General features: G+C 66.1%; 61 protein-coding genes (2 of these 61 running past the window's edge). 18 read left to right on the top strand and 43 right to left on the bottom strand.

What is annotated here, in order from left to right:
* Together VWP12_RS02290 and VWP12_RS02295 are read right to left on the bottom strand one after the other, a co-directional pair.
* Nucleotides 1–317, bottom strand: partial view of an ArsR/SmtB family transcription factor gene (locus VWP12_RS02290; RefSeq protein ID WP_410474431.1) — the 5' end (the start) only. 385 nt of this gene lie to the left of the window's left edge; only the first 317 of its 702 coding nucleotides appear in the window; the start codon lies at nt 315–317; its stop codon lies beyond the left edge, outside the window.
* A gap of 20 nt (nt 318–337) precedes the next feature.
* Nucleotides 338–1,447, bottom strand: a complete 1,110-nt coding sequence (locus tag VWP12_RS02295; RefSeq protein WP_410474432.1) for a YeeE/YedE thiosulfate transporter family protein — start codon at nt 1,445–1,447, stop codon at nt 338–340.
* Between the two features lie 249 nt (nt 1,448–1,696).
* On the opposite strand from VWP12_RS02295, the gene VWP12_RS02300 reads away from it, so the two are divergent.
* The 4 genes from VWP12_RS02300 (at nt 1,697) to VWP12_RS02315 (ending at nt 5,103) form a co-directional block, all read left to right on the top strand.
* On the top strand, nt 1,697–2,422 hold the full coding sequence (locus VWP12_RS02300) for an MBL fold metallo-hydrolase (RefSeq protein ID WP_410474433.1): 726 nt from the start codon (nt 1,697–1,699) through the stop codon (nt 2,420–2,422).
* A 25-nt stretch (nt 2,423–2,447) separates the two neighbouring features.
* Nucleotides 2,448–2,936 (top strand): rhodanese-like domain-containing protein, encoded by a 489-nt coding sequence (locus VWP12_RS02305; RefSeq protein WP_192894148.1) that lies wholly within the window; start codon nt 2,448–2,450, stop codon nt 2,934–2,936.
* Between the two features lie 133 nt (nt 2,937–3,069).
* The gene (locus VWP12_RS02310; protein WP_410474434.1) at nt 3,070–4,323 is read left to right on the top strand and encodes an MFS transporter; all 1,254 of its coding nucleotides are present in this window, start codon (nt 3,070–3,072) and stop codon (nt 4,321–4,323) included.
* 198 nt (nt 4,324–4,521) lie between these two features.
* Nucleotides 4,522–5,103 carry a DUF4124 domain-containing protein gene (locus VWP12_RS02315; protein WP_410474435.1) on the top strand — a complete coding sequence of 194 codons (582 nt, stop codon included), beginning with the start codon at nt 4,522–4,524 and terminating at the stop codon, nt 5,101–5,103.
* Between the two features lie 41 nt (nt 5,104–5,144).
* Here VWP12_RS02315 and argB read toward each other — a convergent pair whose 3' ends face one another.
* The 3 genes from argB to coaBC form a co-directional block, all read right to left on the bottom strand.
* Nucleotides 5,145–6,032 carry an acetylglutamate kinase gene (argB, locus tag VWP12_RS02320; RefSeq protein ID WP_410474436.1) on the bottom strand — a complete coding sequence of 296 codons (888 nt, stop codon included), beginning with the start codon at nt 6,030–6,032 and terminating at the stop codon, nt 5,145–5,147.
* A gap of 97 nt (nt 6,033–6,129) precedes the next feature.
* Entirely contained in the window at nt 6,130–6,585 is a 456-nt protein-coding gene (gene dut, locus VWP12_RS02325) for a dUTP diphosphatase (protein ID WP_410474437.1), read from the bottom strand.
* Complete coding sequence (gene coaBC / locus VWP12_RS02330) at nt 6,572–7,804, bottom strand: bifunctional phosphopantothenoylcysteine decarboxylase/phosphopantothenate--cysteine ligase CoaBC (RefSeq protein WP_410474438.1); 1,233 nt, start codon at nt 7,802–7,804, stop codon at nt 6,572–6,574. Before coaBC ends, dut begins: the two co-directional genes overlap by 14 nt.
* A gap of 118 nt (nt 7,805–7,922) precedes the next feature.
* On the opposite strand from coaBC, the gene VWP12_RS02335 reads away from it, so the two are divergent.
* Nucleotides 7,923–8,504 (top strand): protein disulfide oxidoreductase, encoded by a 582-nt coding sequence (locus VWP12_RS02335; RefSeq protein ID WP_410474439.1) that lies wholly within the window; start codon nt 7,923–7,925, stop codon nt 8,502–8,504.
* An 11-nt stretch (nt 8,505–8,515) separates the two neighbouring features.
* Here the strand turns inward: VWP12_RS02335 and tal are convergent, their stop codons facing one another.
* The 4 genes from tal to ykgO all read right to left on the bottom strand — a co-directional run bounded on the left by tal (nt 8,516) and on the right by ykgO (nt 11,551).
* Entirely contained in the window at nt 8,516–9,613 is a 1,098-nt protein-coding gene (gene tal / locus VWP12_RS02340) for a transaldolase (RefSeq protein WP_410474440.1), read from the bottom strand.
* A gap of 106 nt (nt 9,614–9,719) precedes the next feature.
* On the bottom strand, nt 9,720–10,634 hold the full coding sequence (locus VWP12_RS02345; RefSeq protein ID WP_410474441.1) for a DnaJ C-terminal domain-containing protein: 915 nt from the start codon (nt 10,632–10,634) through the stop codon (nt 9,720–9,722).
* Nucleotides 10,635–10,812: 178 nt separating this feature from the next.
* Complete coding sequence (locus tag VWP12_RS02350; RefSeq protein WP_410474442.1) at nt 10,813–11,277, bottom strand: Hsp20/alpha crystallin family protein; 465 nt, start codon at nt 11,275–11,277, stop codon at nt 10,813–10,815.
* 148 nt (nt 11,278–11,425) lie between these two features.
* A complete protein-coding gene (gene ykgO / locus VWP12_RS02355) occupies nt 11,426–11,551 on the bottom strand; it encodes a type B 50S ribosomal protein L36 (RefSeq protein ID WP_058574874.1) in 126 nt (41 codons plus the stop codon).
* Nucleotides 11,552–11,716: 165 nt separating this feature from the next.
* On the opposite strand from ykgO, the gene rdgB reads away from it, so the two are divergent.
* Nucleotides 11,717–12,349, top strand: a complete 633-nt coding sequence (gene rdgB, locus VWP12_RS02360; protein WP_410474443.1) for an RdgB/HAM1 family non-canonical purine NTP pyrophosphatase — start codon at nt 11,717–11,719, stop codon at nt 12,347–12,349.
* A gap of 7 nt (nt 12,350–12,356) precedes the next feature.
* Entirely contained in the window at nt 12,357–13,538 is a 1,182-nt protein-coding gene (gene hemW / locus VWP12_RS02365) for a radical SAM family heme chaperone HemW (protein ID WP_410474444.1), read from the top strand.
* On the opposite strand, the gene glmU is transcribed toward hemW, so the two are convergent.
* The 17 genes from glmU to speE all read right to left on the bottom strand — a co-directional run bounded on the left by glmU (nt 13,535) and on the right by speE (nt 29,539).
* Nucleotides 13,535–14,920 carry a bifunctional UDP-N-acetylglucosamine diphosphorylase/glucosamine-1-phosphate N-acetyltransferase GlmU gene (gene glmU / locus VWP12_RS02370; protein WP_410474445.1) on the bottom strand — a complete coding sequence of 462 codons (1,386 nt, stop codon included), beginning with the start codon at nt 14,918–14,920 and terminating at the stop codon, nt 13,535–13,537. The genes hemW and glmU overlap by 4 nt on opposite strands.
* A gap of 94 nt (nt 14,921–15,014) precedes the next feature.
* Nucleotides 15,015–15,458 (bottom strand): ATP synthase F1 subunit epsilon, encoded by a 444-nt coding sequence (atpC, locus tag VWP12_RS02375; RefSeq protein ID WP_410474446.1) that lies wholly within the window; start codon nt 15,456–15,458, stop codon nt 15,015–15,017.
* A 15-nt stretch (nt 15,459–15,473) separates the two neighbouring features.
* Entirely contained in the window at nt 15,474–16,862 is a 1,389-nt protein-coding gene (atpD, locus tag VWP12_RS02380; RefSeq protein ID WP_125198242.1) for a F0F1 ATP synthase subunit beta, read from the bottom strand.
* 42 nt (nt 16,863–16,904) lie between these two features.
* Entirely contained in the window at nt 16,905–17,765 is an 861-nt protein-coding gene (atpG, locus tag VWP12_RS02385; RefSeq protein ID WP_410474447.1) for a F0F1 ATP synthase subunit gamma, read from the bottom strand.
* A 15-nt stretch (nt 17,766–17,780) separates the two neighbouring features.
* Nucleotides 17,781–19,319 (bottom strand): F0F1 ATP synthase subunit alpha, encoded by a 1,539-nt coding sequence (gene atpA, locus VWP12_RS02390; protein WP_410474448.1) that lies wholly within the window; start codon nt 19,317–19,319, stop codon nt 17,781–17,783.
* Between the two features lie 11 nt (nt 19,320–19,330).
* A complete protein-coding gene (locus VWP12_RS02395; RefSeq protein WP_410474449.1) occupies nt 19,331–19,867 on the bottom strand; it encodes a F0F1 ATP synthase subunit delta in 537 nt (178 codons plus the stop codon).
* Nucleotides 19,868–19,883: 16 nt separating this feature from the next.
* The gene (locus VWP12_RS02400) at nt 19,884–20,354 is read right to left on the bottom strand and encodes a F0F1 ATP synthase subunit B (RefSeq protein WP_125198246.1); all 471 of its coding nucleotides are present in this window, start codon (nt 20,352–20,354) and stop codon (nt 19,884–19,886) included.
* A gap of 98 nt (nt 20,355–20,452) precedes the next feature.
* Entirely contained in the window at nt 20,453–20,740 is a 288-nt protein-coding gene (gene atpE, locus VWP12_RS02405) for a F0F1 ATP synthase subunit C (RefSeq protein ID WP_125198247.1), read from the bottom strand.
* Between the two features lie 54 nt (nt 20,741–20,794).
* Nucleotides 20,795–21,613 carry a F0F1 ATP synthase subunit A gene (gene atpB / locus VWP12_RS02410; RefSeq protein ID WP_125198248.1) on the bottom strand — a complete coding sequence of 273 codons (819 nt, stop codon included), beginning with the start codon at nt 21,611–21,613 and terminating at the stop codon, nt 20,795–20,797.
* Between the two features lie 25 nt (nt 21,614–21,638).
* Nucleotides 21,639–22,037 carry an ATP synthase subunit I gene (locus VWP12_RS02415; protein ID WP_410474450.1) on the bottom strand — a complete coding sequence of 133 codons (399 nt, stop codon included), beginning with the start codon at nt 22,035–22,037 and terminating at the stop codon, nt 21,639–21,641.
* Between the two features lie 5 nt (nt 22,038–22,042).
* Nucleotides 22,043–22,333, bottom strand: coding sequence for an AtpZ/AtpI family protein (locus VWP12_RS02420; protein WP_410474451.1), 291 nt, complete (start codon nt 22,331–22,333; stop codon nt 22,043–22,045).
* A 166-nt stretch (nt 22,334–22,499) separates the two neighbouring features.
* Complete coding sequence (locus VWP12_RS02425) at nt 22,500–23,381, bottom strand: ParB/RepB/Spo0J family partition protein (protein WP_410474452.1); 882 nt, start codon at nt 23,379–23,381, stop codon at nt 22,500–22,502.
* Nucleotides 23,382–23,407: 26 nt separating this feature from the next.
* The gene (locus tag VWP12_RS02430) at nt 23,408–24,238 is read right to left on the bottom strand and encodes a ParA family protein (RefSeq protein ID WP_125198252.1); all 831 of its coding nucleotides are present in this window, start codon (nt 24,236–24,238) and stop codon (nt 23,408–23,410) included.
* On the bottom strand, nt 24,235–24,900 hold the full coding sequence (gene rsmG, locus VWP12_RS02435) for a 16S rRNA (guanine(527)-N(7))-methyltransferase RsmG (protein WP_125198253.1): 666 nt from the start codon (nt 24,898–24,900) through the stop codon (nt 24,235–24,237). The genes VWP12_RS02430 and rsmG overlap by 4 nt, the downstream gene beginning before the upstream one ends.
* A gap of 4 nt (nt 24,901–24,904) precedes the next feature.
* Nucleotides 24,905–26,785: a tRNA uridine-5-carboxymethylaminomethyl(34) synthesis enzyme MnmG gene (gene mnmG, locus VWP12_RS02440; protein ID WP_410474453.1), complete on the bottom strand. Its 1,881-nt coding sequence runs from the start codon at nt 26,783–26,785 to the stop codon at nt 24,905–24,907.
* 293 nt (nt 26,786–27,078) lie between these two features.
* Nucleotides 27,079–28,563 (bottom strand): rhodanese-like domain-containing protein, encoded by a 1,485-nt coding sequence (locus VWP12_RS02445; protein ID WP_410474454.1) that lies wholly within the window; start codon nt 28,561–28,563, stop codon nt 27,079–27,081.
* Nucleotides 28,564–28,687: 124 nt separating this feature from the next.
* Nucleotides 28,688–29,539, bottom strand: a complete 852-nt coding sequence (speE, locus tag VWP12_RS02450; protein WP_410474455.1) for a polyamine aminopropyltransferase — start codon at nt 29,537–29,539, stop codon at nt 28,688–28,690.
* Between the two features lie 406 nt (nt 29,540–29,945).
* Between speE and VWP12_RS02455 the strand changes: the two genes are divergently transcribed.
* The gene (locus VWP12_RS02455; RefSeq protein WP_240031400.1) at nt 29,946–30,167 is read left to right on the top strand and encodes a cold-shock protein; all 222 of its coding nucleotides are present in this window, start codon (nt 29,946–29,948) and stop codon (nt 30,165–30,167) included.
* Here VWP12_RS02455 and VWP12_RS02460 read toward each other — a convergent pair.
* The gene (locus VWP12_RS02460; RefSeq protein WP_125198258.1) at nt 30,154–31,119 is read right to left on the bottom strand and encodes a hydrogen peroxide-inducible genes activator; all 966 of its coding nucleotides are present in this window, start codon (nt 31,117–31,119) and stop codon (nt 30,154–30,156) included. The genes VWP12_RS02455 and VWP12_RS02460 overlap by 14 nt on opposite strands.
* A 182-nt stretch (nt 31,120–31,301) precedes the next feature.
* On the opposite strand from VWP12_RS02460, the gene trxA reads away from it, so the two are divergent.
* Both trxA and rho read left to right on the top strand, forming a co-directional pair.
* Nucleotides 31,302–31,628: a thioredoxin TrxA gene (trxA, locus tag VWP12_RS02465; RefSeq protein ID WP_125198259.1), complete on the top strand. Its 327-nt coding sequence runs from the start codon at nt 31,302–31,304 to the stop codon at nt 31,626–31,628.
* A 323-nt stretch (nt 31,629–31,951) separates the two neighbouring features.
* On the top strand, nt 31,952–33,211 hold the full coding sequence (gene rho, locus VWP12_RS02470) for a transcription termination factor Rho (protein WP_125198260.1): 1,260 nt from the start codon (nt 31,952–31,954) through the stop codon (nt 33,209–33,211).
* Between the two features lie 62 nt (nt 33,212–33,273).
* Here rho and VWP12_RS02475 read toward each other — a convergent pair whose 3' ends face one another.
* Together VWP12_RS02475 and purD are read right to left on the bottom strand one after the other, a co-directional pair.
* Nucleotides 33,274–33,795 carry a peroxiredoxin gene (locus VWP12_RS02475; protein WP_410474456.1) on the bottom strand — a complete coding sequence of 174 codons (522 nt, stop codon included), beginning with the start codon at nt 33,793–33,795 and terminating at the stop codon, nt 33,274–33,276.
* 86 nt (nt 33,796–33,881) lie between these two features.
* Complete coding sequence (gene purD, locus VWP12_RS02480; RefSeq protein ID WP_410474457.1) at nt 33,882–35,156, bottom strand: phosphoribosylamine--glycine ligase; 1,275 nt, start codon at nt 35,154–35,156, stop codon at nt 33,882–33,884.
* 174 nt (nt 35,157–35,330) lie between these two features.
* Between purD and VWP12_RS02485 the strand changes: the two genes are divergently transcribed.
* Both VWP12_RS02485 and tsaA read left to right on the top strand, forming a co-directional pair.
* Nucleotides 35,331–35,792, top strand: coding sequence for a tRNA (cytidine(34)-2'-O)-methyltransferase (locus VWP12_RS02485; protein WP_410474458.1), 462 nt, complete (start codon nt 35,331–35,333; stop codon nt 35,790–35,792).
* Complete coding sequence (tsaA, locus tag VWP12_RS02490; RefSeq protein WP_410474459.1) at nt 35,789–36,490, top strand: tRNA (N6-threonylcarbamoyladenosine(37)-N6)-methyltransferase TrmO; 702 nt, start codon at nt 35,789–35,791, stop codon at nt 36,488–36,490. The genes VWP12_RS02485 and tsaA overlap by 4 nt, the downstream gene beginning before the upstream one ends.
* Before the next feature lie 19 nt (nt 36,491–36,509).
* Here tsaA and VWP12_RS02495 read toward each other — a convergent pair whose 3' ends face one another.
* The 7 genes from VWP12_RS02495 to VWP12_RS02525 form a co-directional block, all read right to left on the bottom strand.
* Nucleotides 36,510–37,517: an NAD(P)H-dependent glycerol-3-phosphate dehydrogenase gene (locus VWP12_RS02495; protein ID WP_410474460.1), complete on the bottom strand. Its 1,008-nt coding sequence runs from the start codon at nt 37,515–37,517 to the stop codon at nt 36,510–36,512.
* Between the two features lie 9 nt (nt 37,518–37,526).
* On the bottom strand, nt 37,527–38,039 hold the full coding sequence (gene secB, locus VWP12_RS02500; protein ID WP_410474461.1) for a protein-export chaperone SecB: 513 nt from the start codon (nt 38,037–38,039) through the stop codon (nt 37,527–37,529).
* A 36-nt stretch (nt 38,040–38,075) separates the two neighbouring features.
* Nucleotides 38,076–38,513, bottom strand: a complete 438-nt coding sequence (gene trxC, locus VWP12_RS02505) for a thioredoxin TrxC (protein WP_410474462.1) — start codon at nt 38,511–38,513, stop codon at nt 38,076–38,078.
* A gap of 74 nt (nt 38,514–38,587) precedes the next feature.
* Nucleotides 38,588–38,914, bottom strand: coding sequence for a glutaredoxin 3 (gene grxC / locus VWP12_RS02510; RefSeq protein ID WP_410474463.1), 327 nt, complete (start codon nt 38,912–38,914; stop codon nt 38,588–38,590).
* A 10-nt stretch (nt 38,915–38,924) separates the two neighbouring features.
* Nucleotides 38,925–39,353: a rhodanese-like domain-containing protein gene (locus VWP12_RS02515; RefSeq protein ID WP_410474464.1), complete on the bottom strand. Its 429-nt coding sequence runs from the start codon at nt 39,351–39,353 to the stop codon at nt 38,925–38,927.
* A gap of 138 nt (nt 39,354–39,491) precedes the next feature.
* Nucleotides 39,492–39,704 (bottom strand): DUF2892 domain-containing protein, encoded by a 213-nt coding sequence (locus VWP12_RS02520; protein WP_410474465.1) that lies wholly within the window; start codon nt 39,702–39,704, stop codon nt 39,492–39,494.
* Nucleotides 39,705–39,778: 74 nt separating this feature from the next.
* The gene (locus VWP12_RS02525; protein ID WP_125199401.1) at nt 39,779–40,108 is read right to left on the bottom strand and encodes an ArsR/SmtB family transcription factor; all 330 of its coding nucleotides are present in this window, start codon (nt 40,106–40,108) and stop codon (nt 39,779–39,781) included.
* Between the two features lie 367 nt (nt 40,109–40,475).
* On the opposite strand from VWP12_RS02525, the gene VWP12_RS02530 reads away from it, so the two are divergent.
* From VWP12_RS02530 to VWP12_RS02545, 4 genes are all read left to right on the top strand, one after another.
* Entirely contained in the window at nt 40,476–41,660 is a 1,185-nt protein-coding gene (locus VWP12_RS02530; protein WP_410474466.1) for a murein hydrolase activator EnvC family protein, read from the top strand.
* 332 nt (nt 41,661–41,992) lie between these two features.
* Nucleotides 41,993–43,324, top strand: coding sequence for a S41 family peptidase (locus tag VWP12_RS02535; RefSeq protein WP_125199399.1), 1,332 nt, complete (start codon nt 41,993–41,995; stop codon nt 43,322–43,324).
* 29 nt (nt 43,325–43,353) lie between these two features.
* Nucleotides 43,354–43,908: a DJ-1 family glyoxalase III gene (locus VWP12_RS02540; RefSeq protein ID WP_410474467.1), complete on the top strand. Its 555-nt coding sequence runs from the start codon at nt 43,354–43,356 to the stop codon at nt 43,906–43,908.
* 343 nt (nt 43,909–44,251) lie between these two features.
* The gene (locus VWP12_RS02545) at nt 44,252–44,881 is read left to right on the top strand and encodes a YigZ family protein (RefSeq protein WP_410474468.1); all 630 of its coding nucleotides are present in this window, start codon (nt 44,252–44,254) and stop codon (nt 44,879–44,881) included.
* Nucleotides 44,882–44,986: 105 nt separating this feature from the next.
* Here VWP12_RS02545 and VWP12_RS02550 read toward each other — a convergent pair whose 3' ends face one another.
* The 3 genes from VWP12_RS02550 to VWP12_RS02560 all read right to left on the bottom strand — a co-directional run bounded on the left by VWP12_RS02550 (nt 44,987) and on the right by VWP12_RS02560 (nt 47,381).
* On the bottom strand, nt 44,987–46,231 hold the full coding sequence (locus tag VWP12_RS02550) for an ammonium transporter (RefSeq protein WP_410474469.1): 1,245 nt from the start codon (nt 46,229–46,231) through the stop codon (nt 44,987–44,989).
* Nucleotides 46,232–46,246: 15 nt separating this feature from the next.
* Nucleotides 46,247–46,585 (bottom strand): P-II family nitrogen regulator, encoded by a 339-nt coding sequence (locus VWP12_RS02555; RefSeq protein WP_125199395.1) that lies wholly within the window; start codon nt 46,583–46,585, stop codon nt 46,247–46,249.
* Nucleotides 46,586–46,649: 64 nt separating this feature from the next.
* Nucleotides 46,650–47,381: a TorF family putative porin gene (locus VWP12_RS02560; protein WP_410474470.1), complete on the bottom strand. Its 732-nt coding sequence runs from the start codon at nt 47,379–47,381 to the stop codon at nt 46,650–46,652.
* Nucleotides 47,382–47,731: 350 nt separating this feature from the next.
* Between VWP12_RS02560 and VWP12_RS02565 the strand changes: the two genes are divergently transcribed.
* The gene (locus VWP12_RS02565; RefSeq protein WP_410474471.1) at nt 47,732–48,013 is read left to right on the top strand and encodes an accessory factor UbiK family protein; all 282 of its coding nucleotides are present in this window, start codon (nt 47,732–47,734) and stop codon (nt 48,011–48,013) included.
* A gap of 166 nt (nt 48,014–48,179) precedes the next feature.
* Complete coding sequence (locus VWP12_RS02570) at nt 48,180–49,688, top strand: YifB family Mg chelatase-like AAA ATPase (protein WP_410474472.1); 1,509 nt, start codon at nt 48,180–48,182, stop codon at nt 49,686–49,688.
* A gap of 2 nt (nt 49,689–49,690) precedes the next feature.
* Here the strand turns inward: VWP12_RS02570 and cmoB are convergent, their stop codons facing one another.
* The 4 genes from cmoB to mnmH form a co-directional block, all read right to left on the bottom strand.
* Nucleotides 49,691–50,689: a tRNA 5-methoxyuridine(34)/uridine 5-oxyacetic acid(34) synthase CmoB gene (gene cmoB / locus VWP12_RS02575; RefSeq protein ID WP_410474473.1), complete on the bottom strand. Its 999-nt coding sequence runs from the start codon at nt 50,687–50,689 to the stop codon at nt 49,691–49,693.
* Between the two features lie 7 nt (nt 50,690–50,696).
* Nucleotides 50,697–51,728 carry a DUF2860 family protein gene (locus VWP12_RS02580; RefSeq protein ID WP_410474474.1) on the bottom strand — a complete coding sequence of 344 codons (1,032 nt, stop codon included), beginning with the start codon at nt 51,726–51,728 and terminating at the stop codon, nt 50,697–50,699.
* A 111-nt stretch (nt 51,729–51,839) separates the two neighbouring features.
* Nucleotides 51,840–52,640 (bottom strand): carboxy-S-adenosyl-L-methionine synthase CmoA, encoded by an 801-nt coding sequence (cmoA, locus tag VWP12_RS02585; RefSeq protein WP_410474475.1) that lies wholly within the window; start codon nt 52,638–52,640, stop codon nt 51,840–51,842.
* Between the two features lie 91 nt (nt 52,641–52,731).
* Nucleotides 52,732–53,847: the 3' portion of a tRNA 2-selenouridine(34) synthase MnmH gene (gene mnmH, locus VWP12_RS02590; RefSeq protein ID WP_410474476.1), read on the bottom strand. 24 nt of this gene lie beyond the right edge of the window; only the last 1,116 of its 1,140 coding nucleotides appear in the window; its start codon lies off the right edge, out of view — the gene reads right to left on this strand; the stop codon is at nt 52,732–52,734.

The raw sequence follows: 53,847 nt of genomic DNA on the forward strand, positions 1-53,847 counted from the left end.
ATCTGCCTCACCTCGGCCAGGTGCCGCTCGCCGACGCGGCGGAACACGTCCAGCAGTTCGACCACGTCATCGGCGGCAATGGAATAGATCACCTGCTTGCCCTCGCGACGGGCGGTCACCAGCCCCGCCTGCTGCATGCGCTGCAGGTGCTGGGAGGTGTTGGCCACGGATAGCCCCGCGACCCGCGACAGGCCATCGACCGAGCGCTCGCCCTGCGCCAGGTGCTCGAGCAGCTCCAGCCGACGGCCGTTGGAGAGCACCTTGCCCAGCCGGGCGAACTGGTCGTTGAGATCCTGCTTGAATCGTTGCGTAGTCACCTGGTCCTCTCTCGGGATAATCACCCGGCGCAGCCGGCATCGGCGCGGCGACGCTGGATACGAAGCGTAATCCATGCGCCCAGCATGATCGCTGCGATCGACAGCATCGAGCCCAGTGCCAGGGTGGACAGGCCGGTCAGGCCGTGACCGACCGTGCAGCCCATCGCCAGCACGGCGCCGACCCCGACCATCGCCGCGCCGATCACCGTGCGCAGCCATTCCCCGATCGCCCGCGGGGCAGCGAACTGCACATCGCGCCGCAGCAGGGCGCTGACGAGGCTGCCAAGGAACACGCCGACCACCGCCACCACGCCGAAGGTGATCGTGGAACTGTTGTCGACATTCTGCAGGAAATACACCACGTCACCCAGCGGCGCGCTGAAGGTGAACGACTGGGTGCCCAGGCCCTCCTGCGGCATCGTCTGCATCATCGAGGCCATGTCCGCGGCCTGGCCGGGCGCACCACCGGTGACCCAGAACCCCAGCCCGACCGCCGTGCCGAGCAGCAGCACGCCGAACCAGGCCAGGCCGTTGCCGCCCAGCGGCAGCCAGCGCCAGCTCACCGCCAGCAACAGCGCCGCCAGCGCAGCGGCAATCAGACCGTAGACGATGGCGCCTCCACCGACCAAGGCGGCCAGGTCCTGGTGCGGGATGCCGATGGCCGTGAGATCGACGCTCAACGCCCCCACCCAGGGCAGGAAGGCGGTCTGGAACAGGCTGGTGCGCGTCATCGCATAGGCCGCCACCGCCATCACCACGATGGCGACCAGCGCCTGCAGGCTGCCCTGCGAGGTCCGCACCAGGCTGCGCACCGGGCAACCCCGTGCGAGCACCATGCCCGCGCCGAACAGCAAGCCGCCGATCAGGTAGCGCCCCCAGGCGAAGTCGGCGGTGCGATACGGCGGCCGGGTCTGGTCGAGATCGACGGCGGCGAACCACTGCACCAGCGCGGTCACCACGATGGCCACGCCGATCGCGCCCAGGTAGACCGCCATGCGCCCGCCGTCGCGCTCGCCCATGTAGGCGCTCATGCCGCCAAGCAGGCAGAAGCGCGTGAATTGTGCCGCTGCCCCGAACACCACGGACAGCACCAGGACGTACAGCAGGTACTGGGAAATCGCCGGATCCATACCCGAGCCCTCTTCTTCGTTGACACGCCGAGCCGAACCATTCCGCCCGGCCGGGCCGTTCATTAATCCACCGCCAGCCCGGCGCGGGACGCGAGGCATCCACTCAACCGCGGGCACCGCAAGCCGGCAACACAGACAGCGATGATTCAATCAGTCAATTGATTCTTCTGTCAAGCAACACGAACCCGCTTGACTTTAATTCAATTGAGTAATTGAATGATGCCCGTACACACCAGTGGAGGGCAACCCATGTTCCTGATCCAACACCCCTGTGAATTCAGCTCACTCGCCTATCTGTTCGGCTGCACCGGCAAGGGCCGGGCCATGGCCGTCGACGTGCATCTCGACGACGTCGACCGCTTCGTCGAGATGGCGGAAGAGAAGGGCGTGGAGATCAAGTTCGTGGTCGACACCCACGTCCACGCGGATCACAAGACGGGCGGCCCGGAACTGGCCAAGCGCACCGGCGCGGAATACGTGCTGCACGAATCCGCGCCGGTGAAGCACGACTTCCGCGGCGTGGCGCACGGCGAGCACCTGGAACTGGGCAACGTCAGCGCCCAGGTGCTGCACACCCCGGGGCACACCAACGACAGCATCTGCCTGCTGGTGACCGACCACTCGCGCACCGACGAGCCGTGGTTCCTGATCACCGGTCACACGCTCTTTCCCGGCGGCGTCGGCCGCCCCGACCTGCACGGTCGCGAACGCGAGATGGCGGAAAAGCTCTACGACTCGCTTTATGGCCCGATCCTCAGCCTGCCGGATCACATCGAGATCCTCGCCGGCGCGCAGGCCGGCAGCGTCTGCGGTGGCGGCATTAGCGGCAAGCCGATGTCCACGCTGGGCTTCGAGAAGCGCCACAACAACGGGCTGATCCGCGAGCGCGGCAATTTCGTCGAGACCATCGCCTCGATCGAGCTGCCGCCGGTCGAGGAAATCAAGGCCTTCTACGCCTTCAACACCGGCAACTAAAGCCACACCGGGACAGCGACACACCATGAAAATCACACCGACACTCAAATCAGGCCTGGTCGCCAGCGCGATGATCTCCAGCCTGACCCTCGGCGCCACGTCGCCGGTCATGGCGGAAAATGAGGAACTCATCGATGCCATGGAGGGCTATGTGATGTTCCAGGAATACCACGGCGCCACCATCCGTCCGGAGCAGATCCCGGCGGATCAGTGGGAGAACATCACCATCGTCGATACCCGCGATGCCGGTCAGTACGCCGAGGACCACATCCCCGGCGCGATCAACATCGAGTGGCGCCAGATCCTCGAGCGCCGCGACGAGCTGCCGACCGACGAGATGGTACTGGTGTACTGCAATACCGGCTCGCTGTCGGCGCAGGCCGGTCTGATGCTGCGCCTGGCGGGGATGGACAACGTCCGCATCCTCCAGGACGGCTTCACCGGCTTCCAAAAGGCCGGTGGCTTCGAGGCGAACGCCCGGGCCCAGGAAGAGGCCGAGGAAGCGGGCGAGTAACTCGTCCCACCACGCCCCGCCATGGCGCGGGGCGTCTTGCCCGATTCGGCCCATACGAGCGGATCGCATCCGGCAAGACGTATAACAAACACGATACGAAACCCAGTCACCCGCAAGGGACAAGAGGAAACCCATGGATATCACCCACCGGGATCTCACTCACGGCATTGCCGCCAACCGCGGCCAGTTCGTCCAGTTTCTGCTGCAGGTCTTCTTCGTCGGCGCGCTGGTGGGCATGACCCGCACCGTGCTGCCGGTGCTCTCGGAGTCGGACTTCGGCCTGGCCGCGGGGGCATTCACCACGTTGGCAAGCTTCGTGGTGATCTTCGGCGTGATCAAGGCCACCCTCAACCTGCTGGCCGGGCGCTTTTCTGACCGGTACGGGCGCAAGCGCGTGCTGGTGGCCGGTTGGCTGTTCGCGATCCCCGTGCCGTTCCTGCTGCTGATCGCCGATTCCTGGGGCTGGGTGCTGCTGGCCACGGTGTTCCTGGGCATCAACCAGGGCCTGGCGTGGTCGATGGCGCTCAACAGCAAGCTGGACCTAACCCACGCCCACCAGCGCGGGCTGGTCAACGGCGCCAACGAGTTCGCCGGCTACGGCGGCGTGGCGGTGGCGGGCTATCTCGCCGCGATTGCCGCCGAGCATCTCGGCGCGCGTGAGGGCCTGTTCTGGTTCGGCCTGGCTGTGATCATCCTGGCCCTGGCCCTGGCCATCTGGATGGCGCGCGACACCCTGCCCTGGGCGCACGCCCAGCAGAAGTCCAGCGGCAACGGCACCGCCCCGGCACGCCGCTCCGGGCTGAGCTTCTTCCTGCATGCCACCTGGGGCAATCGCAGCCTGCTGGCCATCAACCAGGCCGGCCTGGTCGAGAAGTTCACCGACACCATCATCTGGCTGTTCGTGCCCATCCTCTTGGTCACACGCGGCGCGGATCTGGTGACCACCGGTTTCCTCGTGGGCATCTACGGCGTGGTCTGGGGCGCCGGCCAGCTGATCACAGGGCCGACCTCGGACAAGCTCGGTCGGCGCGGCCTGATCACCTGGGGCATGTGGCTCTGCGGGGCGGGGATCATCGCGATCGTCCTGACCCACTCGGCATGGGCGTGGGGACTCGCGCTGGCGGTGACCGGCGTGGGCATGGCGATGCTCTACCCGACCCTGGGGGCGGCGGTGGCCGATCACTGCGAGCCGGTCGAGCGCGCCGGCATCCTGGGCGTGTACCGCTTCTGGCGCGACTTCGGCTATGCCGTGGGCGCGCTGGCGCTGGGGATGGTGGCCACGCTCACCGGCGGCATCGAGGCGGGCTTCTGGCTCGTCGGGCTGAGCATGGCGCTGTCCGGGCTGTGGGTGGCGCTGGGGCTCGCGCCGCGCGGTCAGGACGACTGACGTCCGGCCCGGACGAGTCAGGCATCCGGCCAGGCCCTCTAGCCTGGCCCACCACTCTGGCCAACTGGCATCGTGCTTGCACACGTGTCCAAGTGAACGCGCAATCCCTGTCGGGAGTCCCTACGGGGAGGGCGTATTGTCACTTTCTGACCCTGCGACCAGGCAGGTCGTAGCCATCTTGGACACAAGGAGATCAGCATGCAGGTCCGCCATCGCGCCATTCTGGCCGGTCTCGCGCTCACCCTGCTTTCGGGCCTTGCCTTGCAGGCGGTCCAGGCCGCCGACGTCACCTATCGCTGGGTGAACGGCAACGGCAATCTGCAGTTGAGCGACACCCTGCCCTCCGGCGCGGCCACCAACGGCTACCAGGTGATCGACCCGCATACGGGTGCGGTCGTGCGCGAGGTCGCGCCGCGCAAGACGGCCGAGGAGAAGGCACGCGAGGCGGCGGCAAAAGAGGCCATGGAACTCGCGGAGCGCGAGGCACAGGCACAGGCCGAGCGAGACCGCATCCTGCTGTCGCTCTACAGCAACGAGGCGGACCTGAAGCAGGCGCGCGACCAGCGCCTCGACCGGATGGACAGCCGCATTGCGCAAATGGAAGGCTCGATCGAGCGGATGCAGGCGAACATCGACGACGGGCACGACGACCCGGCGTATGCGCGTGATCTCGAACGGATGAAACAGGCGGTGGTCGAGGTGCGCGCCGAGCGCGACGCAATGGCCGAGCAATTCGAGGCCGATCTCAAGCGCCTGCGCGAGCTCAGGTCGAACGGCTAGCCCCGGCCGCCCCCACCGACTGGCCGCGACTCACGCGGGAATCAACCCCGAATCAGCGTGCCAACGCCCTGGTCGGTGAGCAGCTCGAGCAGCACCGCGTGCGGCACGCGCCCGTCGATGATCTGCACCGTCTTGACCCCGCCACGCACGGCATCGAGCGCGAAATTGATCTTCGGCAGCATGCCGCCGTAGATGGTGCCGTCCTCGATCAGGGCCTCCACATCGCCCGCGGTCAGGCCGGTCAGGAGCTTGCCCTCCTTGTCCAACACCCCGGCGATATTGGTCAGCAGCAGCAATTTCTCCGCCTCCAGCACCTGGGCGACCTTGCTCGCCACCACGTCGGCGTTGATGTTGTAGGCCTCGCCGTCCTCGCCCACGCCGATCGGCGCGATCACCGGGATGACGTCCGAGGCATCCAGCGTGCGCAGGATGCCCGCGTCGATGGAGGCCACCTCGCCGACGTGACCCAGGTCGATGATCTCCGGCTCGTCGAACTCGGGGTTCTTGCGCGTCACCTTGAGCTTGCGCGCACGGACCAGCCCGGCATCGCGGCCGGTCAGGCCCACGGCGCGCCCGCCGTGGCGATTGATCAGGGCAACGATGTCCTTGTTGACCAGTCCGCCGAGAACCATCTGGACCACGTCCATGGTCTCGCGGTCGGTCACGCGCATCCCCTCGATGAACTCGCCCTGCTTACCGAGTTTCTGCAGCACCTCGTTGATCTGAGGCCCACCGCCGTGGACGATCACTGGATTCACGCCCACCTGCTTCAACAGCACGATGTTGCGGGCGAAGGCGTCCTTGAGCTCCTCGTCGACCATGGCGTTGCCGCCAAACTTGATCACCACGGTCTTGTCGAACAGGCGCTGAATGTAGGGCAGCGCCTCCATCAGCACGTCGGCGGTCAGGGCGGGGTCGAATCGGGGCATGTCGGAATCTCTGTGTGCGAATTAAGGGAAAACGGGCATTCGGAATCGGCTGGACACCGTCGGGCGCCGCTCAGCGCGGTCACCCGAGCCGAAGAGCTCAGGACCTGCCGGTATGGCCGAAGCCGCCGGTGCCACGCTCGGTCTCGCCGAACTCGTCGACCGCCTCGAAGGCCACCTGCACTACGGGCACGACCACCAGCTGGGCAATGCGCTCGCCTACCTCGACGGTGAACGGGCTGTTGCCGCGGTTCCACATCGAGACAAACAACTGACCCTGGTAGTCCGAGTCGATCAGCCCCACCAGGTTGCCGAGCACGATGCCGTGCTTGTGGCCCAGCCCCGAGCGCGGCAGGATCATCGCCGCGAGCTCGGGGTCGCCGAGGTGGATCGCCATGCCGGTGGGCACCAGCTCGGTCTGGCCGGGCTTGAGCGTCAGCGGCTCGTCCAGGCAGGCGCGCAGGTCCAGGCCGGCCGAACCGTCGGTGGCGTAGTCCGGGCGCGGGATCTCGTTGCCCAGCCGGGGGTCGAGCCATTTGACCTCAACTCGATGCATGCGGTCGTTCCTTCCGTATCTCGTGGTGAATCTGGTGGTAGGTATCGAATAACTGCGCGGCCAGCCGCTCCTTGACCGCCTGCGCCAGTGCCCGCTCGCCGCCGTCCCACAACAGGAGCAGGGCGTTGTCCGGCCGGTCGAATCCCTTGTCCGCCCCGACCTCGTTGGCACAGATCAGGTCCATGCCCTTGGACGCGCGCTTGGCAACCGCGTGCTCACGCACATGCTCGGTCTCGGCGGCAAAGCCGATGACGAACGGCCGGTCGGCACGCGCCGCCACGCCACGGATGATGTCCGGGTTGGGCACAAGCTCCAGGCGCAACGGCTCGCCGTCCTTCTTGAGCTTATGGTCGGCGGGCGCGGCCACCCGGTAGTCGGCCACCGCGGCGGCGCCGACGAAGATGTCCATCGACTCGATCGCCTCGACCGCCGCCTGCATCTCGGCGGCCGTCTCGACGTCGACCCGTGTCACGCCCGATGGGGTGGGCAGGGTCGAGGGGCCGGCGATCAGCGTCACGGCCGCGCCGCGGCGGGCGGCCTCGGCGGCGATGGCAAATCCCATGCGCCCGGACGAGCGATTGGCGATGAAGCGCACCGGGTCGATCGGCTCGCGGGTGCCGGCCGCGGTGACCACCACCCGTTGTCCCGCCAGGTCCCGACCACCGTCGCGCGGCAGGGCCTCGAGGATGGCCCCAGCGATGGCCTCCGGCTCGAGCATCCGCCCCTCGCCGGTCTCGCCGCAGGCCTGGGCGCCGGCAGCCGGTCCCAGCAGGGTCACGCCGCGCGCCAGCAGCGTGTCGCGGTTGGCCTGCGTCGCCGGATGGGCCCACATCTGCCGGTTCATGGCGGGAGCGATGTGAACCGGCGCGTCCGTGGCGAGACAAAGGGTGGTCAGCAGATCGTCGGCCATGCCGGCGGCCAGACGCGCCATCAGGTCGGCGCTGGCCGGGGCGATCACCACGGCATCGGCCCAGCGGGCCAACGCGATATGATCCATGCCCGACTCGGCCTCGGCATCCAGCAGCGTGGTGCGCACCGGGTGACCGCTGACGGCCTGGAAGGTGAGCGGCGTGACAAACCGGGTTGCCGCCTCGGTCATCACCACGCGCACCTCGCAGCCGGCTTCGACCAGGCGGCGCACCAACACCACGGCCTTGTAGGCCGCGATGCCGCCGGACACGCCGACGAGGATGCGATGGTTGGATGATGGGGCGTTCATGGGCGCAGTTTATCAGGGAAGACCGGCAGGCAGCCGATACCGCCTAACCGGCACGGCGAGGGCGATGCGCCGACGACACCATCCGCCACCTTTCACCGAATCGCTTTGAGACCACCGCATGGCAGACGACCCGAACAAGAAAGCCGACCAGCCCGGCAACGATCCCGAAAACACCCCGCCATCAAAGCCCAAGCGCCGCCTGCCGCGCTGGGCTCGCTGGACGCTGGAGGGGCTGGTGTTCGTCGCCGCGCTGCTGGCCGTGCAGGCGTGGATGGGGCCGGATCTGCCGGAGGGCGAGATCCCCGGCATGGCGGCAGAAACCATCGATGGCGAGCAACTGACCCTGGGCGGGCCGGCGGACGAGCCCACCGTGGTGGTCTTCTGGGCTACCTGGTGCGGTTACTGCGACCTGGAGATGCCCTGGCTGGTCGATCTGGTCGACGATCACCGCGTGATCACCGTGGCCATGCAATCGGGCGATGCGGCCACGGTGCGCGCCCACATGCGGGAAAACGATCTCGAGAAGCTGCCGGTGATCAACGACCCCGACGGGCAAATCGCCGCCGGCCTGGGCGTGAACGTCACCCCCACCTTCCTGTTCTTCGACCAGACCGGCCGGGTGGCCCATTCGACCACCGGCCTGACCAGTCCCTGGGGCGTGCGCCTGCGGATGTGGTGGATGAACCGCGCCGCCAACTAATTTGGGGTACGTCAGGCCTGATCGATAGCGGCGAGCAAATCGTCGAAGGCGGCCTGGAACTGCTCTACCCCCTCGTCGAGCAGCTGGTCGCGTACCACGCCGTCCATGTCGATGCCCACCTCGGCCAGTTCCGCCCAGACCTCGCGATCCTCGTCGAGACGCGGCTTCAACAGGGAGGCAATCCGGCCGTGGTCGGCAAAGGCCTCGAGGGTCGCATCCGGCAGCGTGTTGATGGTGCGCGGGGCGATCAGGTTCTCGACGTAGAGCAGGTCCGAGTAGGCCGGGTTCTTGGTGCCGGTGCTCGCCCAGAGCAGGTACTGCGGCCAAGCGCCTTCCTGCTCGAAGTGGTCGAACGACTCGTCCTCGAACACCTCGCGGAAATGCGCGTAGGCCATGCCGGCCAGGGCCAGGGCCGCTCGGCCCTTGAGCGCCTCGGCGCGCGCGCCGCCGATGGCATCGAGCTGCTTGTCGACCAGGGTGTCGACCCGGCTCATGAACAGGCTGGCCACCGCGCGCACCTCCGCGACCTTGCCGCCGTTCTTCTCCAGCTGCTCGATGCCGCGTCGATACGCGGCGAACACCCGCTGGACCTGGTCGAGCGAGAACAGCAGGGTGACGTTGACGCTCACGCCCTCGCCGATCAGGCGCTCGAAGGCCTCGATGCCCTCGACTGTGCCGGGCACCTTGATCAGCACATTGGGCCGATCGACCAGTTCTCGCAGGCGATGGGCGGCGCGCACCGAGGCATGGGCGTCATGGGCGATCCCCGGCGATTCCTCCCAGGACACCCAGCCGTCCTCGCCGTGCGACTGGTCCCAGACCGGTCGCAGCAGATCGCAGGCGCGCTGGATGTCGGTGACGACCAGGTGCTCGTAGACCGATTCGACGTCCGAGTACTGCCGCTTGCCCGCGGCGATGTCCTCGGTGTAGAGGTCGCTGCCGACGATCGCCTTCTTGAAGATCGAGGGGTTCGAGGTCACCCCGCGGATGCCGTAGTCGCGGATCAGCCGCGGCAGGCCCTCGTCCGTCAACAGGGCTCGGGAAAGGTTGTCCAGCCAGAGACTCTGGCCCTGCGATTCGTGGAGTTGGCTCAAGGCATGCGCGGTCATCGACGACTCCTCCCGGTTGCTTGCGCGTGACAAGGACGAGGCACCACGTTGGCACCTCTACCGGAAGCTTAGACGCTCATGAGCCGTCCACGTGGCCCAAGTGCTGTTATCGGGGATCGAAGGGCATCGAGGTGCGCATTTCCTCGTAGAACTCGCGCGCCTCGTCGGTCTTGGCCGGCGGGGTGTGGATCATCAGGACCAGCATCAGGTCACCGCCGGCGAAGCCACGCTTGGAGATGCGCAGCTTGCGCCCGGATTGCGACCCGGCGGGCACGCTCATGTTGATGCGCTTGCCGTCGGGCAGGGTGACCGGCACCTTGGCGCCCAGCGCCGCCTCCCAGGGCGTAATCGGCAGTTCCTGGACGATGTTGTTGCCGTCGACCCGGTCGCGGTCCTCCTCGCGCAGGGTCAGCACCAGGTAGAGATCCCCCGGCGAGCCGCCCATCGGGCTCGGCTGGCCCTGGCCGGACAGCCGGATGCGACGCCCCGGTGTCGACCCGGCCGGCACGTTGACCTTCAGCGAGCGAGCGCCGCCGCGTCCATCGGAGACCCGGATGGTGTGCGCGCCGCCAGTGACCAGCAAGGAAAGCGGCACCGGTGCGTCGGCCTCGACATCCTGGCCGCGCACGCTGCGGCCCTGACCGGCACCGGCCGGGCCACCGGGGCCACCGAAACCGCCGCCGAAGAACTGCGAGAAGAAATCGGAAAAGCCGCCGGCCGCGAAATCGTCCCCGCCGAAGCCGCCACCAAATCCACCGGGACCGCCCGGACCACCGGGGCCAGCGCCGAACTCGTCGCCATGATGGTAGCCCGAACCGAGCGCGTCGTAGCGTGCGCGCTTCTGGGCATCGCCGAGCACCTCGTAGGCCTCGTTGATTTCCTTGAACTTGTCCTCGGCACCCTCGCCCTTGTTGCGATCCGGGTGGTATTTCTGCGCAAGCTTGCGGTAGGCGCGCTTGATCTCGTCCTGCGAGGCATTGCGCGCCACGCCCAGGGTTGCGTAGTAGTCGTGATATTTCACGCCTGCACTCCTCCGAGTGATGTCCGGTTTGCCGTGTGGCCGGCGTCTCGAAAACCCGCCCCGTCCATCGGGGTTGCGTCAGGCTTTTGGCACGCCGGAAATGAAGAAAAGCCCAATGAGGAAAAGCCCGGGGCGGCCGGGCTTTTCGCGTGCTTCCGCGGCCGGCGGCCGAACCGGATCAACTCACCTCGATGCGCCGCGGCTTCGACGTCTCCGCCTTGGGGATGGTCACCGTGAGTACGCCGTGCTCGGAACTCGCCTTGATACCATCTGCATCCACCTGCTCGGGCAGGGTGAAGCGACGGTAGAAGCGTCCGTAATGGCGCTCGATCCGCGCGTAGCCGTCCTGCGACTTCTTGAGCTCCGAGTTGCGCTCGCCCTTGATCTCGAGCACGCCGTTGTCGGCGGTCACCTCGACGCTCTTCGGGTCGATACCCGGCAGGTCGACGTGCAGCTCGTAGGCGTTCTCGTTTTCCTTGATGTCGACCGCCGGCGCCCAGTCCGCGACCTCGAGCTTGCCCTCGTCACGCGCTTCATTGAGGCTCGGCTCGAACAGCGAGTTCATCTCGCGATAGAGCTGATCCAGCATACCCCACGGTTGATTGCGGATCTGACCTTCCGGCTTGTAACGCACAATAGCCATATTCAACACCTCCCTTCGATGCTCAATGACGGGCCAATGCCGTGTTCATGCCTTTGATGTAGGTCGACCGCGGGGATTTTCAAGGCCCGGACACGACAAGGCCCCGCCGAGGCGGGGCCTTGTGTCACGCGTCAATCCGGCAGGCGACTTAGCGCTGACGGGCCTTGAAGCGCGGGTTGGTCTTGTTGATGACGTAAACCTTGCCGCGACGACGAACGACTTGGCAGTCCTTGTGTCGCTTCTTGGCTGACTTGAGAGAAGACAGAATTTTCATGGACGCCCCTTTCGCTAATCCGCTCGGTTCCACACAAAGCGCGGCAATATAGCGGATCCGGAGCACAATGGCAACCCACCCGTTCGCCCTGGGCCTTCTGGACACTGCAGGGTCGACCGGTTGCAGGTATCCTCGCTGCCTGCACCAACCAACCGGGACGCCTGAATGACAGACATCGTGATCGCCACCAACAACGACGGCAAGATGGCCGAGTTCGAGGAAATGCGCCGCGTGCTGGCGGCCAGCCATCCGACCCTGGACCGGCTGCGCTTCGTCTCGCAGCGCGGTTGGAACGTCTCGTCACCGGTCGAGGATGCCGACAGCTTCCGCGGCAATGCCCTGATCAAGGCACGACACACCGCCGCGCTCACCGGTCACCCGGCCATCGGTGACGATTCCGGGCTGGTGGTCGATGCCCTCGATGGCCAACCAGGCATCTTCTCCTCGCGCTTTGCCGGCGAGGAGGCAAGCGATGCCGAGAACAACCAAAAACTGGTCGACGAACTGGCGCGTCGCCCGGATGCTCCGCGCAGCGCGCGTTTCGTCTGTGCCCTGGCCTTCGTCCGCCATGCCGAGGACGATGCCCCGATCATCGTCGAGGGCACCTGGGAGGGCGAGGTGCTCGATGCCCCGCGCGGTGCGCGCGGTTTCGGCTACGACCCGCTGTTCTTCTCGCCGGAACACGGCATGAGCGTCGGCGAGATGGACCCGGACGACAAGCACCGGGCCAGTCATCGGGCGCGCGCCTTGAAGCAGCTGATCGAGCAGCTGGCTACCCTCGACATCAACCCCGCGTGAGCCACTCATGAGCCTGTTGCAGTTCACCGACAACCCGCCGCTCTCGCTCTACGTCCACCTGCCGTGGTGCGTGGAGAAATGCCCCTACTGCGATTTCAACTCGCACGGGCTCAAGGGCCGAGACCTGCCCGAGGAGAAATACGTCGACGCGCTGCTGCGCGACCTCGAGCCCGAGCTGCCGCTAATCTGGGGGCGACCAATCGAGACGATCTTCCTCGGCGGCGGCACGCCCAGCCTGTTCTCCCCGGAGGCACTCGATCGGCTGATGTCCGGCCTGCGTGCGCTGCTCGACCTGCGCTTTACCCGCGAAGTGACCCTCGAGGTCAACCCGGGCACCGACATGGCATCGCGGCTGGCCGAGTACCGCGCCATCGGCTTCAACCGGGTCTCGATCGGCGTGCAGAGCTTCAACGACGAATCGCTCAAGCGTCTGGGCCGCATCCACGACCGGCGAGCGGCCTGGCGCACCATCGAAGCGGCGCACGATGCGGGGCTCGACAGCTTCAATATCGACCTGATGCACGGCCTGCCCGGGCAAACGGAAGACGATGGCCTGGTGGATATCGACACCGCGATCTCGCTCGAACCGCCCCACCTGTCCTGGTACCAACTGACCATCGAACCCAACACGGCGTTCGCGTTCAGCCCACCGGCGCTACCGCCGGAGGCGACCCTCGACCGGATCGGCGAGGCGGGCGCCCAGCGTCTCCTCGATGCCGGTTACGGGCACTACGAGATTTCGGCGTTCGCCCAGCCGGACCACTCCTGCCAGCACAACCTCAACTACTGGCAGTTCGGCGATTACCTCGGCATCGGTGCCGGCGCACACGGCAAGCTGACGATCCCGGCGGAAAACCGCATCGAACGACGCCTGCGCAGCCCCCACCCCAATCAGTATCTCGAGCTCGCGGGTCAACCGGCGAACATCGACGCCCACGACATCAAGCGCCAGGAGATCCCGTTCGAGTTCATGCTCAATGCCCTACGGCTGACCAAGGGTTTCCCGGTGGGCCTGTTCCAGGAACGCACGGGCATGCCCATCGCCATGGTCTCCAAGACACTGCGCGGGCTGGAGGAAGACGGCCTGATCGAATGGGACATCCAGACCATCCGGCCGACCGACCGCGGCCTGCGCTTTCTCAACGACGTGCTGGGCCGGTTCCTGCCAGACGAGTCGCCCGCCGGTTAATCGCCCTTCTTGCGCGGACGCTGCCAACCGTCGATCACGGACTGGCGAGCGCGCGCCACGGCGAGTTGCCCCTGACCCACGTTGCGGGTAATGGTCGACCCGGCCCCGATGGTCGCATCATCACCCACGCTGACCGGGGCCACCAGCTGCGTCGCCGAGCCGACGAACACCCGATCACCGATCTCGGTGTGGTGTTTGTTCGCGCCGTCGTAGTTGCAGGTGATGGTACCCGCGCCGAGGTTGCTGTCATCGCCGACCCGGGCATCGCCCACGTACGAGAGGTGATTGACCTTGGAACGCGCGCCGATGCGGGCCGCCTTGATCTCGACGAAGTTGCCGATCTTGGCCGACGAATCGAGCGCCGCACCCGGACGTAACCGAGCATAGGGGCCGATGGCGTTGTCGCCCGCGGTGACCACCCCGTCGATATGACTGAACGCCTCCACCGTCGACCCGGGGCCGATCTCGCAGTCACGCAGGACGCAGTGCGGACCGATATGGACGTTGTCGCCGAGACGCACGCTGCCCTCGAACACGCAGTCCACGTCGATCGACACATCCTGTCCGCAGTCGAGCGAACCCCGGATGTCGATGCGCGCCGTGTCGGCCACGGTCGTGCCGGCCAGTGCCAGTGCCTCGGCCTGACGCTGCTGGTAGACCCTCTCGAGGCGAGACAGCGCGAGGCGATCGTTTACCCCGGTCACCGCCCACGCATCCTCGGCGATGACCGCCTCGACGACCTTGTCCTCGGCGGCGGCCATCTCGATGATGTCCGTGAGATAGAGCTCGCCCTGCGCGTTGCCGGATTCAAGCCGATCGAGCCATGTCTCCAGCTCGCCATAGCGCGCCATCAGGATGCCGGTGTTGACCTCACGGACCTCGCGCTCCGCCTCGCTGGCATCCTTCTGCTCGACGATGCGCAGCACACGTCCCGTGTCATCGCGCAAGATGCGGCCATAGCCGGTAGGGTCGTCCATGTGCACCGTCAACAGCGAGACGACCGCGTTCGACCCGGTCAGGCGTGCAAGCAGATCGGCACCGAGTAGCGGCACATCGGCGTACAGCACCAGCACCCGGTCGTCCGGCCGCGCCTGCAGCCCCTCGATCCCGAGCTGGACCGCGTGGCCAGTACCGTTCTGTTCGTGCTGCCAGACCCAGTCGAGGTTGCGGTGAGACTGCGATTCGCGCACCGCTTCCCCCTGGTGGCCGATCACGACCCGAACCGTGGCCGGATTCAGTGCCGCAGCGGTGTCCAAGCAGTGGGCCAGCATCGAGCGGCCGGCAAGCTCATGGAGTACCTTCGGCTTGCTCGAGCGCATGCGCGTCCCCTTGCCCGCGGCAAGGACGACGACGTGCACTCGGCCGGTAGCGGAATCCTTCATTGCGTTTGTACCTCTGGTTTCGAGCCGACCGCGTCGGCGGAAACAAAAAAGGAGCCCGTAGGCCCCTTTTCAACACGTCAGCCGACGCGTCGCCTTAGTGACGACCGCCCGCGGAACGCATGGACTTGATCCACTTGAGACGTTCTTCCGCCTCGACCATGATCATCTGGGCCGAAGTGAAGTCGAGCTGCCCGCGCTGCTCGTACTCGGAAACGTACTCTTCCTCTTCGCCCATGCGGGCTTCGAGTTCGTTCGGATCCAGGTTCTTCGCGTCCTCTTCCGTCAGCGCCCAGTCAGCGATGATGCTGACGACGTGGGGTTGGACTTCGACCACCCCGAAACCGACGAAATAGCGCACGATCGAGCCGTCGTCCTGATGCACCCGGACTTCGCCCGGGCGCAGTACCGACAACGTCTGCGTGTGGCGGGCCGTGACGCCCATTTCGCCGGCTTCGGTCGGGATGGTGACGAAGGTCGCCTTCCCGGTGAAGATCGGCTTTTCCATGCTGACGATGTCGACTCGGGTAGTCATAGCCATTGTCGACCTCCGTTATCAGGCCTTCTCAGCCATCTTGTTGGCCTTCTCGACGGCTTCGTCGATGGTGCCAACCATGTAGAACGCCTGCTCCGGCAGGTGGTCGTATTCGCCGGCCACGATGCCTTTGAACGCGCGGATCGTTTCTTTCAGCGGCACGTAACGGCCCGGAGCGCCGGTGAATACCTCGGCGACGAAGAACGGCTGCGACATGAAGCGCTGGATCTTACGAGCACGGGAAACCACGGCCTTGTCGTCGTCGGACAGCTCGTCCATCCCGAGGATGGCGATGATGTCCTTCAACTCCTTGTAGCGCTGCAGGGTGTTCTGCACGCCGCGGGCAGTGTTGTAGTGCTCTTCACCAACAACCTGCGGGTCGAGCTGACGGCTGGTGGAATCCAGCGGGTCGATCGCCGGGTAGATACCCATGGCGGCGATGTCACGCGCCAGTACGACGGTCGCGTCGAGGTGGGCGAAGGTGGTCGCCGGAGCCGGGTCGGTCAGGTCGTCCGCTGGTACGTAGACCGCCTGGACGGAGGTGATCGAACCCGTCTTGGTCGAGGTGATGCGCTCCTGAAGAACGCCCATTTCCTCGGCCAGCGTCGGCTGGTAGCCCACCGCGGCCGGCATACGGCCCAGCAGTGCGGAAACCTCGGTGCCCGCGAGGGTGTAACGGTAGATGTTGTCGATGAACATCAGCACGTCACGGCCTTCGTCACGGAAGAACTCGGCCATGGTCAGGCCGGTCAGCGCGACGCGCAGACGGTTGCCCGGCGGCTCGTTCATCTGGCCGTAGACCAGGGCCACCTTGTCGAGGACGTTGGAGTCCTTCATCTCGTGGTAGAAGTCGTTCCCTTCACGGGTACGCTCGCCCACGCCGGCAAATACCGAGTAACCGCTGTGCTCGACGGCGATGTTACGGATCAGCTCCATCATGTTGACGGTCTTGCCCACACCGGCGCCGCCGAACAGGCCGACCTTGCCGCCCTTCGCGAACGGGCAGAGCAGGTCGATGACCTTGACGCCGGTCTCCAGCAGTTCGGTACCGGCCGCCTGCTCGTCGAAGGTCGGTGCCTTGCGGTGAATCGACCACTTCTCGTCGGTTTCGACCGCGCCGGCCTCGTCGATCGGCTCGCCCAGGACGTCCATGATGCGACCCAGGGTGCCCTTGCCAACCGGAACCGAGATCGGCTTGCCGGTGTTGGACACGGCCAGACCGCGTTTGAGACCGTCGGAGGTGCCCATCGCGATGCCACGAACGATGCCGTCACCGATCTGCTGTTGAACCTCGATCACCAGACCGTTCTCGTCGACACGCAGCGCGTCGTAGACGGAAGGCACCTGGTCATGCGGAAATTCGACGTCGATCACCGCCCCGATGATCTCGACAATTTTTCCAGAACTCATGTGTGTTCCTCTTTCAATTCGAAAAATGGGTTGGTGCCGTCGTCACACGGCGGCCGCGCCGGACACGATCTCGGAGATCTCCTGGGTGATCGCCGCCTGACGCGCCTTGTTGTACTGCTGCTTGAGGTCCGTGATCATGTCGTTGGCGTTATCGGATGCGTTCTTCATCGCGATCCGACGGGCCGCCATTTCGCAAGCCACGTTCTCAATGGTGGCCGACACGATCTGACCCGCCATGTACCGCTTGAGCACCGCGTCCAGGACGATCTGCGAGTCGGGCTCGTAGATGTAGTCCCAGTGATGCTTGAGGCTCTCGTCCTCCTGGTACTGCAAGGGGGCGATCTGCTCGACGGACGGATCCTGGGTCATCGAATTGACGAACCCGTTGTGCGCCAGATCGATCCGATCGACGTCGCCGTTCTCGAACGCGGCAAGCGCCGCATTGATCGCCTTGCGCATCGAAGCGTAATTCGGCTTGTCTCCCAGACCGGTGACGGAGGTCAGGATGTTGCCCCCGTACCGGCGGAAGAAAGCCCGCCCCTTGCTGCCGACGGGAATGACGTCGACCTCGACACCATTCTTCTCGTATTCCCGAATCTTGTCGGCCGTGCGCTTGAGCAGGTTGACGTTCAGCCCGCCGCACAGGCCACGATCCGTGGTCACCACGATCATCAGAACGCGCTTGACTTCACGCTCGACCATCAGCGGATGGCGGTACTCAGGATGCGCGTTGGTGATGTGACCCACCACCTCGAGAAACTTCTCGGCGTAGGGGCGCGTCGCCTCCATCGCTTCCTGGGCGCGCCGCATCTTGGATGCGGCCACCATTTCCATCGCCTTGGTGATCTTGCGCGTGTTCTGGACGCTCTTGATCTTGGTGCGAATCTCTTTGCCTACGGCCATGATCTCGCCCCCCGGTTAATAGACGCCTTTGGACTTGAAGTCCTCGACGACCTTCTTCAGCTCGGCGGCGATCTCGTCGCTGTAGTTGCCTTCGTCACCGATCTTCTTCGCCAGCTCGCCGGCGTTGTCGCCCGCGTAAGCATGCAGCGCGGCCTCGAAGTCGTTGACCTTCTCGACCGGCACGTCATCGAGGAAGCCCTCGTTGGCGGCGGTGAGCGACAGGGCCATTTCGGTGACCGACAGCGGCTTGTACTGCGGCTGCTTCATCAGCTCGGTGACGCGCTTGCCGCGCTCGAGCTGCTTGCGGGTCGCCTCGTCCAGGTCGGAAGCGAACTGCGAGAACGCCGCCAGCTCGCGGTACTGGGCGAGGTCGGTACGGATACCGCCAGCCAGCTTCTTGACCGCCTTGGTCTGGGCCGAGCCGCCAACACGCGATACCGAGATACCCGGGTTGATTGCCGGGCGGATACCGGAGTTGAACAGGTCGGTCTCGAGGAAGATCTGACCATCGGTGATCGAGATCACGTTGGTCGGAACGAACGCGGAAACGTCGCCGCCCTGGGTCTCGATGATCGGCAGCGCGGTCAGCGAGCCGGTCTTGCCCTTGACTTCACCGTTGGTGAACTTCTCGACGTAGTCCTCGTTGACCCGCGAGGCACGCTCGAGGAGACGCGAGTGCAGGTAGAAGATGTCACCCGGGTAGGCTTCGCGGCCCGGCGGACGACGCAGCAGCAGGGAGATCTGGCGGTAGGCCCAGGCCTGCTTGGTCAGGTCGTCGTACACGATCAGCGAGTCCATGCCGCGATCGCGGAAGTACTCGCCCATGGTGCAGCCGGCGTAGGCGGCCAGGTACTGCATGGCGGCCGGGTCGGAAGCGCCGGCGGATACGACGATGGTGTACTCCATCGCGCCGTGCTTCTCGAGCTCGCGGACCACGTTGGCGACCGTCGAGGCCTTCTGGCCCATCGCGACGTAAACGCAGTAAACGCCCTTGCCCTTCTGGTTGATGATGGTGTCGATCGCGACCGCGGTCTTACCGGTCTGGCGGTCGCCGATGATCAGCTCGCGCTGACCACGACCGATCGGCACCATCGAGTCGATCGCCTTGATACCGGTGAGGATCGGCTCGTCGACGCTCTGGCGCTCGATGACACCCGGGGCGATCTTTTCGATCGGCGCGGTGGTCTCGGCATTGAGCTCGCCACGGCCGTCGATCGGCTGACCGAGGGTGTTCACGACGCGGCCCAGCAGTTCCTTGCCGATCGGCACTTCCAGGATGCGCTGGGTGCACTTGACCTGGTCGCCCTCGGTGAGGTGCTCGTAGGCACCCAGGACTACGGCGCCGACGGAGTCACGCTCCAGGTTCATGGCTACGGCGAACGAGCCGCCCGGCAGCTCGAGCATCTCGCCGAGCATGGCTTCGCTCAGGCCGTGGATTTTGATGATGCCGTCGCCCACCGAGACGATGGTGCCGACGGTTTGCGCTTCCGCGCCGGCATCGAAGTTTTCGATGCGCTCTTTAATCAGACTGCTGATTTCAGACGGGTTGATCATGGAAGATCTCCTTAGCGACTCATTTGTACGGCAAGATGCTCGAGCTCTCCGCGCATCGATCCGTCGATGACCAGGTCACCGGCGCGGACGATCGCGCCGCCGATGAGGTCTTCGTCGACGGTAGTTTCGAGCTCTACGGTGCGATCGAGTCGCTTGCCGAGCGCTGTTTTGATTTGGTTCGACTGCTCGTCGGTCAGAGGCTTAGCCGAGACGACGGAGGCCACGATGCGGCGCTCCCCTTCGGCACGCAGCTTCTCGAACTCCGCGGCCACTTCCGGCAGCAGATCGAGGCGGTCGCGTTCGCCGAGCAGACGCACGAGATTAAGCGCCTTCTCGTCGACCGCGCCCTCGACCACCTTGATGAAGCCGGCGAGCCGATCGGCACGGGAACGAGCCTCGTCGCCCAGAAACGCCACCATGTCGGCGTTCTGCGCGACCGCAGACAACCCGGCAAGCGTCTCGGACCAGTGCTTGGCCTGTGCCGCATCGGCACAGAGGTCATGCACTGCCTTCGCGTACGAGATGGCAACTGTGGTGTTCTCAGACATAGGGCCTCCGCTTGTCTTAGATCCGAGCGATCAGATCTGAGATCGCGGATTCGTGGTCCTTGTCCGTCACCTCACGCTTGAGGATGCGCTCGGCACCGGTGGCAGCCACGTCGGCAACCTGGGCGCGGAGCTCTTCCTTGGCGCGATTGACCTCGCGGTCGATCTCGGCGTTGGCCTGGGCAACGATGCGCTCGGCTTCGGTCTTGGCGTTGTTACGCGCCTCTTCCAGGATCTGGTTCGAACGAGAATTCGCCTGAGCGATGATGTCGTTCGCCTTGTCCTTGGCCTCGCGCAGCAGCTCGGTCGAGCGCTCCTGGGCCAGTTTCAGCTCGTGCTTGCCACGCTCGGAAGCGGACAGGCCGTCAGCAATCTTCTTGCGACGCGCTTCCATCAGGGCAGAAAGCGGCGCCCACAGATATTTGTTGACCAGCCAGATCATCAGCACGAAGGCGATCAGCTGAGCAAGCAGTGTGATCGAAATACTCACAATGTCCCCTCGCGTAAATACGGATTGGGTTTCCGGTCAGCATGAAGCGGCGGGTCGAACCGCCGCCCATGCCGAATCGATGTCACGAAGGACGCGATTTAGAGAGCGCCAATCGCGGCGGTCAGGGCACCGACGAACGGGTTGGCGAACAGGAACCACATCGCGAACGCGAGGATGATGAACGGGAACGACTCCATCAGACCGGCGAAGATGAACATGTTGGTCATCAGCTGCGGACGCATTTCCGGCTGACGCGCGATGCCCTCGAGGGTCTTGGAACAGATCAGGCCCCAGCCGATGGCCGAGCCGAGGCCGGCGGCAGCGAGGATCACACCAACGCCAACTGCGGTGTAGGCATAGATGGTAGCGAGCATATCGGGGGTCATAGCTTCTTCTCCTAATCAGAAAAACAAAGGGTCAAAGGAAACTCGGGTCGGTACTCAGTGATCGTCCAGGGTATGTGCCATACCGATGTAGACGATGGTGAGCACCATGAAGATGAATGCCTGCAGCGTGATGACCAGGATGTGGAAGGCAATCCACGCCATGTCCAGCACGACCTGCAGCGGGAACCAGATGAGCAGGCTGGCACTGATGGTCGCACCCAGGGTCAGCAGGGCGATCAGCAGGAAGACCAACTCACCGGCAAACATGTTGCCGAACAGACGCAGCGCGAGGCTGATCGGCTTGGCAAGCTCGTCGATGGCGGTCATCACGATGTTGATCGGAATCAGGAACTTGCCGAAGGGGTGGAACAGGAACATCTTGATGTATCCACCCAGCCCCTTCACCTTGATGCTGTAGTAAATGGTCAGGATGAACACGAACAGCGCCATGGCGAGCGTGGTGTTCAGATCGGTGGTCGGGACCACCTTGAGGTATTCGACACCCAGACCGGAAGCGATGGCCGGCAGCAGGTCGACGGGGATCAGGTCCATGAAGTTCATGAGCCAGACCCACAGCAGGATGGTCAGCGCCAGCGGGGCGATGATCTTCGGCGCCCGACTGCCGAAGGAGTCGCGGATCTGCTCGTCGACGAACTCCAGTATGCCTTCGGCGGCATTCTGCAGGCCGTTGGGCGTCTCCGCGCGCAGGCCGCGGCCGATACGCATGGCGACGAACACGATCAGCGCACCCAGCAGGATGCTGAAGAACAGCGTGTCGATGTTCAGCGTCCAGAAGCCCTCGCCAACAGAGAGGTTGGTCAGGTGATGCTGGATATATTCAACCGGGCCACCGCCCGCATTCTCCGTAGCCACTGTCTCTAACTCCTCAAGCTTGAAATCAATCTGTTGTCTGGTCGGTCGGACGTCCGGAATCCTGACCGCGGGCCGCGAGGACGCCGGCGATCATGGCGACCACGAAGGCCCCGACCATGAATCGCGCGTCCAGCTTCAGCAGCCCGAGTCCGACCGCCATCAGGGCAAGCAGCGCGACAAACCGCACCACCGCCCCGAGATACATCGTGTTCATGCTCTGCTGCGGCGACTCCACCGCCAGCTCGGTCGCCCGTGCCATCGTCCGGCGGAGCATCCAGGCCAGCAGCATCGCTACCGCCACCCCACCGCCGGCCGACAACGCCGCGTGCGGCGAATGCAGCAAAGCCGCGCCGACGGCCAGCGCCAGAACGGTCAACTGGACCATCACCACGCGCCGCCCGCGGCGGGTGATCGCTTCGGCCATGCGACTCACGGGCGCTCCGAATCCTTCTTTTCCGACTCGTCGCGACCGGTTGCCAGCAAAGTCTTCTTCGCATTGCGCATGCCGGCGACGAAACCGAAGGCCCCGAGGATCAGCATGAAGATCGGCGCCGTCTCCAGCCAGCTGTCCAGCAAGAAGCCGAGAAAAAACCCGGCGATGATGCTGGAGGCGAACATGTTTCCCGCGCCGACCTGCAGCAGGCCCTTGAAGCGCGCACTCCAGTAGCCACCCTGGCCTTTCTGGCCAGCATCGGCGGGCGTCTTGTCGCGATCGTTCATGTTCGGGGCCCAAAAATTGGCGGCCAGTGTAGCGATTCGCTCATCGATCGACAAGCAATGATGCCTTGGCTGGCTATGAGTCGGGCGCCTGCCGATAGGTCGCTGCCATCGCGCTGGCTGCCCTTGTCGCTTGAGCGCAGGCGCGTGCGCTTGAACAGGAGCCGGGTCAGTCCACCTCGGGGCGTCCGGCCTCGCTGCGACCGACAAGACGCTCGATCAGGCCGTCGAGCTGATCGAGGCTGTCGAAACCCAGAACCACACGCCCCTTGCCGCGGCGATTGGCCTGGATGGTGACGGCCGTGCCGAGCGCCTCGCCCAGCCGCCGCTCGAGGGCGCGAGTATCCGGGTCATCGCCACCCTCGGGGGCGGGGCTGGCCGCCTTGAGGTAACGGCCGACCATCGACTCGACCTGACGCACGGTCAGCGTGCGCGAGACTACCTTCTCGGCAATGCCGGCCTGCTCCTTTTTCGGCAGGACGGCGAGGCTGCGGGCGTGGCCGGCCTCGATCTTGCGCTCGCGCAACAGCTTCTGCACCGGGGCGGCCAGGTCCAGCAGCCGCAGGGCATTGCTGACCGCCGGGCGCGAGACACCCAGCACGTCGGCGACCTGCTGGTGGGTAAGCTCGAATTCCTTGACCAAACGCTGCATCGCCTGGGCCTGCTCGATGGCATCGAGATCCTCGCGCTGCAGGTTCTCGATCAAGGCCATGGCGGCCGCCTGATTGTCGTCGATCTCGCGCACCACCGCCGGGATGTGATCGAGACCGGCCTTCTGCGCGGCCCGCCAGCGGCGCTCGCCGGCGATCAGTTCGTATTCGCCGGAACGGCGGCGTACCACCACCGGCTGGATCACGCCCTGGGCTCGGATGGAATCGGCCAGCTCGGTCAGGGCGGCCTCGTCGAACCGGGTGCGCGGCTGGAACGGGTTGGGGCGAATCAGGTCGACCGCCAGCTCACGCAGCTGTGCCCCGGCTTGCTCCGCGGGACGCTCCGCGGTGCCCAGCAGGGCATCCAGACCGCGCCCCAACCCCTTGCGTTTCGTGCTCATGGAAAGGCCTCTGTATGTCCCGTTCGTCAGTCGCGACCGGCCGCCCCGGCGCGGCCTTGGCGCAGGGCGGCCGGCTTGCCCAGCTTGCCGCGCTTGCGAGCCCGCTTGACCAGCTCGCGGGCCACGTCGGCATGCGCCTCGGCGCCGCTGGAGCTCTTGTCGTAGAACATGGCCGGCAGGCCGTGACTGGGCGCCTCGGCCAGCCGCACGTTGCGCGGCACCAGGGCCTCGAAGACACGGTCGCCGAAGTGCTGGCGCAGCTGCCCGCTCACATCCTGCGCGAGGCGGTTGCGCGCATCATACAGCGTGCGCAGCACCCCGGCGATGCCGAGGTCCGGGTTCAGCGCCACCCGCACCTGCTCGATCGTATCCAGCAGGGCGGAGAGCCCCTCCAAGGCGAAGTATTCGCACTGCACCGGGATCAGCACGTCATCGGCCGCGGCCAGGCTGTTGATCGTGAGGGTGTTCAAGGCCGGCGGACAGTCAATCAGGATGAAGTCGTAGTCGTCGACCAACGGGGCGAGCGCCTGGCGCAGCTTGGTCTCACGGCCGATGCGCGTGACCAACTGGAACTCGGTCCCGGCCAGGTCGATGGTCGCGGGCAGCAGGTCGAAGCCGCCCGGGTCGGTGGGCAGCAGCGCCTCGGCGACATCGATTTCCTCGAGCAGCACCTGGCCGACGTGACGCTCGACCGAATGCTTGTCGAAACCCGAACTGACGGTGGCGTTGCCCTGCGGGTCCATGTCGACCAGCAGCACGCGGCGACCGAATGCCTGCAACGCGGCGGCGAGATTCACCGCCGTGGTGGTCTTGCCGACGCCGCCCTTCTGGTTGGTGATCGCGAGCACCCAGCTCATGCGGTGCCCGCCCGTTCGACGACCAGCAGGTGGCGTTCGGCATCGAGATCGGGGATATCCAGCACATGCCGGGCGGTGACGGCGAACCCGTCGGGCAGGGCGTCGAGCTCCTGCGGATCGAGCCGCCCCTTCATGGCATACAGGTGCCCGCCGTCGGCGAGCAGCGGGCCACCGAGGCGGACGAAATCGGCCAGCGCGGCAAACGCCCGCGAGATGACGCAATCGAACCGGTCGGCCGGATCGAGCTGCTCGACACGTTCGCGTCGCACGGTGACGTTGCCCAGCCCCAGCTCGCGCTGGGCGGCCATGGCAAAACGCGTCATCTTGAGATTGGAGTCGACCAAGGTGACCTCACTGTCGGGGCGACAAACCGCCAAGATCATACCCGGTATGCCGGGACCACTGCCAATGTCGAGCAGACGTGGACAGGCCGGCAGGTGGGGGAGCACCGCCAACGAGTCGAGCAGGTGGCGCGTGACCATCGACTCGGGATCACGCACCGCGGTGAGGTTGTAGGCGCGATTCCAGCGGGCAAGCAGCTCGAGGTAGTCGATCAGTCGCTGCCCGACGGCCGGCGCGAGCGAGAGCCCGAGGCGCTGCGCGCCATCGAACAGCTGGTGCTCAAGTCGATTCCGTTGCTCGTCGGATAGCGCCGCGGGCATGCGATCAGGCCGAGCGGGCCAGCTGGCCGCGGCGCTTGAGGTGCACCAGCAACAGGGACACGGCCGCCGGGGTCACGCCGGGAATGCGCGCGGCCTGGCCAACCGTGGCCGGGCGCTGTTGGCTAAGCTTGTCGCGCACCTCATTGGACAGCCCCGGGATCTCGGCGTAGTCGATATCCGCCGGGATCGCTTCCTGCTCCTGCTTGACCGAGCGGGCGACCTCGTCGCGCTGCCGATCGATGTAGCCGGCGTACTTCGCCTCGATCTCGAGCTGCTCGATCACCGCCGGGGCGGGCGTGGCGGCGGGCGCCAGTTCGTCGACCGCGGCGATGGCGGCGTAGTCGAGCTCGGGGCGACGCAGCAGATCGAGCGCAGTGACGTTGCGCGAGATCGACCCGTCGAGCTTGTCGGCCGCCGGGTGACCCGGGTGGACCCAGATGTCACCCAAACGGGCCCGCTCGGACTCGATCGCCTCCATCTTCTCGTTGAAGGCCCGCCAGCGGCGCTCGTCGACCAGGCCCAGCTCGCGGCCAATCGCGGTCAGGCGCTGGTCGGCGTTGTCCTCACGCAGCATCAGGCGGTATTCCGCCCGGCTCGTGAACATGCGGTAGGGCTCGAGCGTGCCCTGCGTAGTGAGATCGTCGACCAGCACGCCCAGGTAAGCCTGGTCGCGGCGGAGGGTGAGCGGATCGCGATCGAGCACGCGCGCCGCGGCATTCGCACCAGCCATCAGCCCCTGCGCGGCGGCCTCCTCGTAGCCGGTAGTGCCGTTGATCTGCCCGGCGAAGAACAGGCCGTCGATCGCCCGGGTCTCGAGCGTGGGCTTGAGACCGCGCGGGTCGAAGAAGTCGTACTCGATCGCGTAGCCCGGGCGCGTGATGTGCGCGTTCTCGAAGCCACGGATCGAGCGCACCAGCTCGAGCTGCACGTCGAACGGCAGGCTGGTGGAAATGCCGTTGGGATAGACCTCGTGGGTATCAAGCCCCTCGGGCTCGACGAATATCTGGTGCGAATTCTTGTCGGCGAAGCGGTGGATCTTGTCCTCGATCGATGGGCAGTAGCGCGGGCCGATGCCCTCGATGTTGCCGGTAAACATCGGCGAGCGATCCAGCCCGCCGCGGATGATCTCGTGGGTGCGCTCGTTGGTATGCGTGATGAAGCAGTCGACCTGGCGCGGGTGCTCCTCGGGCGAGCCGAGGAAGGAGAACACCGGCGTGGGCGTATCGCCCGGCTGGGCCTGCATCACCGAATAATCGAGGCTGCGGCCGTCGAGGCGCGGCGGCGTGCCGGTCTTCAGCCGCGCCACGCCCAGGTCGAGCGAGCGCAGGGTGTCGGCGAGCTTCTTGGCCGGCGGGTCACCGGCTCGGCCGCCCTCGGAGCGCTCCAGCCCGACGTGGATCTGCCCGGCGAGAAAGGTGCCGGCGGTCAGCACCACCGACTCGCCATAGAACTCGATGCCGCCGGCGGTGCGTACACCCACAACCCGCTCGCCGTCGAGGATCAGATCGTCGACGGCCTGCTGGAACAGGGTCAGGTGCGGCTGGTTCTCCAGCATGTGGCGCACGGCGGCCTTGTAACGCACCCGGTCGGCCTGGGCGCGGGTGGCACGCACGGCCGGCCCCTTGCGGGCGTTGAGGATGCGGAACTGGATGCCGCCGAGATCGGCGGCGTGCGCCATCGCCCCACCCAGCGCGTCGATCTCCTTGACCAGGTGCCCCTTGCCGATCCCGCCGATGGCGGGGTTGCAGCTCATCTGGCCGAGAGTCTCGATGTTGTGGGTGACCAGCAAGGTCTCCACGCCCATGCGCGCGGACGCCAGCGCCGCCTCGGTGCCGGCATGGCCGCCGCCGATGACGATCACGGGAAATCGATCTGGATAACGCATGGGAACCTCCTGCCGCCAAAACGGCTAATCACCCCCGGCACGAAATGGGGCCGTGGGAAGGTGTGCACGAATCGGATGCCGCTCTGCGCGTTTTGACCGGGGTAGATGCAAGGCGTCCGTCCGCCGCGGAAGAGTCACTCTCTTTCCAAGGACGGCAACGCAGCAGATGCCCCGGTCAAGGCGCGCCCTGCGGGGCCCGGCCAGAGTGGCGTTCGATTCGTGCACACCTTCCCCCCCGAGGGCGCGGCAGTATAACGGAAACCGCTGTCAAATCCAGCAGTTATCGCCCGCCATCACGCCGCGCCGACCACCGCCGGGTCGCCGCGTTCGAAGGCCCGGCGCAGGCGGCTCACGCCACCACGAAACGCGTGGGCATCGAAGCCGGCGCGCTGCATCCGCTCGGCGAGCAGGGGCGCGTTCGCCCCGCGCAGGCAGTAGAGCAGGTAGCAGCGATCCTTCGACAACGACTCGAATTGGCGCGCAAGCTCGTCCGGCGGGTAATTGACCGCGCCGGGCAGGTGCCAGTCGCGAAAACGGCGCGGCGGCTGACAATCAATGACCTGCGCATCGGCGGGAATCACGTCGGCAAGGACATCGGGCTCGGCGAGGGCCTCCTCCGTCAACACGGCGAGATCGATCTCGCGTGCCTCGGCCACCGCCCGCTCGAGCAGGGCGTGGTCGAGTTGCGCCTCCTCGCGGTCGATCCGCCCGCGCCGGGACGAGACCAGCGGCTTGCTGTTCGACAGCGCGCAGAACTCCGGCACGCCCTCGGAAAGCTCGTAGGTGCCGATCCGGCGGGCGAGCGTCATGATCTCGGTCTTGTCGAAACCGATCAGCGGACGCAGCACCGGCAACCCGCTGGCCGGATCGATGCTGTTGAGGTTCGACAGGGTCTGCGAGGAGACCTGCGAGAGCGCCTCGCCGGTGACCAGCGCCTGCGAGCCGGTGCGCCGGGCAATGGCTTCGCCGGCTCGATACATCAATCGCTTGAGCACCACCTGCCAGACTTCGCCGGCCAATCGCTCGCGCATGTCGGCGACCACCGGCAGGAAATCGACCACAAACAGCCGCGGCCGGTCGCCGATAGCCCAGTCGCGGGCCAAGCGGTGGGCGATGCGCGTCACCATGTGCTCGTGGGTCGCCCCGCCGAGGTTACAGAAGACGTAGTCGTTGCCCACCCCGCGGCGCATCGTGTACCAGGCGGCCACCGGCGAGTCGAAGCCGCCGGACATCAGCGTGACCGCCCGGTCCTGCACCCCCAGCGGCACGCCGCCCGGCCCCGGTTGGCGCCGGGTGAAGACCCAGGCGCCCGCCTCGACCAGATCGATCTCGACCCGCACGTCGGGCCGATCGAGATTGACCGTGCCGAAGGGGTTGAGCGCCGCGCCTACCTGGCGTTCGACCTCGCGGGTCGAAAGCTGGGCGCCGCCATGGCGCTTGCAGCGCACCGCGTAAGTTCGACCACGAACGGTCTCGACGAAGCGTGTCCGCGCGGCCTCGACCAGCGCTGCCACGGTCGGCTCGACCACCGCCTCCACCGGCGAGTAGGAGGCCACGCCGAAGACGCGCTCCAGCCGCTCGGCGGCGACCTCGCGCTCCCGGGTCAACAGCAGCAGTCGCCCCTGGTCGACGCGTAACTCATGCGCCACCCCGTCGAGGGCCATGCGCAGGTTGTTCATCAGGATATTGCGAAAGCGGCGGCGCGTCGGAGACGACTTCAACTGCATTTCCGGGGCGGGCCGGACGATGATCCGTTCGGGCCAGTCGTGTTGGGTCATAGCGGGTGATGAGATCGGTACGAATGAAACCAGTGGCCACCCCGCGACTTCATGTGCGGGCGCGGGGGGCGGCCAGTGGACAGGACAAGGAGGGCGAAGTTGCCCGGGGCAGGCGCCGCGACGATCAGACGTCGCCGAGCGCCTCCTGCATGAAGGGCGGGATGGCCAGCAACCCGCGGTGCAACTCGGTGCGGTAAAAGCGGGTGGCGACATCGTCGGCCAGCGGGCGAATCTCGTCGAGCGGCCCCGACTTGCGCGCCAGGGTGCCGGTGATCGAGCCGCCCGGGTAGACCGGCTGCGGGAACAGCAGCGAACGGCGCTCGGCAAAGCCGGCCGCCTTCATCGCACGGTGGTAATCGAGCATCAGCGGCATGTGATAGAACGGCGATTCGCTCTGACCGACCATGATGCCGTCCTCGCGCAGCACGCGGTGGCAGTCAGCGAGGAAATCGGGGCCGAACAGGCCGGTGCCGGGGCCAATCGGGTCGGTCGAATCGACGATGATCACGTCGACGCTCGCGGCCGGCGCGTTGCGCATCCAGGCCACGCCGTCCTCGAAGCGCAGCGACACGCGCGGGTCATCGTTGTGGGCAGTCAGTTCCGGAAAGAAACGCTCGGCGGCGCGGGTGACCGCCTCGTCGATGTCGATCTGCACCACCGACTCGACTTCGCGGTGCTTGAGCACCTCGGTCAGCGTGCCGCAGTCGCCGCCACCGATGATCACCACGTTGCGCGGGTTCGCGTGCGTCTGCAGCGCCGGGTGCGACATCATCTCGTGGTAGACGAAGTTCTCCAGCGACGAGAGCATCATGACCCCATCGAGCAGCATCAGGTTGCCCCAGTGCTCGGTGCGCCAGACCTCGAGGTGCTGGTAGGGCGTCTGCTCGTCGAGCAGTTTTTCGGTCGCGCGGATGCCGAAGCGCGCCCCCATCTCCTCGACCGTCTCGTAGACCCACTCGTCGTGCTTGCCGGACATGACCTCCCTCCCGTGATTCGCCTCGCCCCGACCCGATTCGGGGCCTCAGGCAAGCTGCAAATGTGACAGAATACCAGCCGCGAGCCCCCGCGTGACGGATGGTGCCCGGCCTATATCCCGCCGGAACGATTTCACGCCGGGCCGCCATTTCGAATAACAACACACAACCAACACGGAACCTATCCCACCCATGAAAACCTGGCAGGACTCTCGACTTACCGCCTTTATCGTCACCCTCGGACTCGCCGTCATCGGCGCGTTGGCCATCGGCCAGATCTACGACTACATCGACCAGCGGCTGCTGCAGTTTCTCGCCTCGGCGGCCGTCATCCTGATCATCTCCCTGTTGGCCGGCTGGCTCGCACCCCGTTCCGCCAAGCCCGGCCTGCGCCCCAAGGAAGTCGCGGTGGAACACGAACCGGTTCGCGAGACCGGCAAGGTCAAGTGGTTCAACGTCGACAAGGGCTTCGGCTTCATCATTCGCGACAACGGTGAAGACCTGTTCGTCCACTTCCGCGCCATCAACGATGGCGGCGCCTCGCGCCTCAACGAAGGTCAGCAGGTCGAATACCAGATCGGCCAGGGTCGCAAGGGCCCGCAAGCCGAAGAAGTCGTCATTCTCGACTGATCGCACTGCCCTCGGCCGGGCCGCCCAGCGGCTCGCAACAGGCCGGCAGGGTTTCCCGAATCGACTGTGCCAGCACCTGGACCGCCTGCGGCCGCGAAAAGCGCCGGCGGCTGGCCAGCGCGATGTCGCGGGTGGGCGTGTCGCTGGCAAACGGCAGGTAGCGCACCAGCGCCTGCGTGCCCTCGTCCTGCGCCCAAGTCGAGGCGCAGGGCAGCACGGTGATCCCCGCGCCGCTGGCGACCATCATGCGCATGGTTTCCAGCGAGCCGCCCTCCAGCGTGCGCTGCAGGCGTCCGAACGCCCGGCCGTCGTTGCAGCGCGGGCAGACGCCCAGCACCTGGTCCCGAAAGCAGTGCCCCTGACCGAGCAGCAGCAAATCGTGCTCGGCCAGCTGGTCGGGCTCGATCGCATCCTGCTCGGCCAGGGGATGGCCGACCGGCACCGCCACCGTGAACGGCTCCCGGTAGACCGGCTCGACCACCACGCCCGGCGCCTCGAACGGCAGGGACAGCACGACCACATCCACTTCGCCGTGCTCGAGCTGTTCGGCCAGGTCGGCCGTCAGCCCCTCGGTGATCTCGATCGGCATCCGGGGCGCCAACTGGTGCAGCCGGCCGATCAGGCGGGGCAGGAGATAGGGGCCGACCGTGTGGATCAGCCCGACGCGCAAGGGGGCGGCCAGTGGATCGCGCCGGGTGTGGGCCAGCTCCTCGAGGCGCTCCATCTCGGCGAGCACCCGCTCGGCCTGCTCGATGATCGCGCGGCCTTCCGGGGTGACCTGCACCTCGGAGCGACTGGCGCGTTCGAAGATCTGCACCCCGAGCGCGGACTCCAGCCGCTTGACCCCGACGCTCAGGGTGGGCTGGCTGACGAAACAGCGCGCGGCGGCACGGCCGAAATGCCGCTCGCGCGCAACGGCGACCACGTAGCGGAGCTCGGTCAAAGAAGCCATGAAAGGCAGGTTCCTTTTGCGTGATCGATAAGGCCGGGCCATACTCCGGGTGTTCGGCACGCCCGACCGGGCTGTCGGGCAGCAGAATAGCACCACGAGGTGCGGTCGCTTGAAAAGCGGCGTCAAGGGATGAACAATTGCCCGACAGGCATTAACAGTCACTGATATTTAGGAGTCATGCCGTGAGCGACAACATCGTCTACGTATCCGACGCGGATTTCGAAGCCCAGGTCATCAACAGCGACACGCCCGTGCTGGTCGACTTCTGGGCCGAATGGTGCGGACCCTGCAAGATGATCTCGCCGATTCTCGACGAGGTCGCCGACGACTACGCCGGCAAGCTCAAGATCGCCAAGGTCAACATCGACGAGAACCCGGAAACCCCGCGCCAGAACGGCATCCGCGGCATCCCGACCCTGATGCTGTTCAAGGGCGGCAAGGTCGAGGGCACCAAGGTCGGCGCGGTATCCAAGTCGCAACTGACCGACTTCATCGACTCGGCCCTGTAACCGCCGGGGACACGGGAACCGACCTCAATCTTCGCCGACCGGGCTTGACCTGTTTGGCAAGTGGTCGGTTCTGTGCCAGAATCCCCGCCAATACAAGGGACTGCTGAACGCCACCCATCCCGCTCTGCCCGCCCTGAAGCTTTACCGGCCCATCGGCTGCGAGCCACTTGGATGCGTTCAGCGACTCCCTGAGACGACACACCCCTTCTGTCGTCCGGCCACACCTCGGTGGCCTACCGATCTCAGCATTTGATTTCTCCTTTCGACATCCCGTTGATTTTCCATCTGTGGCCCGCCGCGGTCCCCACGACGAATCCTTCCGAATGAATCTAACCGAACTCAAGAGCAAGCCCGTTCCGGAACTCATGGATCTGGCCCAGTCGATGGGGCTGGAAAACATCGCCCGGACCCGCAAGCAGGACGTCATCTTCGCCCTGCTCAAGGCCCACGCGAAAACCGGCGAGTCGATCCACGGTGACGGCGTGCTGGAAATCCTCTCGGACGGGTTCGGTTTCCTGCGCAGCTCCGACGGCTCCTATCTCGCCGGGCCGGCCGACATCTACGTCTCGCCCTCGCAGATACGCCGCTTCAACCTGCAGACCGGCGATTCCATCAGCGGCTCGATCCGACCGCCCAAGGACAACGAGCGCTACTTCGCGCTCTTGAAGATCGAGAAGATCAACTTCGAGAAGCCCGAGGCCTCCAAGACCAAGATCCTGTTCGGGGATCTCACGCCGCTGCACGCCGAGCAGCGCATGCGGATGGAGCGCGGCAACGGCTCGACCGAGGACCTGACCGCGCGGATCATCGACATCGTCTCGCCGGTCGGCAAGGGCCAGCGCGGCCTGATCGTCGCTCCGCCGAAGGCCGGCAAGACCATGCTGCTGCAGAACATCGCGCAGAGCATTGCCCACAACCACCCCGAGTGCGACCTGATCGTGCTGCTGATCGACGAGCGGCCCGAGGAAGTCACCGAAATGCAGCGCACCGTGCGCGGCGAGGTGGTCGCCTCGACGTTCGACGAGCCGGCCCCCCGCCACGTGCAGGTCGCCGAGATGGTAATCGAGAAGGCCAAGCGCCTGGTCGAGCACAAGCGTGACGTGGTGATCCTGCTCGACTCGATCACCCGCCTGGCTCGCGCCTACAACACCGTGGTGCCGTCCTCGGGCAAGGTGCTGACCGGTGGTGTCGACGCCAATGCCCTCCACCGTCCCAAGCGCTTCTTCGGCGCCGCGCGCAATGTCGAGGAGGGCGGCAGCCTGACCATCCTCGCCACCGCGCTGGTCGATACCGGCTCGAAGATGGACGAGGTGATCTATGAGGAATTCAAGGGCACCGGCAACATGGAGCTCCACCTCGACCGGCGCATCGCGGAAAAGCGCGTCTACCCGGCGATCAACATCAACCGTTCCGGCACGCGCCGGGAAGAGCTGCTCACGGATGCCGAGGAACTGCAGAAGATGTGGATCCTGCGCAAGTTCCTCCACCCGATGGGCGAGCTCGAGGCAGTGGAATTCCTGCTCGACAAGCTGCAGCAGACCAAGACCAACAACGAGTTCTACGACTCGATGCGCCGCGGTTGACAGACCCGTCACCCGAAACGAGAAACCCCGGCTCAAGCCGGGGTTTTTTGTTGTCCGCCCGCTCAGTCGGCGGTTCGTAATGCCTTGAGGTCATCGAGCACGTCTCGGACGTGCTCGTCCGGGTTCACCTTGCGGTAGATCGTCGCGATCCGACCATGGGGATCAATGATGAAGGTCTGGCGCTTGGCGAACTTCACCACCAGGAAGTCGCTCAGCGCGCCGTAGCGCTCGACCACCTCGCCGTCCGGGTCGGCGAGCAGCGGGAAGGGCAACTCGTACTCGCGGGCAAAATCGGCGTGACTCTCCACGCTGTCCATGCTCACGCCCAGCACGGCCGCGTCCTGCGCGATCAGCCGATTGATGTTGTCACGGAAGCTGCAGGCCTCGGTGGTACAGCCGGGCGTGTCGTCCTTGGGATAGAAATACAGCACCAGCCACTGGCCACGGTAGTCCTCGAGTCGACGGGTCTCACCGTGCTGGTCGGGCAGGGCGAAGGCAGGCGCCGTATCACCAACCGCAAGGTCGGCAGCCTGGGCCGTCCCGGCAAGCAACAAGGAGGCGAAAAGAGCGGAGAGTCGACGCATGGCTCGCTTACCGTGGTAGGTAGGGCCCACGAAGTAAAGCAGCTTTTTCGCCGTTCGCCAGCCCCGATTGACCGACCGCAACCGGCTCAACCCCGACCGATGGCCCGCCAGCCGATGTCGCGACGGCAGAAGCCGCCCTCGAACTTCACCTTGTCGACACCGGCGTAGGCGGCCTGTTGCGCGGCCTCGACGGTCTCGCCCAGCGCGGTGATGCAGAGCACGCGACCGCCGTTGGTGACGACCTGGCCTTCCTTCTCGGCCGTGCCGGCGTGGAAGGCCTTGACGCCCGCGGGCAGCGCATCGAGGCCGGTGATCACGTCACCCTTCGACGAGCTCTCCGGGTAACCGGCCGAGGCCAGCACCACGCCGACGGCGGCCTTTTCGGTCCACTCGGCGCTGACCTGATCGAGCGTGCCGTTGACGCCGGCCTCGATCAGGTCGACGAGATCGCTGTCCAGGCGCATCAACACCGGCTGGGTTTCCGGGTCGCCGAAGCGGCAGTTGAATTCCAGCACCTGCGGCTCGCCATCCGCGCCGATCATAAGCCCGGCGTAGAGAAAGCCGGTGTAGGGCAGGCCGTCGAGGGCCATGCCCTTCACGGTCGGCTCGATCACCTGCGCCATCACCTGCTCGATCATCGCGTCATCGAGCACTGGCGCAGGCGAGTAGGCGCCCATGCCGCCGGTGTTGGGGCCTTTATCCCCCTCGTCGCGGGCCTTGTGGTCCTGGCTGGAGGCCATCGGCAGGACGTGCTCGCCATCGACCATGACGATGAAGCTCGCCTCCTCGCCCGCAAGGAAGGACTCGACCACCACGCGCGCGCCGGCCGCGCCGAACTGACCGGCGAAGATGTCGCGGATGGCCGCCTCGGCCTCCTCGATGCGCTGGGCGACGATCACGCCCTTGCCGGCCGCCAGCCCGTCGGCCTTCACCACCACCGGGGCGCCATGCTCGTGAACGAAGTCGATCGCCGGCGCGGCGGTGTCGAACACCCGGTACTTGGCGGTGGGGATGCCGTGGCGCTCCATGAAGTCCTTGGCGAAGGCCTTGGAACCCTCCAGCTGGGCCGCCTTTTGGGTCGGGCCGAAGATCGACAGCTCGGCGTCGCGGAAGGTGTCGACCACGCCCTCGACCAGCGGCGCCTCGGGACCGACCACGGTCAGATCGATGGCGTTATCGGCCGCGAAGGCGACCAGTTCGGCGACGTTGGTCGCGGAAATCGGCACGTTGCGGCACTTGACCTCGGTGGCCGTGCCGGGGTTGCCCGGGGCGACAAAGACCGTCTCCACCCGCGACGACTGGGCGATCTTCCATGCCAGGGCGTGCTCGCGGCCGCCTCCACCGATTACCAGTACCTTCATGCCTTTACCTCCAAGCCGTCACCAGGCAAGTCTGCTCGGTTCGCCTGACCGCGCAACCGGGGGTGGCGTCACGGGCAGGCGAACGGGATTGTGGCTCGCATTCTACATCAGCCCACGGACCCTCGGCCGGCCGGTCCTGCACGGCGAAACGCCCGGCTGGCCTACAATGCCCGGATGCCATCGATCATGCTGTTCGAACCCGAGATCCCGCCCAACACCGGCAACCTGATCCGGTTGTGTGCCAATACCGGCTCGACGCTGCACCTGGTCGAGCCGCTCGGCTTCTCCCTGTCGGAAAAGGCCGTGCGCCGGGCCGGGCTGGACTACCACACCCTGACCCACGTTCATCGCCACGCCGATCTCGAGCAGGCGCGGGCGGCGATTACCGGGCGGCTGCTGGCGTTCTCCACGCGCGGCACGACGCGCTACGACCGGATTGAATACCACCCCGACGACGTGTTGCTGTTCGGCCCCGAGACCCGCGGCCTGCCCGACGAGGTACTGGAGTCCCTGCCCGCATCGCAACGGCTCTACCTGCCGATGGTGCCGGGCTCGCGCAGCCTCAACCTGGCCAACGCCGCCGCCGTGGCCTTCTTCGAGGCCTGGCGTCAACTGAACTTCGAGGGGGCGCAATGATCGACAAGTGGCGCATGCAGCCCATCGGGCATATCGAGAGCCCCTACCGGGAAGGCTTCGGCATTCCGCGCCAGTCGGGCATCGTGCCGGCAGCCACCGGCATCCTGGTGCCGACCGCCGAGTGGCGGGACCCGACCGCGTGGCAAGGCATCGAGGCGTTCTCGCACCTATGGCTGGTCTGGGTATTCCATGCCAAGCGGCGCATGCACGCCGGTGACCGCAAGGCGGTCCGGCCACCGCGCCTGGGCGGGAACGAACGGGTGGGGGTATTCGCCAGTCGCGCCCCGATACGGCCTAACCCGATCGGGCTCTCGGTGGTGCGGCTGATCGACGTGCAGCAGGTCGATAACGGGGTGCGGCTGCATCTGGGCGGGCTGGATCTGCTCGACGGCACGCCAATCCTCGACGTCAAGCCACACGTGCCCTACGCCGACTGCCCAACCGACAGCCGTGGCGGCTGGGCCAGCGCACCGCCGGAGCGGCTGGCCGTAGTCTGGGGCGCGGCCGAGCCGTGGCTAGAACGACTGTCATCCGAACGGATCGCGCTGATCGAGCAGACCCTCGCCCAGGACCCCCGTCCGGCGTTCCACGACGACCCGGAGCGAGTCTACGGCATGCGCATCGAGGAGATCGACGTGCGTTTCGTGGTGCGCGAGCATCGCGCGGAGATCCGGGAGATCGTGACCGCCGATCACTGACGGCCGGGACAGGCTCGCGTCAGTCCTCGGGGCGCGGATCGCGCGACAGCAATTCGGCGACGGCCTCCCGAGCGGGCAACCCGTCGTAAAGCACGCGATACACCGCCTCGGTAATCGGCATCTCCTGCCCGTGGGCCTGGGCAAGCCGATGACCTTCGCGCGCCGCGCTGATGCCCTCGACCGCCTGGCCGATCCCGGCCACTGCCGCATCGACCGACTCGCCGCGGGCCAGGCGCAGACCGAACTGCCGGTTGCGCGAGTGATCGTCGGTGCAGGTCAGCACCAGGTCACCCAGACCGGCTAGGCCGGTGAAGGTTTCCATGCGCGCGCCCATCGCCTCGCCCAGGCGCATGATTTCTGCCAGACCACGCGTGATCAGCGCCGCACGGGTATTGGCGCCGAAGCCGAAACCATCGGACACGCCGGCGGCGATCGCCAGCACGTTCTTCAGCCCGCCGGCGAGCTCGATGCCCACCACGTCGCTGCTGGGGTAACAGCGGATATGGTCGTTGCGCAGGGCATCGGCGACCGTCTCGGCAACGGCCCGGTCGCGGCTGCCGACGGCCAGCGCCGCCGGCCGACCGTGTGCCACCTCGATGGCGAAGGTCGGCCCTGAAACCACCGCGAACGACACGTCACCCAGCGCGCTGGCCACCAGCTCGTCGATACGCCGCCCCGTGCCGGGCTCGAAGCCCTTGGAAGCGGTGATGTAGATGGCCGCACGCGGGAGCGTCGCGGCGTGCTCGGCGAGGAACTCGCCCAGGATCTTGGTCGGCAGCACCAGCCAGACCTGGTCGGCACCCTCCACGGCCCAGGCCAAGTCCGAACTCGCCCGCAACGTCTCGGGCAGGGAGATGCCCGGCAGGTAACGCGCGTTCTGGTGATCACGATCGATGGCCGCTGCCTGTTCGGCGTCACGCGCCCACAGCCGGACCCGAGCCCCGTTGGCCGCCAGCAGGGAGGCCAGCGCGGTACCCCAGGAACCGGCCCCGAGCACCGCGATCCGTGTGCGCTCCGGTTCACTCATCTCGAGCGATCAGTTCGGCCGGGCGTCCGGCGCGTCGTCAGCCTGTGCCGCCCGCTGCTGCTGTTCGTGCTGGGCGTACAGGGCATCGAAGTTGATCGGCTGGAGGATCATCTGCGGGAAACCGCCCTTCATCACCAGGTCACCGACCGTCTCGCGGATGTAGGGGAAGAGCAGCGTCGGGCAGTAGGCACCCAGCAGCTGGCGACGCGTGGCGTCGTCGAAGCCCTTGATGGTGAACACCCCGCCGTACTGCACCTCGGCCAGGTAGATGGTCTTCTCGTCAACGGTGGCGGTGACGGTGATCGTCAGCTCGGTCTCGAAGGCGGCGTCACTCAGGCGCGTGGCGTTGTTGCCCACCTGGACGTTTATCTCGGGCTTCCAGTCGTCGCGGGTGAAGATGTCCGGTGCCTGCGGCGACTCGAAGGACAGGTCCTTGAGATAGATCTTCTGCACGAAGAACTGCTGATCGTTGCCTTCCGTTGCCTGGCCATTGCCGGCGGCGGTGTTTTCGCCCTCTGCCATGTCGGTACTTCCTGGTGGTCGTTTGTTCGTTTGGGTTCAGCGGATACCGTGCCCGGCCAGCCACTGCGTCAGTTGCGCGGCCGGCAGGGCACCGGAGAGGCGGTCGATCTCGCGACCGCCGGAGAAAAGGATCATGGTCGGAATGCTGCGGATGCCGAAGCGCGCCGAGACGGCAGGCGCCCGCTCGGTCTCGAGCTTGGCGACCACCAGCCGGCCCCGGAAATCTCGCGCCAGCTGGTCGAAGGTGGGGGCCATCATCTTGCAGGGCCCGCACCACTCGGCCCAGAAATCGACCAGCACGGGCAGGTCGTTGCGGGCGACGTGCCGATCGAACCCGGCCTCGTCCAGCGTCACCGGTTGACCGGGAAACAGGGACTGGCCACAACGCCCGCACTTGCCGTCACCGAGGCGCTCGGCAGGCAGCCGATTGACCGCCCCGCAACCGGGGCAGACCACGTGTCTGGATTCACTCATCGCGGCGCGTCCTCTCGCTCCATGCCGATCCCCATGATAGCGCGACCGAGCGGTGACATCGCCGCTGCGACGCGTCAGGCACCTTCGACTGGCGGTTCGCCGGCGGCACGTCGTGCCTCGGCCTCCACCAGCGGCATCAGTCGATCATCACGATCCAGGGCCGCCAACTCGTCGTAACCGCCCACGTGCGTCTCGCCGATGAAGATCTGCGGGACGGTCAGGCGCTTGGCGCGCTGGATCATCTCCTCCTTCTTCGCCGAGGACAGCTGCACGTTGATCGACTCGAACTCGAGACCGCGCTTTTTCAACAGCCGCTTGGCGAAATGGCAGAAGGGGCAGAGCGGGCTTTGGTAGACGACGATCGCCGGCTGGTCGCCGGCCTTGCCGGGGTCAGCGGTCATGCCGAGCGCCTTACTTGCCCTTGGAGACGGGGTAGTTCTGACCTTCCCAGGCCAGGATGCCGCCGCCAAGGTGGCTGACGTTCTCGAACCCGCCCTTGACCAGGATGTTGGCCGCGGTCGCCGAGCGATTGCCCGAGCGGCAGTACAGCACCACCTCGTCGGGGTTTTCGCCCTTGATCTCGCCGAGCTTCTTTTCCAGCTTGCCCAACGGGATGTGCCGCGCGCCCTTGATATGCCCGGCCTTCCATTCGTTGTCCTCGCGGACGTCGATCAGGGCCACGCCGTCGCGGCCGGCCTTGCGAGCCACCTCGGCCGGATCGAGCGTCTTGAACTTCTGCAGGCGGCGGGAGAGCTCGTTGCTGATCAGCAGCATGATGAGGACGGCGGCCACGGTCGAGAGCACCCAGTGGCGAGCCAGGAAATCGATAAAGGATTCCATTGCGTCTTCTCTGAAATCGGGGGAGGAAAGTGGGCCATACAATGGCCGCGGTACACAAAAAATTCAAGGCACCGGCGGCGCGATGCCGATCCGGTGCCTTGAAATCGAGTGGTGCGGCGGTTGCCGCAGTTGCCGGCCTCAGGAGGCCCGGCGCACGCCCATCTTGGCCAGAATCGAATCCAGCGGGCAAAAGCAGGTAATGCCGCTCTGGAACAGGTTCAGACCAATGAACGCCGTCAACCACAGCCAGGAGAGCTGGCCGAGATCCGCCTGGCCCGTGAAATGCGCCAGGGCGAGGGTGGCCAGAATCATCAATCCGGCAATGATGCGAACGTAGCGATCGGTAGTCATTTCTGTGCCTCCGCGAAATCCCATGGGGCGGCGCGCCAATCAAGTTGGCTACGCCCGAATAGAATTATTTTATTCTAATTAAGCGGGCAAAAAACTTCCTGCATCATGCCGATCAGGCGCAACGTCCGTGCATCGGAGACCCGGTAAAACACGCGGTTGGCGTCCTTGCGCGAGGCAAGAATGCCCTTGTCGCGCAGGATGGCGAGGTGCTGGGAGATGTTGCTCTGGGTCGTGCCGACGGCCTCGACGATCTGCTGCACACTGAGCTCGTTATCGCCCAGCACGCACAGGATCTTCAGCCGGAGCGGGTGTGACATCGCCTTGAGTGATCGCGAAGCACGCTCGATATCATCGGAGCGGCCCATCAGCCGGGTGGCAGGATATTCCTCGGTTTCCAAATTCATGGTTCGACCCAAGTGCTGGTTGCGGGTGACGGAAGCCGCCGCGTTCCCGCGGGAAACAGGGCGATCGACCGGGCGCCGGCCTGCGCCGCTCGCCTCGGGCCGCCCGTACGGCGAAATCCCTCGTGGGACCCTCTGCTCGCTCCGCCAAGACCTTGGCAATTCGTGCAGAGACTTCCCTGCTCCGTATACTACCGCTTTTCCGCCGAATTGTTGCAGTGGCCACGGGCGAAGCCCGAGGTGGACACGACAACGTTCGCTCGGCGGTGCCACCGCTCTCGTTTCTCCATGGTCAGGGGCAGCCTTGCCACAGTCACCGCCAAACCGTCACACCCCGAAACTGCCGCTCGGTCGGGCACCCCGGCGGGCCATGCTGGCCGTGCTCATTGCGCTCGCCTCGCCAGCCCTCGCCGAGGAGGCCATCCAGGAACGCATCGAGGCCCAGCGCGAGGTGATCGAGTCCACCGAGAAGGAACGGGTTGCCGCCCGCGAGTCCCTGGCCGAGCTGCAAAAGCGCATGGCCTTTCTGGAAGAGAAGGCGCGCGAGCTGGACGCGGAGCGCAGTGAACTCGAATCGCGTCAGCGAACACTCGATCAACGCGAAGCCGAACTGCGTGAGGGGCTGGCCCAGCGACGTGCCGAACTCGAGAACCGGCTGCAGGCGGCCTATCCGCTGACGCGCGGCAGTGTGCTTCAGGCCCTTCTGGGTGACGGCGATGCCCTGCAGACCGACCGCGACCTGCACTACCTGCGTGCGCTGATCCGCCCCGTCCAACAGGCCCAGCGGGCACTCGAGGCGCAACGGGTCAAACTGGCCGAGAACCGCAAAGCGATCGCGGCGACCGACCGGGAGTTGCGCGAGGCCGGCGCGCGCCTCGACGGTCACTATGAGGACGTCGGTGAGAACCTCGCTGAACAGCAACAATTGCTGGCCTCGCTGGGCGAGACCCTGGATGACCAACAACAGAAACTGAAGAACCTGCTGGATCGCAAGCAACGGCTGGACCGCGAGGTGGCCGCCGCACAGAAGGCCGCCGAGGCCGCAGCCAAGGCCGAGGCGGAACGCCGCCGGGCCGAACGCGAACAGGCCGAGCAACAAGCGCGGCAGGAGCGACAGGAGCGACGCCCGGCACCCAAGGAAGCCCCCCCGGCACAGGTCCACGACGACGGCAGCATCCCGATCGCCGGACAGATCAAACGTCGCTTCGGCGAGACCCTGCCTCAGGGGCGCCTGCGCAACGACGGCGTGATCTTCCATGTTGCCGGTGCCAGTGCGGTTCGAGCGGTCGATGCCGGCCGCGTGGCATTCGCCGGGACGCTCAAGGGCTGGGGACAGCTGGTGATGTTGCGCCACGACGGCGACTTCCTTTCGCTCTACGCCCACTGCCGCTCGCTGGATGTCGCCAAGGGCGATCGCGTGGCACGCGGCGAGCGCCTTTGCACCTCGGGAATCATCGATGCCGACCAGGAAGGCTTGTACGTGGAGGTCCGCCGGGGTAACCGTCCGATCGACCCGGGCCGCTGGCCGGCATGGCGCAAGGTGGTCGGCGGCTGACCGAGCCTCGGTGGCGCCCGGTCCCGTCGTGTTCTAATCAAGGGAGTTCCGAGCCCACTAATAGGCTCGCGGCCGGGGCCTTGACCATGGCATAGTTGACGACAATCGTGTGTCGGGCAGGGCTGCCCCGCCGAGGACAACACGCCACGGGGTTCGAGCCGAATGCCCAGGAAAGCGATCACGGCGCCATCTTGCGCCTTGATTGCCGGGTAGTCGCCCCCACCGTCACAGGAACAACACGAAACGCCCAGCCGGGGTTATCCCCGGCGTAACGACCGCAACACCGGCCCGATTGGGCCCACTACCGCTAATTAATATCTAGAGAGCACACCATGACCACTTGGATCCGCAAGGCCTCGAACCTGGGCATCGCCGCCTTTTTCGGCTTTGCCATTGCGATTGCCGTCAACGCGATGGCCGAACGACCGGCCGAAACCAACGGCGACGTCCCACTGGAGCAGCTGCGGACCTACTCCGACGTGCTCGACCGGGTACGTTCGGATTACGTCGATGACATCAGCGAGGGCGAGCTGATCGAGAATTCCATCCGCGGCATGATCTCGGAGCTCGATCCCCACTCGGGCTACCTCGACGACGAGGAATTCAAGAGCCTGCGCGAGTCCACTTCCGGCGAGTTTGGCGGGCTGGGCATCCAGGTGGGCATGAAGGACGGCGTACTGACGGTCATCGCCCCGATCGACGACACCCCGGCAAAACGCGCCGGGCTCGAGGCGGGTGACAAGATCATTCGCATCGATGGCGAGCTCACCCAGGACATGGACCTGGAAGAAGCCGTCAAACGCATGCGCGGCAAGCCGGATACCGACATCGAGCTGACCATCGCCCGCGAAGGCGAGAAAAAGCCGCTCGAGTTCACCATCACCCGCGCCATCATCAAGACCGAGTCGGTCAAGCACGAACTGCTCGAGCCCGGCATGGGCTACATCCGGGTCTCGCAGTTCCAGTCACGCACCGTCGAGCAGATGCACGAAGCGCTCGACGCCCTGGTCGATGAAAACGATGACGAGGCGCTCAGGGGCCTGGTGCTCGACCTGCGCAACAACCCGGGTGGCGTGCTGGACGGCTCGGTCGAGATGGTCGACGCCTTCCTCGAGAAAGGCCAGATCGTCTACACCAAGGGTCGCGTCGCCGACGCCAAGATGAGCTTCGAGGCCAGCAGCGGTGATCGTCTCGACGGCGCGCCGATGGTCGTGCTGGTCAACGGCGGTTCGGCATCGGCCTCCGAGATCGTCGCCGGCGCGCTGCAGGACAGCGGCCGGGCGCTGGTCATCGGCGAGAAGACCTTCGGCAAGGGCTCGGTCCAGTCCATCATGCCGTTGTCCAACGGCGGCGCCCTGCGCCTGACCACCGCGCGCTACTATACCCCGAGCGGCCGCTCCATCCAGGCCGAGGGCATCAAGCCGGACGTCACCGTTCATCAGCTCAAGGTCAGCGACATCGAGGATGTGTTCTCCATCTCCGAGGCCAGCCTCGCCGGCCACCTGACCAACGGCGACTCGGACATGATGGATGCCATCAAGCAGGCGGAGAGTGGCGAGGACGACGAGGAGCGTGAGCCGCTGGTCATTCGCGACTACCAGCTCTATGAGGCGCTTAACATGCTCAAGGGCATGGTGATCGTCAGCAAGAACACCCACCGCTGATCGCACGGCACACGAGGAGGAAGCACGACATGGCAAGCAAGGCTCTGGTCCTTCTGGCGCCCGGGTTCGAGGACCTGGAGGCCATCACCACCATCGACATCCTGCGCCGTGGCGGGATCCAGGTGGAGGTCGCCGCGCTGCACGAAGACGAGGTAACCGGTTCGCGCGGCACCACGGTGGTCGCCGACACCAACCTCACGCTGCTCGACGAGAGTCGGGTCTTCGATGCCATCGTCCTGCCCGGGGGCCAGCCCGGGGCGAACAATCTCGCCGCCGACAAGCGGGTACTCAGGCGCCTGCAGGACCAGTCGGTTGCCGGGCGCTGGATCGGTGCCATCTGTGCCGCGCCGAAGGTGCTGGCCACCGCCAACCTGCTCAAGGGTCGTCGCATCACGCATTTCCCCGGCGCGCTCGATGCCACCGAGGCGCAGGGTGCCGAGGTGACCGACGAGGCCGTGGTAGTCGACGGCAACCTGGTCACAGGCCGCGGACCGGGCGTGGCGATGGACTTTGCCCTCGCGCTGGTCGAACAGCTGGCCGGACGCGAGACCCGCGACGCGGTGGAATCCAAGCTCGCCCGTTGAATCCCTCCATCGACAATCGTCCCGATCACGCCCCGCGCCTGCCCATCCGGCAGGCGTTTTCCGTTGTGACCTCAGGAAGCTCTGCACGATTCGATGGCATCTCTGGCTCGCGGGTTTGTCCGCAATCAAGACGCCGGCCCGAAGGCGGGCTCGTTGCCCGTCAAGGGACGGCAACGCCGAATGCGGGCAAACCCGCGAGCCCCGTTCGGGCGGGCCCCCAAGGGCCCATCTGCAGCGTTGCAGCCCTTGTGAAGGGCGACGGCCCTTCACGGCGGACTGCGCCTTGCATCTGGGCCCTTGGAGGTCCCGCAGAGACGTCATCGAATCGCGCAGAGCTTCCTTCATGAGCCAGCCACCCCCGTCAACTGGCTACGTCACCCCAGCCGCAACGATCGAGCGCGAGCTGGAGGTCAAGAAAAGCCGCTTTATCGCCCGTGCCGGGCCGGTCGCGGACCGCCGGGCGGCCCTGACCTTCGTCGAGGCAGTGAAGGCGGACTACCCGGACGCGCGCCATCATTGCTGGGCCTACCTGGTCGGCAACCCGGAAACCGCCGCCAGCGCGGCGATGAGCGATGACGGCGAACCGAGCGGCACGGCCGGCAAGCCGATCCTCAACGTGATCCAGCACAAGGGCATCGGTGACGTGATCGTCGTGGTGACGCGCTACTTCGGCGGGGTGAAGCTGGGTGCCGGTGGCCTGGTGCGCGCCTATGCCGGGTCGACACAGCAGGTACTCGCCGAACTCCCCCTGGACGAACATCGCCCGCAGCGGGCCTTTACCCTGGCGCTCGACTTTGCCGACGAGCAGCCGTTGCGACACTGGTCGGACCAGTACGGGGCGCAACTGCTGTCGATCGACTACGGCAACCGGGTGACCGCACGGCTGGACGTACCCGTCGAACAGGTTGACGCCTTCGAGGCCTTCCTTGGCGCCCAGGGCATCGAACGGCTCGAGCCGCCCAACGACGACTGAGCACCACCGACGATACGTGTCGATAGACGCAAAAAGGCCCGGGCTGTTGCCCGGGCCTCGCTCTTGCTGACACGTCCCTGTGTCGTCGAATGGCTCGATATGTCCTTACTTGGTGGTGAACTCGGGGTAGGCCTCCATGCCGCACTCGACCGAATCGACGCCTTCCTGCTCGTCCTCATCGCTGATGCGCAGGCCCATGACGGCCTTGAGGATCAGCCAGATGATTAGGCTGGCGACGAAGACAAAGCCACCGATCAGGGCAAGACCCGCCAGCTGTCCGCCGAGGGTCGCCTCGTCGTTCGACAGCAGTACCGCCAAGACGCCCCAGACACCGGCCACGCCGTGGACCGACAGGGCACCGACCGGGTCGTCGATACGGATCTTTTCGAAGCCGAGGATCGAGAAGACCACGATCACGCCGCCGATCGCACCGATCAGGGTGGCCATCAGGGCAGACGGGGAAGCCGGGTCGGCGGTGATGGCGACCAGACCGGCCAGCGCGCCGTTGAGCACCATGGTCAGGTCGACCTTGCCGAAGGTCAGGCGCGAGGCGATCATCGCCGCGATCACGCCACCGGCAGCGGCGAGATTGGTGTTGGTGAACACCTGGGCGACCGCATTGGCCGAGTCGACATCGGAGACCTTGAGTTCCGAGCCGCCGTTGAAGCCGAACCAGCCCAACCACAGGATGAACGTACCCAGGGTCGCCAGCGGCAGGTTGGCACCCGGCAGGGCATTGACCTGACCGTTCGGACCGAACTTGCCCTTACGCGGACCAAGCAGCAGCACACCCGCCAGGGCGGCAACCGCACCGGTGAAGTGGACGATGCCCGAGCCGGCGTAGTCGGAGTAGCCCAGATCGCTCAGGATGCCGCCACCCCAGCTCCAGTAGCCCTGGATCGGGTAGATCAGGCCGGTGAGGACCACGGTGAAGGCGAGGAAGGCCCACAGCTTCATCCGCTCGGCGACCACGCCGGAGACGATGGACATGGCGGTGGCCACGAACACGACCTGGAAGAAGAAGTCGGCCATGTTGGAGTAGTAGATGTCGCCACCACTCGCCACGACCTCGGCCGCCGTGTTGTCGGCGCCCAGGAAGAAGCTCAGACCCGGGATGATGCTGGAGATGCCGTCGCCGTACATGATGTTGTAGCCGACCACCATGTACATCACGCAGGCGATCGAGAACAGCGCGATGTTCTTGGTCAGGATCTCGACGGTGCTTTTCGAGCGCACCAGCCCGGCCTCGAGCATGGTGAAGCCCGCTGCCATCCACATGACGAAGGCACCGGCGATCAGGAAGTAGAACGTATCGAGGGCATAGCCCAGTTCGATGACTTGAGTTTCCACGGTGAAATCCTCCGCTTAAAGGGCGTCCGCGCCGGTCTCGCCGGTACGGATGCGAATGGCTTCCTCGATCGGCGAGACGAAGATCTTGCCGTCGCCGATCTTGCCGGTACTCGCCGCGTTGGTGATCACCTCGATCACTTGGTCGGCCAGGCCGTCGTCGACGACCATTTCCAGCTTTACCTTGGGCAGGAAGTCGACCACGTACTCCGCGCCCCGGTAGAGCTCGGTGTGTCCTTTCTGGCGACCGAAGCCCTTGACCTCGGTCATGGTGATCCCTTTCACGCCGACGCCGCCGAGTGCCTCGCGGACGTCGTCAAGCTTGAAGGGCTTGATGATTGCGGTAATCAGTTTCATGTTTCTCTCCTCGGAAGCGGGCCGGCGCCGGGCCGACCCGTGGGTCCGTTATGGTTCGGTCGGATCAGAACGACTTGGACCAGCTGATCCACAGCTTCAGGTCGTCGGAATTCGAATCAGCCCATGCGTGATCCCCCGAGATATCAGCCATCTCCAAGTTGAAGCCGACCGAACCGAAATCGCCGACATCCTTGGAAAGGCCCGCGCTCCAGTGACCGTAGTCGAGTTCGTTGGTCGAGCTGTCGTTCTCGAAGCTGTAGTAGCCGTAGTAGAGGCTGCCGCTGTAACCGGAATCGCCGAACGGAACATCGACGCCGGCGTAGTAGTACAGGTCACCCGTATCGAAGGCAGCATCGTCACCGCTTGCCTGAGAATTGACCGTGTAGGCCAAACCGGCGGTGAGATAGCTGTAGGAGAGCGAGCCGTAGATCTCGCCGAAGTCGAGATCGTCGCCGTCCGGGTAGGCGTAGTAGATATAGCCGACGTCGTAACCGAGATCGCCGATACTGCCGCCGTAGCCGGCATACAGGTCGAGCTCGTAGCTGGTGCCGTCACCGAAGTCGACAGTGGAGGCCCAGGTGCCGGCGTAGAAGCCGGAGTCATGCCCGTAGTCGAGGCCACCCTGGACGGCCGCGCCGTCGTCGGTCTGGGTCACACCACGGAAGAAGTAGTTGGAAACCACACCGACATTGGCGGAGACCTCGGCCGCAGCCACGGAGGGCAGGGTGAGGGCCGACAGGCTGACGGCGGAAGCCATGGCGGTGGCAAGGCTGGTGGCGATAAGTGTCTTTTTCATGTCTGTGCTCCATCAGGTGAACGTTCGGGTTCGCCCAGGTCATTGCACCGCCCGTGCCAGTTGTGGTTTTCCTTTATTTATAGACACTTATAATCTCCGCCATCGGAATCGCTCTCGCCGCTCCGCGCACCGGCTCCCCAATTTGGGGACGGCGATTTTCGCTGCTGCCTCTTTATGGTGCGCCCCGCGCCCCGTGATTGCCCCGTAATTGCCCCGGCATCGCCCGGAGATCAGACCGGGGGCGGGTGATGATCGGGTGTGGTCATGCCGGGTCGCTTTGCCTTGCATCTGCCAGGGGTATCCCCAACAATCGGGATGCCGTCGACGACGAACCACACCGAGGTACCGAGATGTCCATCACCCACACGATCGAAGAGATCTCCCAACGCATCGAGCAGGCCATGCCCGAGAGCCTGCGCGAGGGCAAGCAGGAGTTCGACAAGGCGGTTCGCCAGGCCGTCAGCAATGGGTTTTCCCGCATGGATCTGGTCACGCGCGAGGAATTCGACGTGCAGACCCAGGTGCTCGCCCGCACCCGCGCCAAGCTCGAGGCGTTGGAGCAGCGCGTCGCCGAGATGGAAAAACACCACGGCGGCCAGCCCGAGAATGAAGAAGGCGACATGGCCAGCTGAACCCGGACCCGGCAAACCGGTTTCCGCGCCGGTTCGTTGAACAAGCCGTTGCCGACGGGCATGGATGCCCGGCCAGCAGCGGCCTCAGACCGACAATCCCCTCGCCGGCGCCGCGTTTTCCGCAAGGCCCGCCGGCCGACCTACCCACGACACGAGGCATACGGACATGCCCATCGCCAAGATTCACAGCCGGGCCCTGCTCGGCATTCACGCCCCCGCGGTCACCGTCGAGGCCCATGTCGCCCCGGGACTGCCGGCATTCACCCTGGTCGGGCTACCCGAGACCGCCGTGCGCGAATCCCGCGACCGGGTCCGTGCGGCGATCCTTTCCTCGGGCTTCGAGTTCCCGCCACGTCGGCTGACCGTCAATCTCGCCCCGGCCGACCTGCCCAAGGAAAGCGCGCGCTTCGATCTCGCCATCGCCCTGGCCATCCTCGCCGCCACCGGTCAGCTACCGGCGCCCGCCCGTGAACGATTGGCACATATCGAATGCCTGGGTGAGCTGTCCCTGGATGGCAGCTTGCGCTCGGTGCGCGGCAATCTGTCCGCCGCCCGGGCGGCGCGCGATGCCGGGCGGGAATTGCTCCTGCCAGCCGACGGCCAGGCGGAGGCGGAGCTCATCCCGGGGGTTGCCGGCCGAGGGCTACATCATCTGCGCGATCTGGTGGCCTACCTGGCGGGCGAGGCCGATCCCGTGCGACTGGAACACCGTCCACCCCCGCCGGTCGACCCGGCCATCAATGGCGATCTCGCCGACGTCCGCGGCCAACCGCGGGCCAAGCGCGCGCTGGCGATCGCCGCGGCTGGAAAACACAATCTGCTGCTGATCGGTCCACCGGGTGCCGGCAAGAGCATGCTGGCCCAGCGACTCGCCGGCATCCTGCCGCCGATGACCGAGGAAGAGGCGCTGGCCGCCGCCGAGGTGGCCACGGTCACGCCCGGTGGTTTCGACCCCACTCGCTTCGGTGAGCGCCCATTTCGCGCCCCGCACCACTCCGCCTCGGCCGTCGCGCTGATCGGTGGCGGCTCTCACCCGGCACCGGGCGAGATCTCGCTCGCCCACCACGGCACGCTGTTCCTCGACGAGCTGCCGGAATTCGATCGCCGCGTGCTCGAGGCCCTGCGCGAACCACTCGAGGCCGGTTCGGTGATGATCTCGCGGGCCGCGCGCCACGCCCGCTTCCCGGCCGACTTTCAGCTGATCGCGGCGATGAACCCTTCACCGCAGGGCAGCGAGATCCACTCGCGCGCCGCCCAGCGTTACCGCGCCAAGGTCTCCGGCCCATTGCTCGATCGGATCGACATCCACCTGGAAGTCCCGCGCGTGCCGGCCACCGACCTCGATCAGGCTCAGCCCGACGGCGAGGACAGCCAGACCGTGCGCGAGCGGGTGATCGCGGCACGTCAACGCATGCGGGCACGGCAGGGGGTGGTCAACGCGCGGCTGGACGCCGCCGGGGTGGCCGAACACATCGTGCTGGCGCAACCCGAGCGCCACATGCTCAACCGGGCGATCGAGCAACTGAATCTCTCGGGGCGGGCGCGCGAGCGGATCCTCAAGCTCGCCCGCAGCATCGCCGACTACGAGGATCGCGACGCCATCGATTCGGCCGCCCTGGCCGAGGCGATCGGCTACCGCAACCTCGATCGGCTGTTCAGCGGGGGAATGTCGTAACGCTAGCCGGGGCGACGAGCGGTGATGATGGCGCGCCGGGGCGCGGGCAGCCCTTCGCGGGTCCGGGTGGGATCGTCGGGATCGAGGAAGTCGACCAGCGACTGGCGGTCGCCGAACCAGTCGGTGCGGTGCTGCTCCTCCGCGGTGGTCACCGTCACGTCGACCACTTCGGGATCGACGAAGCCCATGCGCTTGAGCCAACCGATCACGGCAGCCGGACTGGGCAGGAACCAGACATTGCGCATGCCAGCGTAGCGATCGGCCGGCGTGAGGATGGTGGTGGCACCCCCCTCGACCACCAGGGTCTCGAGGACCAGCTCGCCGCCCGGGCGCAGGCAGGCCTTGAGTTCACCGAGGTGCGTGAACGGATCGCGGCGGTGGTAGAGCACGCCCATCGAGAAGACCGTGTCGAAGCGCGGCCGCTGCGGAAAGCCTTCCAGCGTAGTAGGCACGATGCCGGCGCGCGTTTCGCCCAGCAGGTGGGCGACGGCATGAAACTGGGCCACGAACACCCAGGTGGGATCGACGCCGAGGGCGAAGTCCGCCCCGGCGCCGAGCATGCGCCAGAGGTGATAGCCGTTGCCGCTGCCGATATCGAGTACCCGACGACCGGCCAGCGGCTGGATGTGGTCGACCAGTCGGTCCCATTTGAGGTCCGAGCGCCACTCGGTATCGATCGACACCCCGAACAGGTCGAAAGGCCCCTTGCGCCAGGGGATCAGGTCACGGAGCACATCCTCGAGCCCGGCCAGGGCCTCGTCGGCACGCGCGGTGATAGCGGGTCGGTCGAGATGATTGACGGCCCCGGCAGGGCGCTCGGGGAGATCGCCGACGGCGGCCAGCCATCGCGACCAGTCGCCGTGATTGACTGACGCCCAGTCGAACGTGCGCCACCCCTCCATCGGCATGCGTCGGGGAAGGTGACCGAGCGCGGCACGGGTCTGGCGGGCGATGCGCTCGATGCCGAGCGCGACCGACCGCTCGGTGGCGGCATCCCTCATCGGTTGATCAGAACCGGTAACCGAGCCCGACGGCGAACAGGCCGGTTTCCTGATCGTAGAAGCGGATATCGGAATCGCGCTCGGACCAGACACCGTAGGCGTTGACCGACCAGTTCGACCAACCGAACGGCTCGGCGTAGCGCACGCCGGCAACCACACCCATTTCCTTGCCGTCGCGGTACTCGTCATAGATCGGCTGACGCGCGTCGTAGCGATCCACGCCGTAGTAACCGGTCATCGAGAGCGACCAGCGATCGATCTCGTAGCGGGCGGTCAGCTGCGGGCGCAGCAGCCAGCCTCGGTTCGCGGCGCCATCGGCATCCAGGCGGCGGTATTGCACGCCGGGCGTCACACTAAAGCGATCGGTGAGGGCGAGCCGGTAATTGAGATCGAAGCGGTGCTCGGTGCCTTCCCGTTCCAGCAGTCGACGCTCGGCGGGCGACAACTCCAGCGCCTGGCCGGAGCGTTCATCGTCGATGTTGCGACGGTACAGGCGGTAATCCACCGACAACCCGGTTCCGGCAATGACCGCCAGCCCCAGGTGCAGGCCGCGGCGATCGACATCAGTGGCGTCACGACGCTCTCCGACCACGAACGGGTCCGACCAGACCTCGCTGTCATTGACGGTGACCGGGATCACGCCCGCGGTCAGCAGCCCGACACCGCCCACCAGGTAGCGCGCACCGACCTCGACGCCGAGCTCCGCATCGGCCAGGGCGGACCGAGGGGTGCCGGCATAGAGCGACAACTCGCGCGGCACGACGGTGTAGTCGATCTGCCCCAACACCCCACCGATCGGGCGTGTCTCGCGTGAGGACAGGCTATAGAGGGAATCAATCCGCTTCTGATCGCCGGACACGGCCAGATTGGACCGGCTCGACATGACACCAATCAGCGGCTGAATCTCGCCGGAGAAACCGGTCTCGTCGGCGATCGGCGAGGCCTGCGCCCCCGTTGCAAGGAGCAGGCTCAGCGGCAGGATGGCCAAGGCAATGGCCTGCGCCACGGCCCGGGACACGAGATTTTCAAAGGCGTTCATCGGTTCCATTCCTGTTGTTCACACACGACAAGATCGCGACCGTCCGTTATGGGTCGCACAGCATAAGAGGTATGTCTCTTCCCGCCATGAGCGGTTCCCTGGACGGGGCAATCAGTCGGTCTGATCCGTTGTTTTTTTGCATCGCCGCGCCAGCCAGAGGCAGAACCCGTAATGGCGCGAGAGCATCACCACCTCGTCGAAGCCCGCTTGCCGCAGGCGGTCCTCGTGGTTGGTGACCGTCTCGGTGAGCAGCACGTTTTCCAATGCCTGTCGCTTGCCGGCAATCTCCAGCTCGGAGTAGCCATTGGCGCGCTTGAAGTCATGGTGAAGCTCGGTCATCAGCGCCTCGGCGCCGGGTTCGGGTTCGGGTTCGTTGACCTTTTCCGCCAGCACCAGCACGCCATCCGGCAACAGGCCGTCGTAAAGGCGGGCGATCACGGCATCGCGCCGCGCCGGCTCGACGAACTGCAGCGTGTAGGCGAGCACCACCATCGAGGCGCGTTCGGGCAGCACCTCGGCAAGGTCGGCACAGACCAGATCGGTGCGATAGGGCGAGTGGAACGCGGCCAGCTGCGCCCGGGCGCGCTCGAGCATGGCCTGCGAGTTGTCCACGCCGATCAGCTCGACCCCCGCCGGCGGCGCATCCATGCCGGCGAGTGCCGAGCGGATCGAGAGCGTCATCGCGCCCAGCGAACAGCCCAGGTCGTAGACCCGCGAATGGGCCTGCACGTGGCGCCGGGCAATCGCCGCCACCAGCTCGAGGTTGAAACGATAGCCGGGCACGGAGCGCGAGATCATGTCGGGGAAGACCGCCGCCACCGAGGCGTCGAAACGGAACGCCGCCGGTGGCTGCGGGTCGCGGTAGAGATCGTCTCGACCGCTCGGGATGGGTTGTTGAGGTGATTCCGGCATGACGGGCTCGACCTTCCGAGGGGGCGGAAAGTCTACCGCGGCGAGAGGGCGACGAACAGGCTCACCGGGCCGGGGCAGGTCAGCGAGGGCGTCAGATCGGCCGTTGCGGCCGCAGTCCTCGCGAGGCCAGCTCTTCGGCCACCGCCTCGGGCGGACCGCTGAACACGATCCGATCGCGCTTGTTGGCCAGCTGGTAGTCGTACATGGGGTCGTAGTACTCGACCAGCATCACCCGGATCAGATCGCGCAGGCCCTGGACATCATCCTGGCCGTACCAGGCATCGAGGGCCTCCTCGGCCATGCCGCGCACCTTGGCGTGGCGCGCGCCGCCGAGGCGCTTGGCCACCCGGTCGATCGCCCCGAGGATGTGCTCGCGCACCCGCGCGCTCGCCCCGGTGGCGTCGGTGGCCAGCACGCGGCGGTAGCCTGCCTCGAGATCGATGATGTAGTCCTTGAGACTCTGCTCGACCCGCTCGTCCAGTGGCCTTTCGATCACCACCAGCGGCGAGCTGCGCATGCGCTCGAACAGGGTCGGCGGCACCAGCCGCGCGCCGACCATCTTGCCCTCGTCCTCCACCAGGATCGGCTCGTCCGGGGCACGATGCCGCAGGCGCAACAGGTCAATCGCGACCTGGTTCTCGAAGTCGATCGGCATGGGTTGCGGTTCCGGCTCGCGACCGAAGGCCGAGCCCTTGTGCCGCGCCCGCCCTTCGAGATCCAGGTAGCGCTCGAAGTGGTACAGAAACGGCGTTTTGCCCACGCCGGTGCGCCCACCCAGCATGATCAGGGGGGCGTCGGCCGCCTGGGTTTCCAGGGCATCGAGCAGAAAGCGGCGCATGGCCTTGTAGCCGCCCGCGACGCGCGGATAAGTGATACCCGCCTCCTCGAACAGCATCTGCTGGGTCAATCGTGAGCGCAGCCCACCACGGAAACAGTAGAGCAGGCCGTCGGGATGGGCCTCGGCGAACGCCTGCCATTGCGCCACCCGGCGGGCCTTTTCCTGTGCGTCGACCAACTCGTAGCCCAGCGCGATCGCGGCATCCTGGCCGGCTTCCTTGTAACGAATGCCGACCTGGTGGCGCTCCTCGTCGGTGAGCAGCGGCCGATTCTCTGCCCCGGGAAACGCCCCTTGCTCGAACTCCACCGGCGCGCGTACGTCCAGCATCGGCCGCTCGTCGAGGAAAATCGAGGCGATATCGGTCACGAT

The organism is Guyparkeria sp. TX1 (assembly GCF_046523965.1).
GTDB lineage: Bacteria > Pseudomonadota > Gammaproteobacteria > Halothiobacillales > Halothiobacillaceae > Guyparkeria.

What these genes read in the sequence shown, in the direction of transcription:
- VWP12_RS02295 (WP_410474432.1), bottom strand. Translation starts at nt 1,447, where the DNA reads ATGGATCCGGCGATTTCCCAGTACCTGCTGTACGTCCTGGTGCTGTCC.
- VWP12_RS02300 (WP_410474433.1), top strand. Translation starts at nt 1,697, where the DNA reads ATGTTCCTGATCCAACACCCCTGTGAATTCAGCTCACTCGCCTATCTG.
- VWP12_RS02305 (WP_192894148.1), top strand. Translation starts at nt 2,448, where the DNA reads ATGAAAATCACACCGACACTCAAATCAGGCCTGGTCGCCAGCGCGATG.
- VWP12_RS02310 (WP_410474434.1), top strand. Translation starts at nt 3,070, where the DNA reads ATGGATATCACCCACCGGGATCTCACTCACGGCATTGCCGCCAACCGC.
- VWP12_RS02315 (WP_410474435.1), top strand. Translation starts at nt 4,522, where the DNA reads ATGCAGGTCCGCCATCGCGCCATTCTGGCCGGTCTCGCGCTCACCCTG.
- argB (WP_410474436.1), bottom strand. Translation starts at nt 6,032, where the DNA reads ATGCCCCGATTCGACCCCGCCCTGACCGCCGACGTGCTGATGGAGGCG.
- dut (WP_410474437.1), bottom strand. Translation starts at nt 6,585, where the DNA reads ATGCATCGAGTTGAGGTCAAATGGCTCGACCCCCGGCTGGGCAACGAG.
- coaBC (WP_410474438.1), bottom strand. Translation starts at nt 7,804, where the DNA reads ATGAACGCCCCATCATCCAACCATCGCATCCTCGTCGGCGTGTCCGGC.
- VWP12_RS02335 (WP_410474439.1), top strand. Translation starts at nt 7,923, where the DNA reads ATGGCAGACGACCCGAACAAGAAAGCCGACCAGCCCGGCAACGATCCC.
- tal (WP_410474440.1), bottom strand. Translation starts at nt 9,613, where the DNA reads ATGACCGCGCATGCCTTGAGCCAACTCCACGAATCGCAGGGCCAGAGT.
- VWP12_RS02350 (WP_410474442.1), bottom strand. Translation starts at nt 11,277, where the DNA reads ATGGCTATTGTGCGTTACAAGCCGGAAGGTCAGATCCGCAATCAACCG.
- ykgO (WP_058574874.1), bottom strand. Translation starts at nt 11,551, where the DNA reads ATGAAAATTCTGTCTTCTCTCAAGTCAGCCAAGAAGCGACACAAGGAC.
- rdgB (WP_410474443.1), top strand. Translation starts at nt 11,717, where the DNA reads ATGACAGACATCGTGATCGCCACCAACAACGACGGCAAGATGGCCGAG.
- hemW (WP_410474444.1), top strand. Translation starts at nt 12,357, where the DNA reads ATGAGCCTGTTGCAGTTCACCGACAACCCGCCGCTCTCGCTCTACGTC.
- glmU (WP_410474445.1), bottom strand. Translation starts at nt 14,920, where the DNA reads ATGAAGGATTCCGCTACCGGCCGAGTGCACGTCGTCGTCCTTGCCGCG.
- atpC (WP_410474446.1), bottom strand. Translation starts at nt 15,458, where the DNA reads ATGGCTATGACTACCCGAGTCGACATCGTCAGCATGGAAAAGCCGATC.
- atpD (WP_125198242.1), bottom strand. Translation starts at nt 16,862, where the DNA reads ATGAGTTCTGGAAAAATTGTCGAGATCATCGGGGCGGTGATCGACGTC.
- atpG (WP_410474447.1), bottom strand. Translation starts at nt 17,765, where the DNA reads ATGGCCGTAGGCAAAGAGATTCGCACCAAGATCAAGAGCGTCCAGAAC.
- atpA (WP_410474448.1), bottom strand. Translation starts at nt 19,319, where the DNA reads ATGATCAACCCGTCTGAAATCAGCAGTCTGATTAAAGAGCGCATCGAA.
- VWP12_RS02395 (WP_410474449.1), bottom strand. Translation starts at nt 19,867, where the DNA reads ATGTCTGAGAACACCACAGTTGCCATCTCGTACGCGAAGGCAGTGCAT.
- atpE (WP_125198247.1), bottom strand. Translation starts at nt 20,740, where the DNA reads ATGACCCCCGATATGCTCGCTACCATCTATGCCTACACCGCAGTTGGC.
- VWP12_RS02415 (WP_410474450.1), bottom strand. Translation starts at nt 22,037, where the DNA reads ATGGCCGAAGCGATCACCCGCCGCGGGCGGCGCGTGGTGATGGTCCAG.
- VWP12_RS02420 (WP_410474451.1), bottom strand. Translation starts at nt 22,333, where the DNA reads ATGAACGATCGCGACAAGACGCCCGCCGATGCTGGCCAGAAAGGCCAG.
- VWP12_RS02425 (WP_410474452.1), bottom strand. Translation starts at nt 23,381, where the DNA reads ATGAGCACGAAACGCAAGGGGTTGGGGCGCGGTCTGGATGCCCTGCTG.
- VWP12_RS02430 (WP_125198252.1), bottom strand. Translation starts at nt 24,238, where the DNA reads ATGAGCTGGGTGCTCGCGATCACCAACCAGAAGGGCGGCGTCGGCAAG.
- rsmG (WP_125198253.1), bottom strand. Translation starts at nt 24,900, where the DNA reads ATGCCCGCGGCGCTATCCGACGAGCAACGGAATCGACTTGAGCACCAG.
- mnmG (WP_410474453.1), bottom strand. Translation starts at nt 26,785, where the DNA reads ATGCGTTATCCAGATCGATTTCCCGTGATCGTCATCGGCGGCGGCCAT.
- VWP12_RS02445 (WP_410474454.1), bottom strand. Translation starts at nt 28,563, where the DNA reads ATGACCCAACACGACTGGCCCGAACGGATCATCGTCCGGCCCGCCCCG.
- speE (WP_410474455.1), bottom strand. Translation starts at nt 29,539, where the DNA reads ATGTCCGGCAAGCACGACGAGTGGGTCTACGAGACGGTCGAGGAGATG.
- VWP12_RS02460 (WP_125198258.1), bottom strand. Translation starts at nt 31,119, where the DNA reads ATGGCTTCTTTGACCGAGCTCCGCTACGTGGTCGCCGTTGCGCGCGAG.
- rho (WP_125198260.1), top strand. Translation starts at nt 31,952, where the DNA reads ATGAATCTAACCGAACTCAAGAGCAAGCCCGTTCCGGAACTCATGGAT.
- VWP12_RS02475 (WP_410474456.1), bottom strand. Translation starts at nt 33,795, where the DNA reads ATGCGTCGACTCTCCGCTCTTTTCGCCTCCTTGTTGCTTGCCGGGACG.
- purD (WP_410474457.1), bottom strand. Translation starts at nt 35,156, where the DNA reads ATGAAGGTACTGGTAATCGGTGGAGGCGGCCGCGAGCACGCCCTGGCA.
- VWP12_RS02485 (WP_410474458.1), top strand. Translation starts at nt 35,331, where the DNA reads ATGCCATCGATCATGCTGTTCGAACCCGAGATCCCGCCCAACACCGGC.
- tsaA (WP_410474459.1), top strand. Translation starts at nt 35,789, where the DNA reads ATGATCGACAAGTGGCGCATGCAGCCCATCGGGCATATCGAGAGCCCC.
- VWP12_RS02495 (WP_410474460.1), bottom strand. Translation starts at nt 37,517, where the DNA reads ATGAGTGAACCGGAGCGCACACGGATCGCGGTGCTCGGGGCCGGTTCC.
- secB (WP_410474461.1), bottom strand. Translation starts at nt 38,039, where the DNA reads ATGGCAGAGGGCGAAAACACCGCCGCCGGCAATGGCCAGGCAACGGAA.
- trxC (WP_410474462.1), bottom strand. Translation starts at nt 38,513, where the DNA reads ATGAGTGAATCCAGACACGTGGTCTGCCCCGGTTGCGGGGCGGTCAAT.
- grxC (WP_410474463.1), bottom strand. Translation starts at nt 38,914, where the DNA reads ATGACCGCTGACCCCGGCAAGGCCGGCGACCAGCCGGCGATCGTCGTC.
- VWP12_RS02515 (WP_410474464.1), bottom strand. Translation starts at nt 39,353, where the DNA reads ATGGAATCCTTTATCGATTTCCTGGCTCGCCACTGGGTGCTCTCGACC.
- VWP12_RS02520 (WP_410474465.1), bottom strand. Translation starts at nt 39,704, where the DNA reads ATGACTACCGATCGCTACGTTCGCATCATTGCCGGATTGATGATTCTG.
- VWP12_RS02525 (WP_125199401.1), bottom strand. Translation starts at nt 40,108, where the DNA reads ATGAATTTGGAAACCGAGGAATATCCTGCCACCCGGCTGATGGGCCGC.
- VWP12_RS02530 (WP_410474466.1), top strand. Translation starts at nt 40,476, where the DNA reads ATGCTGGCCGTGCTCATTGCGCTCGCCTCGCCAGCCCTCGCCGAGGAG.
- VWP12_RS02535 (WP_125199399.1), top strand. Translation starts at nt 41,993, where the DNA reads ATGACCACTTGGATCCGCAAGGCCTCGAACCTGGGCATCGCCGCCTTT.
- VWP12_RS02540 (WP_410474467.1), top strand. Translation starts at nt 43,354, where the DNA reads ATGGCAAGCAAGGCTCTGGTCCTTCTGGCGCCCGGGTTCGAGGACCTG.
- VWP12_RS02545 (WP_410474468.1), top strand. Translation starts at nt 44,252, where the DNA reads ATGAGCCAGCCACCCCCGTCAACTGGCTACGTCACCCCAGCCGCAACG.
- VWP12_RS02555 (WP_125199395.1), bottom strand. Translation starts at nt 46,585, where the DNA reads ATGAAACTGATTACCGCAATCATCAAGCCCTTCAAGCTTGACGACGTC.
- VWP12_RS02560 (WP_410474470.1), bottom strand. Translation starts at nt 47,381, where the DNA reads ATGAAAAAGACACTTATCGCCACCAGCCTTGCCACCGCCATGGCTTCC.
- VWP12_RS02565 (WP_410474471.1), top strand. Translation starts at nt 47,732, where the DNA reads ATGTCCATCACCCACACGATCGAAGAGATCTCCCAACGCATCGAGCAG.
- VWP12_RS02570 (WP_410474472.1), top strand. Translation starts at nt 48,180, where the DNA reads ATGCCCATCGCCAAGATTCACAGCCGGGCCCTGCTCGGCATTCACGCC.
- cmoB (WP_410474473.1), bottom strand. Translation starts at nt 50,689, where the DNA reads ATGAGGGATGCCGCCACCGAGCGGTCGGTCGCGCTCGGCATCGAGCGC.
- VWP12_RS02580 (WP_410474474.1), bottom strand. Translation starts at nt 51,728, where the DNA reads ATGAACGCCTTTGAAAATCTCGTGTCCCGGGCCGTGGCGCAGGCCATT.
- cmoA (WP_410474475.1), bottom strand. Translation starts at nt 52,640, where the DNA reads ATGCCGGAATCACCTCAACAACCCATCCCGAGCGGTCGAGACGATCTC.